Annotated in this window: 56 protein-coding genes (2 of these 56 only partly in view); 28 read left to right on the forward strand and 28 right to left on the reverse strand. The window is 72.0% G+C overall.

Annotated features, from left to right (window positions below; translation table 11 throughout):
- On the reverse strand, window positions 1-842 hold the 5' portion of the coding sequence (locus tag NIE79_RS03715) for a proteasome assembly chaperone family protein (RefSeq protein WP_091401570.1). It extends 79 nt beyond the left edge of the window; the window shows 842 of its 921 coding nt (coding positions 1-842); it begins with the start codon at window positions 840-842; its stop codon lies beyond the left edge, outside the window.
- A 420-nt stretch (window positions 843-1,262) separates the two neighbouring features.
- Here NIE79_RS03715 and NIE79_RS03720 point away from each other — a divergent pair, with 420 nt between their 5' ends.
- From NIE79_RS03720 to NIE79_RS03730, 3 genes are all read left to right on the forward strand, one after another.
- Complete coding sequence (locus tag NIE79_RS03720; RefSeq protein ID WP_238677196.1) at window positions 1,263-2,123, forward strand: peptidase M23; 861 nt, start codon at window positions 1,263-1,265, stop codon at window positions 2,121-2,123.
- Window positions 2,124-2,229: 106 nt separating this feature from the next.
- Entirely contained in the window at window positions 2,230-2,376 is a 147-nt protein-coding gene (locus NIE79_RS03725) for a hypothetical protein (protein WP_167457721.1), read from the forward strand.
- 49 nt (window positions 2,377-2,425) lie between these two features.
- A complete protein-coding gene (locus NIE79_RS03730) occupies window positions 2,426-3,181 on the forward strand; it encodes an EcsC family protein (RefSeq protein ID WP_372471404.1) in 756 nt (251 codons plus the stop codon).
- Between the two features lie 18 nt (window positions 3,182-3,199).
- On the opposite strand, the gene NIE79_RS03735 is transcribed toward NIE79_RS03730, so the two are convergent.
- Both NIE79_RS03735 and NIE79_RS03740 read right to left on the reverse strand, forming a co-directional pair.
- A complete protein-coding gene (locus NIE79_RS03735; RefSeq protein ID WP_238677197.1) occupies window positions 3,200-4,051 on the reverse strand; it encodes a GDSL-type esterase/lipase family protein in 852 nt (283 codons plus the stop codon).
- Window positions 4,052-4,171: 120 nt separating this feature from the next.
- Window positions 4,172-4,765: an antibiotic biosynthesis monooxygenase gene (locus NIE79_RS03740; RefSeq protein ID WP_091401579.1), complete on the reverse strand. Its 594-nt coding sequence runs from the start codon at window positions 4,763-4,765 to the stop codon at window positions 4,172-4,174.
- A 123-nt stretch (window positions 4,766-4,888) separates the two neighbouring features.
- On the opposite strand from NIE79_RS03740, the gene NIE79_RS03745 reads away from it, so the two are divergent.
- The 5 genes from NIE79_RS03745 to NIE79_RS03765 are packed head-to-tail and all read left to right on the forward strand — an operon-like array spanning window position 4,889 to window position 9,461.
- Window positions 4,889-5,152 (forward strand): DUF6343 family protein, encoded by a 264-nt coding sequence (locus NIE79_RS03745; protein ID WP_238677198.1) that lies wholly within the window; start codon window positions 4,889-4,891, stop codon window positions 5,150-5,152.
- A gap of 12 nt (window positions 5,153-5,164) precedes the next feature.
- Window positions 5,165-6,580, forward strand: coding sequence for an NADP-dependent succinic semialdehyde dehydrogenase (locus NIE79_RS03750; RefSeq protein ID WP_238677199.1), 1,416 nt, complete (start codon window positions 5,165-5,167; stop codon window positions 6,578-6,580).
- A 52-nt stretch (window positions 6,581-6,632) separates the two neighbouring features.
- A complete protein-coding gene (locus tag NIE79_RS03755) occupies window positions 6,633-7,598 on the forward strand; it encodes a TIGR03885 family FMN-dependent LLM class oxidoreductase (RefSeq protein WP_238677200.1) in 966 nt (321 codons plus the stop codon).
- A gap of 37 nt (window positions 7,599-7,635) precedes the next feature.
- Window positions 7,636-9,207: a Na+/H+ antiporter gene (locus NIE79_RS03760; RefSeq protein WP_238677201.1), complete on the forward strand. Its 1,572-nt coding sequence runs from the start codon at window positions 7,636-7,638 to the stop codon at window positions 9,205-9,207.
- A complete protein-coding gene (locus NIE79_RS03765) occupies window positions 9,204-9,461 on the forward strand; it encodes a UBP-type zinc finger domain-containing protein (protein ID WP_238677202.1) in 258 nt (85 codons plus the stop codon). The genes NIE79_RS03760 and NIE79_RS03765 overlap by 4 nt, the downstream gene beginning before the upstream one ends.
- 3 nt (window positions 9,462-9,464) lie before the next feature.
- Here the strand turns inward: NIE79_RS03765 and NIE79_RS03770 are convergent, their stop codons facing one another.
- From NIE79_RS03770 to NIE79_RS03780, 3 genes are all read right to left on the reverse strand, one after another.
- Complete coding sequence (locus tag NIE79_RS03770; protein ID WP_238677203.1) at window positions 9,465-10,718, reverse strand: MFS transporter; 1,254 nt, start codon at window positions 10,716-10,718, stop codon at window positions 9,465-9,467.
- Between the two features lie 188 nt (window positions 10,719-10,906).
- Entirely contained in the window at window positions 10,907-12,157 is a 1,251-nt protein-coding gene (locus tag NIE79_RS03775; protein WP_238677204.1) for an HNH endonuclease signature motif containing protein, read from the reverse strand.
- A 196-nt stretch (window positions 12,158-12,353) separates the two neighbouring features.
- Complete coding sequence (locus NIE79_RS03780) at window positions 12,354-13,268, reverse strand: hypothetical protein (protein ID WP_238677205.1); 915 nt, start codon at window positions 13,266-13,268, stop codon at window positions 12,354-12,356.
- 228 nt (window positions 13,269-13,496) lie between these two features.
- On the opposite strand from NIE79_RS03780, the gene NIE79_RS03785 reads away from it, so the two are divergent.
- Entirely contained in the window at window positions 13,497-14,153 is a 657-nt protein-coding gene (locus tag NIE79_RS03785; protein WP_238677206.1) for an HAD family hydrolase, read from the forward strand.
- 65 nt (window positions 14,154-14,218) lie between these two features.
- Here the strand turns inward: NIE79_RS03785 and NIE79_RS03790 are convergent, their stop codons facing one another.
- Window positions 14,219-16,828, reverse strand: a complete 2,610-nt coding sequence (locus tag NIE79_RS03790) for a glycoside hydrolase family 9 protein (protein ID WP_238677207.1) — start codon at window positions 16,826-16,828, stop codon at window positions 14,219-14,221.
- Window positions 16,829-17,103: 275 nt separating this feature from the next.
- Here NIE79_RS03790 and NIE79_RS03795 point away from each other — a divergent pair, with 275 nt between their 5' ends.
- Window positions 17,104-17,829 carry a PP2C family protein-serine/threonine phosphatase gene (locus tag NIE79_RS03795; protein WP_238677208.1) on the forward strand — a complete coding sequence of 242 codons (726 nt, stop codon included), beginning with the start codon at window positions 17,104-17,106 and terminating at the stop codon, window positions 17,827-17,829.
- 8 nt (window positions 17,830-17,837) lie between these two features.
- Here the strand turns inward: NIE79_RS03795 and hrpB are convergent, their stop codons facing one another.
- From hrpB to NIE79_RS03810, 3 genes are read right to left on the reverse strand one after another with little or no spacing between them, the layout of a single operon-like run.
- Window positions 17,838-20,378: an ATP-dependent helicase HrpB gene (gene hrpB / locus NIE79_RS03800; RefSeq protein ID WP_238677209.1), complete on the reverse strand. Its 2,541-nt coding sequence runs from the start codon at window positions 20,376-20,378 to the stop codon at window positions 17,838-17,840.
- Window positions 20,379-20,406: 28 nt separating this feature from the next.
- Window positions 20,407-20,607 carry a DUF397 domain-containing protein gene (locus NIE79_RS03805; protein WP_112678514.1) on the reverse strand — a complete coding sequence of 67 codons (201 nt, stop codon included), beginning with the start codon at window positions 20,605-20,607 and terminating at the stop codon, window positions 20,407-20,409.
- Between the two features lie 41 nt (window positions 20,608-20,648).
- Window positions 20,649-21,473: a helix-turn-helix domain-containing protein gene (locus NIE79_RS03810; protein WP_308193130.1), complete on the reverse strand. Its 825-nt coding sequence runs from the start codon at window positions 21,471-21,473 to the stop codon at window positions 20,649-20,651.
- Between the two features lie 183 nt (window positions 21,474-21,656).
- Here NIE79_RS03810 and NIE79_RS03815 point away from each other — a divergent pair, with 183 nt between their 5' ends.
- The 3 genes from NIE79_RS03815 to NIE79_RS03825 are packed head-to-tail and all read left to right on the forward strand — an operon-like array spanning window position 21,657 to window position 24,428.
- Window positions 21,657-22,283 carry a GOLPH3/VPS74 family protein gene (locus NIE79_RS03815; RefSeq protein ID WP_238677210.1) on the forward strand — a complete coding sequence of 209 codons (627 nt, stop codon included), beginning with the start codon at window positions 21,657-21,659 and terminating at the stop codon, window positions 22,281-22,283.
- Between the two features lie 49 nt (window positions 22,284-22,332).
- Window positions 22,333-23,841 (forward strand): APC family permease, encoded by a 1,509-nt coding sequence (locus NIE79_RS03820; RefSeq protein ID WP_238677211.1) that lies wholly within the window; start codon window positions 22,333-22,335, stop codon window positions 23,839-23,841.
- A complete protein-coding gene (locus tag NIE79_RS03825; protein ID WP_238677212.1) occupies window positions 23,838-24,428 on the forward strand; it encodes a GNAT family N-acetyltransferase in 591 nt (196 codons plus the stop codon). Before NIE79_RS03820 ends, NIE79_RS03825 begins: the two co-directional genes overlap by 4 nt.
- Before the next feature lie 120 nt (window positions 24,429-24,548).
- On the opposite strand, the gene NIE79_RS03830 is transcribed toward NIE79_RS03825, so the two are convergent.
- Window positions 24,549-25,373 carry a SigB/SigF/SigG family RNA polymerase sigma factor gene (locus NIE79_RS03830; protein WP_091401616.1) on the reverse strand — a complete coding sequence of 275 codons (825 nt, stop codon included), beginning with the start codon at window positions 25,371-25,373 and terminating at the stop codon, window positions 24,549-24,551.
- A gap of 377 nt (window positions 25,374-25,750) precedes the next feature.
- Here NIE79_RS03830 and NIE79_RS03835 point away from each other — a divergent pair, with 377 nt between their 5' ends.
- A complete protein-coding gene (locus NIE79_RS03835) occupies window positions 25,751-26,500 on the forward strand; it encodes a hypothetical protein (protein ID WP_238677213.1) in 750 nt (249 codons plus the stop codon).
- Here the strand turns inward: NIE79_RS03835 and NIE79_RS03840 are convergent.
- Window positions 26,449-28,038: a phospholipase D family protein gene (locus NIE79_RS03840; RefSeq protein WP_238677214.1), complete on the reverse strand. Its 1,590-nt coding sequence runs from the start codon at window positions 28,036-28,038 to the stop codon at window positions 26,449-26,451. The two genes, NIE79_RS03835 and NIE79_RS03840, sit on opposite strands and share 52 nt — an antisense overlap.
- 134 nt (window positions 28,039-28,172) lie before the next feature.
- On the opposite strand from NIE79_RS03840, the gene NIE79_RS33560 reads away from it, so the two are divergent.
- Complete coding sequence (locus tag NIE79_RS33560) at window positions 28,173-28,301, forward strand: hypothetical protein (protein WP_256441970.1); 129 nt, start codon at window positions 28,173-28,175, stop codon at window positions 28,299-28,301.
- 63 nt (window positions 28,302-28,364) lie between these two features.
- On the opposite strand, the gene NIE79_RS03845 is transcribed toward NIE79_RS33560, so the two are convergent.
- Both NIE79_RS03845 and NIE79_RS03850 read right to left on the reverse strand, forming a co-directional pair.
- Entirely contained in the window at window positions 28,365-29,351 is a 987-nt protein-coding gene (locus NIE79_RS03845) for a pirin family protein (RefSeq protein WP_238677215.1), read from the reverse strand.
- Window positions 29,352-29,361: 10 nt separating this feature from the next.
- A complete protein-coding gene (locus NIE79_RS03850; protein WP_238677216.1) occupies window positions 29,362-29,844 on the reverse strand; it encodes a MarR family winged helix-turn-helix transcriptional regulator in 483 nt (160 codons plus the stop codon).
- Between the two features lie 157 nt (window positions 29,845-30,001).
- Here NIE79_RS03850 and NIE79_RS03855 point away from each other — a divergent pair, with 157 nt between their 5' ends.
- On the forward strand, window positions 30,002-30,535 hold the full coding sequence (locus NIE79_RS03855) for a GNAT family N-acetyltransferase (protein WP_238677217.1): 534 nt from the start codon (window positions 30,002-30,004) through the stop codon (window positions 30,533-30,535).
- 10 nt (window positions 30,536-30,545) lie between these two features.
- On the opposite strand, the gene NIE79_RS03860 is transcribed toward NIE79_RS03855, so the two are convergent.
- Window positions 30,546-31,034: an FBP domain-containing protein gene (locus NIE79_RS03860; RefSeq protein WP_238677218.1), complete on the reverse strand. Its 489-nt coding sequence runs from the start codon at window positions 31,032-31,034 to the stop codon at window positions 30,546-30,548.
- 75 nt (window positions 31,035-31,109) lie between these two features.
- On the opposite strand from NIE79_RS03860, the gene NIE79_RS03865 reads away from it, so the two are divergent.
- From NIE79_RS03865 to NIE79_RS03875, 3 genes are all read left to right on the forward strand, one after another.
- Complete coding sequence (locus tag NIE79_RS03865) at window positions 31,110-31,664, forward strand: TetR/AcrR family transcriptional regulator (RefSeq protein WP_308193127.1); 555 nt, start codon at window positions 31,110-31,112, stop codon at window positions 31,662-31,664.
- 33 nt (window positions 31,665-31,697) lie between these two features.
- Window positions 31,698-32,288, forward strand: a complete 591-nt coding sequence (locus NIE79_RS03870; protein WP_238677220.1) for a DUF1684 domain-containing protein — start codon at window positions 31,698-31,700, stop codon at window positions 32,286-32,288.
- A gap of 94 nt (window positions 32,289-32,382) precedes the next feature.
- Window positions 32,383-32,700 carry a DUF6506 family protein gene (locus NIE79_RS03875; RefSeq protein ID WP_238677221.1) on the forward strand — a complete coding sequence of 106 codons (318 nt, stop codon included), beginning with the start codon at window positions 32,383-32,385 and terminating at the stop codon, window positions 32,698-32,700.
- 55 nt (window positions 32,701-32,755) lie between these two features.
- Here the strand turns inward: NIE79_RS03875 and NIE79_RS03880 are convergent, their stop codons facing one another.
- A complete protein-coding gene (locus tag NIE79_RS03880; RefSeq protein ID WP_238677222.1) occupies window positions 32,756-33,343 on the reverse strand; it encodes a YflT domain-containing protein in 588 nt (195 codons plus the stop codon).
- Window positions 33,344-33,454: 111 nt separating this feature from the next.
- On the opposite strand from NIE79_RS03880, the gene NIE79_RS03885 reads away from it, so the two are divergent.
- The 3 genes from NIE79_RS03885 (at window position 33,455) to NIE79_RS03895 (ending at window position 38,948) form a co-directional block, all read left to right on the forward strand.
- Entirely contained in the window at window positions 33,455-35,287 is a 1,833-nt protein-coding gene (locus tag NIE79_RS03885; protein ID WP_238677223.1) for a glycoside hydrolase family 15 protein, read from the forward strand.
- Window positions 35,288-35,440: 153 nt separating this feature from the next.
- Window positions 35,441-38,317, forward strand: coding sequence for a ricin-type beta-trefoil lectin domain protein (locus NIE79_RS03890; protein WP_238677224.1), 2,877 nt, complete (start codon window positions 35,441-35,443; stop codon window positions 38,315-38,317).
- 130 nt (window positions 38,318-38,447) lie between these two features.
- Window positions 38,448-38,948, forward strand: a complete 501-nt coding sequence (locus NIE79_RS03895) for a metallophosphoesterase family protein (RefSeq protein WP_238677225.1) — start codon at window positions 38,448-38,450, stop codon at window positions 38,946-38,948.
- Window positions 38,949-39,050: 102 nt separating this feature from the next.
- Here NIE79_RS03895 and NIE79_RS03900 read toward each other — a convergent pair whose 3' ends face one another.
- Entirely contained in the window at window positions 39,051-39,272 is a 222-nt protein-coding gene (locus NIE79_RS03900; RefSeq protein ID WP_238677226.1) for a DUF3072 domain-containing protein, read from the reverse strand.
- Between the two features lie 100 nt (window positions 39,273-39,372).
- Between NIE79_RS03900 and NIE79_RS03905 the strand changes: the two genes are divergently transcribed.
- On the forward strand, window positions 39,373-40,311 hold the full coding sequence (locus tag NIE79_RS03905) for an NAD(P)/FAD-dependent oxidoreductase (protein WP_238677278.1): 939 nt from the start codon (window positions 39,373-39,375) through the stop codon (window positions 40,309-40,311).
- A gap of 41 nt (window positions 40,312-40,352) precedes the next feature.
- Here the strand turns inward: NIE79_RS03905 and NIE79_RS03910 are convergent, their stop codons facing one another.
- The 3 genes from NIE79_RS03910 to NIE79_RS03920 form a co-directional block, all read right to left on the reverse strand.
- Window positions 40,353-41,648: a cation:proton antiporter gene (locus NIE79_RS03910; protein ID WP_238677227.1), complete on the reverse strand. Its 1,296-nt coding sequence runs from the start codon at window positions 41,646-41,648 to the stop codon at window positions 40,353-40,355.
- 106 nt (window positions 41,649-41,754) lie between these two features.
- Entirely contained in the window at window positions 41,755-42,432 is a 678-nt protein-coding gene (locus NIE79_RS03915; RefSeq protein ID WP_238677228.1) for an HAD family hydrolase, read from the reverse strand.
- 25 nt (window positions 42,433-42,457) lie between these two features.
- On the reverse strand, window positions 42,458-44,596 hold the full coding sequence (locus tag NIE79_RS03920; RefSeq protein ID WP_238677229.1) for an ATP-binding SpoIIE family protein phosphatase: 2,139 nt from the start codon (window positions 44,594-44,596) through the stop codon (window positions 42,458-42,460).
- 198 nt (window positions 44,597-44,794) lie between these two features.
- Here NIE79_RS03920 and NIE79_RS03925 point away from each other — a divergent pair, with 198 nt between their 5' ends.
- Complete coding sequence (locus NIE79_RS03925; protein WP_112678021.1) at window positions 44,795-45,604, forward strand: mechanosensitive ion channel family protein; 810 nt, start codon at window positions 44,795-44,797, stop codon at window positions 45,602-45,604.
- Window positions 45,605-45,673: 69 nt separating this feature from the next.
- Here the strand turns inward: NIE79_RS03925 and NIE79_RS03930 are convergent, their stop codons facing one another.
- Window positions 45,674-46,027, reverse strand: a complete 354-nt coding sequence (locus tag NIE79_RS03930; protein WP_238677230.1) for a DUF6401 family natural product biosynthesis protein — start codon at window positions 46,025-46,027, stop codon at window positions 45,674-45,676.
- Window positions 46,028-46,188: 161 nt separating this feature from the next.
- Here NIE79_RS03930 and NIE79_RS03935 point away from each other — a divergent pair, with 161 nt between their 5' ends.
- Window positions 46,189-46,638, forward strand: coding sequence for a hypothetical protein (locus tag NIE79_RS03935; RefSeq protein WP_238677231.1), 450 nt, complete (start codon window positions 46,189-46,191; stop codon window positions 46,636-46,638).
- Here NIE79_RS03935 and NIE79_RS03940 read toward each other — a convergent pair.
- Window positions 46,635-46,844, reverse strand: a complete 210-nt coding sequence (locus NIE79_RS03940) for a hypothetical protein (RefSeq protein ID WP_238677232.1) — start codon at window positions 46,842-46,844, stop codon at window positions 46,635-46,637. The two genes, NIE79_RS03935 and NIE79_RS03940, sit on opposite strands and share 4 nt — an antisense overlap.
- A gap of 158 nt (window positions 46,845-47,002) precedes the next feature.
- Between NIE79_RS03940 and NIE79_RS03945 the strand changes: the two genes are divergently transcribed.
- Window positions 47,003-48,313 (forward strand): MFS transporter, encoded by a 1,311-nt coding sequence (locus NIE79_RS03945; RefSeq protein WP_238677233.1) that lies wholly within the window; start codon window positions 47,003-47,005, stop codon window positions 48,311-48,313.
- Here NIE79_RS03945 and NIE79_RS03950 read toward each other — a convergent pair.
- The 4 genes from NIE79_RS03950 to NIE79_RS03965 form a co-directional block, all read right to left on the reverse strand.
- Window positions 48,268-48,531 carry a hypothetical protein gene (locus NIE79_RS03950; RefSeq protein WP_238677234.1) on the reverse strand — a complete coding sequence of 88 codons (264 nt, stop codon included), beginning with the start codon at window positions 48,529-48,531 and terminating at the stop codon, window positions 48,268-48,270. The two genes, NIE79_RS03945 and NIE79_RS03950, sit on opposite strands and share 46 nt — an antisense overlap.
- A gap of 108 nt (window positions 48,532-48,639) precedes the next feature.
- Window positions 48,640-49,101 (reverse strand): SRPBCC family protein, encoded by a 462-nt coding sequence (locus NIE79_RS03955; protein WP_238677235.1) that lies wholly within the window; start codon window positions 49,099-49,101, stop codon window positions 48,640-48,642.
- 52 nt (window positions 49,102-49,153) lie between these two features.
- Window positions 49,154-49,570, reverse strand: coding sequence for a DUF2795 domain-containing protein (locus tag NIE79_RS03960; RefSeq protein WP_088947320.1), 417 nt, complete (start codon window positions 49,568-49,570; stop codon window positions 49,154-49,156).
- Window positions 49,571-49,673: 103 nt separating this feature from the next.
- Window positions 49,674-50,669 (reverse strand): YihY/virulence factor BrkB family protein, encoded by a 996-nt coding sequence (locus tag NIE79_RS03965; protein WP_238677236.1) that lies wholly within the window; start codon window positions 50,667-50,669, stop codon window positions 49,674-49,676.
- A 177-nt stretch (window positions 50,670-50,846) separates the two neighbouring features.
- Between NIE79_RS03965 and NIE79_RS03970 the strand changes: the two genes are divergently transcribed.
- Window positions 50,847-51,248 carry a ChaB family protein gene (locus NIE79_RS03970; protein WP_210785235.1) on the forward strand — a complete coding sequence of 134 codons (402 nt, stop codon included), beginning with the start codon at window positions 50,847-50,849 and terminating at the stop codon, window positions 51,246-51,248.
- Between the two features lie 70 nt (window positions 51,249-51,318).
- Here the strand turns inward: NIE79_RS03970 and NIE79_RS03975 are convergent, their stop codons facing one another.
- A complete protein-coding gene (locus NIE79_RS03975) occupies window positions 51,319-52,752 on the reverse strand; it encodes an aldehyde dehydrogenase family protein (protein ID WP_238677237.1) in 1,434 nt (477 codons plus the stop codon).
- A gap of 72 nt (window positions 52,753-52,824) precedes the next feature.
- On the opposite strand from NIE79_RS03975, the gene NIE79_RS03980 reads away from it, so the two are divergent.
- The gene (locus tag NIE79_RS03980) at window positions 52,825-54,432 is read left to right on the forward strand and encodes a phytoene desaturase family protein (protein WP_238677238.1); all 1,608 of its coding nucleotides are present in this window, start codon (window positions 52,825-52,827) and stop codon (window positions 54,430-54,432) included.
- Window positions 54,433-54,578: 146 nt separating this feature from the next.
- On the opposite strand, the gene NIE79_RS03985 is transcribed toward NIE79_RS03980, so the two are convergent.
- A protein-coding gene (locus NIE79_RS03985; protein ID WP_238677239.1) for a polyprenol monophosphomannose synthase crosses the window boundary here: on the reverse strand, window positions 54,579-55,020 show its 3' portion. 326 nt of this gene lie beyond the right edge of the window; only the last 442 of its 768 coding nucleotides appear in the window; its start codon lies off the right edge, out of view — the gene reads right to left on this strand; it ends in the stop codon at window positions 54,579-54,581.

Raw genomic sequence — 55,020 nt, forward strand, 5'->3', positions numbered from 1 at the left:
GGCAGCGGGCCGGCGTCCGGGGCGAGCAGGCTCTTCTCGCCCCGACCTCGGGCGAACGCGTCGTACTGCTCCTCCAGGGCCTGGACCAGGGCGGCGGCGTCCTCGGTCTGCGCGACCTGCCGGTCGATCTCCACCCGGACCACCTCGGCGGCCGAGCGGAGCCCGTCGCCGGGCAGCAGCAGCCCGGTGCTGCGCGACACCGAGGTGAGCAGCACCTCGGCGGCCGCCGGGTACTCGGTCTGCGCCACGTAGTGCGGCACGTGGGCGGCGAAGCCCAGCGCGTCGCGGCCCTGCTCGCCGAGGCGGAACTCCAGCAGGTGACCGACGCTGCCGGGCACCTGGACGCGTTGCAGCCAGGGCTCGTAGCCGGCGATCAGCTCGGGGCGGGTGGCGTGTGCTGTCACCCCGGTCGGCCGGGTGTGCGGGACCGCCATCGGGATCGAGTTGAGCCCCACTGTGAGCCGGACGTCCAGCCGGGCGGCGAGCCCGGCCACGGCGGCCACGAAACGCTCCCACTGCAGGTCCGGTTCGGGGCCGGTGAGCAGCAGGAACGGGGTCTCGTCGTCGTCCTGCAACAGGTGCAGCTCCAACTTGGGCGCGTCGACGCTCTCCCAGTGGTCCTCGACGAAGGTCATCACCGGTCGTCGCGACCGGTAGTCGAAGAGCTGGTCGACGTCGAAGGTGGCGATCGGCCGACCCTCCAGCGAGGTGAGTAGCTGCTCACGCGCCAGTCGGCTGGCGTTTCCGGCGTCCACGAACCCGGTGAGGGCCTGGATGAGGACCGGCTGCCCGAGGTCGGGCAGATCGTCGGTGAGCTGGTAGAGCTCGTGTGGGTCGAGCACCGGTGCGGACCTCCCTGAAATGTGCCTGCGGGGCGCCGTCGCGACGGAGGGCACCCGTTCGGGCAACGTACCCGCCATCCTGGTGCATTCCTGCGCCGGGCGATCCGTTGGCCGGGTGGTGGGCGTGACCGGACTTATCGGCTGTTTACGCCACCAGGCCGAGCCTCGTGGCCGATCGGCCGAGGGTCGGTTCGGCCCAAAGGCCGAGTTTGTCGATCATGTCAGGCTCGGCGGTCGGATGTCCGGCGCTGTCCCGGCCCGTGCCGGTCCGCGTGCGGCGCCAGCTTCATCCGGTACGCGAGGTCCGTTCCCCGGGCGGGTCGACCCGCCCGGGTCGTCCACCAGTACGGGTCAGTTCTGTGTCGAGCGCCACGTGATCACCGTGCGTGATCAGGGTTTGCACCTGCCTAGCCTCGGTTGATGCGTGACGACGGCACCCTCGACGACCCGTACGCCCCGAGCAGGCCCACTGCCGATACGGAGGATGGCACCTCAACCGAACGGACAACCACCGCGAGCCGGCTCCGGGCGTACGCCCGGGACCTGACCGGTCGACGCCGGGCACAGATGGCGCTGGCCACCGGTGTGGTGTGCTGCCTCGGTCTGACCGCCGTCGTCCAGGTTCGCAACGAGGACGCCGACGCGGCGACCCGGAGTGGATCGCTCTCCAGTGCCGAGCTGGCGCAGCGCGCCGAGCAGCAGGGCGCCTCCCGTTCCCTGGACCGTACGGCTGCCCCGAGCACCTCCGCCGCCGCCCAGTCCGCGCCGGCGAGCCCTGCCGACCCGGACACCAGCGCGCCGGCCCGCAAGGCCGCCCCGGCTCGCCCGACCGACCCGGCGCCCGTCGCCGGGCTGGACGAGGACCAGATGGAGAATGCCGAGGCGATCGTCCGCGCCGGCCGCAAGATGGGGGTGCCCCGCCGGGGTCTGGTGATCGCGGTGGCCACCGCGATGCAGGAGAGCAACCTCTACAACGTGGCCAGCGGCGTGCTGCCGGAGTCACAGGACTATCCGCACCAGGGCGTCGGCTGGGACCACGACTCGGTCGGGTTGTTCCAACAGCGTTCCAGCAGCGGCTGGGGCCCGGTTGGGCGGCTGATGGACCCCGAGTTCGCCACCCGGCAGTTCCTCAGCGCGCTGGAGCAGGTGCCCGGCTGGCAGCGGATGCGGCTCACCGACGCGGCTCAGGCGGTGCAGGTCTCCGCGTACCCCGAGCACTACCAGCAGCACGAGTGGCGGGCCACCCGGGTCGTTGACGCCATCGTGCCGGCGGGGCGGTAACCTACCGCCCACTATGGACGGTCGGGGTTGAGGCTGTCGCATCCCGGGTACATGTGTTGCAGGTTCGGGGTACACATGAGTACGGGATCATCGACAGGAGGACGTCATGTCACTGATGCAGCGGATCACCACGTTCCTGAGATCGCCGAAGGGGCAGCAGTTGGTCGAGCGAGGTCGTCGAGAGATGGCCAAGCCGGGCAACCAGCAGAAGCTGAAGGGGTTGGCGGCTCGGCTGTCCAACCGCCGCCGCTGACCGCTCCATCGGCCGCCCTGTCCACCGTTTCCACCCCTGGGGAGACCTGGTGACCGACACCCCGTCCGCTGGCGGCCAGCCTGCCGCCCCTGCTCCGCAGCCGTCCGCCGACCTGCCGGCCGGGCCGGTGGACGCCCCCGAGGGTCCGCCGGCCCGGCTCTGGGACCGGATGCGGGACGACCCGCAGTACGCGCCGGAGCACCTTGCCCTGGAGGCGGTGCGCCGCCTCGGGCCGGAAGCCGTGCAGTGGGCCGCCCGAGCCCGGGCCGAGCAGCCCGGGGTTTCCGCCGACGCCCTGGCCGACCAGGCGGCCCGCAAGTTCGTCAACCTGGCCCGACTGTCCGGTGCGGTCTCCGGCGTGGCCGGGCTGCCCGGCGCCGTGATCGACGTGGGTGTGCTGGCCTGGACCCAGGCGCGGATGGTGCTGCACATCGCCGCCGCGTACGACGTCGACCCGCTGCACAGTGATCGAGCCACCGACCTGCTGGTGCTCCAGCGGGTGCACAAGGTCGCCGAGAGCGCCCGGCTGGCGCTCGGCGTGGCCGCCGGCCGGGAACGCGCCGACGCCCTCTTTGGCCTGGGCGGCCAGCGCCCGCTCGGTCGGGTCATGTTGCAACTCGGCATCCGGCTGGCCCAGATGGCCGGCGTCCGGGCCGCGAAGCGGATGGTCGCCAAGGTCGTCCCCGGTGCGGCCATCGTGCTCGGCACCTGGGCCAACTCATCAGCTACAAAGGATCTCGCCCAGCGATCCCGGGCCCTCTACGGCGCCCGCGGCAACGCCGTCCCGGAGCCGCGCCAACCCTGACTGCCCGTTCGGCGGTCGTCAGCCGGCCAGGCCGGAGGAGCGCCAGGTCACCTCGGCGATGCGGCCCTGGCCGGTGGCGTTCGGGTGGAACCAGTCCAGCGGGTTGAGCAGGTCCAGGGTGAACCGGACCTTGTGCAACGCGCCGCCGTCGTGCCGGCACCGTGACCCGTACGCCCGGCAGGCCGCCTTCAACTCGGCGTTGTACGCGTCGATCCGGTCCCGGACGGCGGCCCGGCGCGCCCGGTCGGCGGGTGCGGTGGAGGTCGCCTCGGCCAGCAGGGCCGGGCAGATGCCCCGCCGCCACGCACGGGTCGCCCGGGCGTCGTCGTGCCCGACCTCCCAGAGTCGGTACAGGTCGGGGATGCTCGCCACCAGCACCCGGGCCTTCGGCCGGCCGGTCCGCAGGACCCGCAGCCCTCGGTCGACGTCGGTCCGGAACTGCGCCACCGGCGTCATCGCGTCCACCCCGCCCCGACAGGCGTCGTTGGCGCCGATCAGCACCGTGACGTAGTCGGCGCGGTCGCGTACCGCCGCCTGGGCCTGACCGACGAGAGCGTCCGCGCGGGCGCCGGGACGGGCATGGTTGTACGTCCGGTCGCGGATCGCCGGGTTCTGTTCGAGCAGCCGTCGGTAGTGGCTCTGCACCCGCAGCCCGTCCCCTGTCGACCAGGAGTTGCGCTCGCACGAGGTGAGCACCAGGCAGGAGGCGAAGCCGGTGCTGATCGAGTCGCCGAGGGCGGCGATGCCGCCGGGCCCGCTCGACGGCGGGGCACTCGTGGTGGGGCGGGGTGTCGCGGAGTTGCCGCCCTCGCAGGCCAGCGCGACCAGCGCCGCGAGACAGGCCAGGGCGGCGACCCAGCGTCGAGGCATGACGTCTCCCGTTCCCGCAGCACAGAGCGACAGCGCGGTAACTCTATGCGCAGGATGTGGTTTGCCGGGAAGTTGCTGTCGGCTATGCGGCAGAGTGCCGCCACGGAAGCCGTCGGCGTGCTATGCGTCCCGCCACGGAGCCCGCTGACCGTGCAGCCACCAGTGCAACGCCCGGGTGATCCGGGGCAGCACCAGATAGGTCATCAGCGGGGTCAGGCAGAGCGTCATCAGCAGCACCCGGGCCGCCAGCGGCACCGCGTCGAGGAAGCGGCTCGTCAGCAGGGTGGCGGTCAGGCTCAGTGGGAAGAACGCCAGCCAGATGGTCACCGCCTGCTTCCAGCGCGGCGGCGACGCGGGCGGGGCCGGCTCCACCAGGTCCACCGAGTGCTCCAGCGGCCTGTCGAACCAACCCTCGATCCCGGTACGCCGCTCGACCCGGGTGTGCTCGACGATCCCCTGCGCCGAGCTGAGCCACCAGTGCCGCTGCGGCGACTCCTCCCACCGGCGCAGCGTCTCGGCGTCGGCGAAGCGGTAGAGCATGTGCCACTCCGGCGAACCGGGGCCGCTCTGCACCCAGCCGGCGCCGAGGAAGCCGGGGAACGCCTCGGCCAGTGCGGTGCCGGCCCGCATCCAGGCCACCATCTCGCTGGCCCGGCCGGGGTCGACGCGGCGGGCGATGGAGACGGTCACCGGCACGGCGAGGGTCATTGACATGCGCCCATCCTGCGGTCGACGGGGCCGCGGCGCGAACGGATGTGCCGGAGCACACCGGCGAGGGTGGGTGTGCAGGCGCGCGGTAGCCGGTTAACCCGGCCGATCGGGGGTAGATCGGTGGGTATGACGAGATCGCAGCCCCGGCGCGCCCGTGGCACGGTCGGCCACGCGAACAGCGCGTTGAACCTTCGGCTCACCCTCGCCAGCTTCGGGCTGGTGATCATGGTGCTCTTCGCGGTGCTGGCGTTCTGGGCCGGCATCGCCTGGCTCGGCGTACTCTGCGCGATCCTCGCCGTGGTCGCCGTGGTCGACCTGGTCGTGATCCAGCGCCGCCGCGCCGCCCGCCGTCGCGAGGAGCCGGGCGTACGACACTCGTTGTTCGAGTAACAGGAGGACGAGATGCCCCACATCGCCACCACCAACCCCGCCACCGGACAGGTGCTCAAGACCTATGAGGCGATGTCCACCGAGCAACTCGACGACGCCATCGAGCGCACCGACCTCGCGTTCCATCAGCTGCTGTCGACGACCGTCGACCAGCGCGCCCAGTGGATGAACGCCGCGGCCGACCTGCTGGACGCCGAGCGCGACGAGATCGCCCGGATCATGACCACGGAGATGGGCAAGACGTACGTCGCGGCGCAGGCCGAGGTGACTAAGTGCGCCACCGCCGCCCGCTTCTATGCCGACAAGGCCCCCGCGTTCCTCGCCGACGAGCCCGCCGACGCCGACGCCGTGAAGGCCACCCGGGCGTTCATCCGCTACCAGCCGATCGGCGTGGTGCTCGCGGTGATGCCGTGGAACTTCCCGCTCTGGCAGGTGATGCGCTTCGCCGCCCCGGCGCTGATGGCCGGCAACACCGGCCTGCTCAAGCACGCCTCGAACGTGCCGCAGACCGCCCTGCTGCTGGAGGACGTGTTCCGGCGAGCCGGCTTCCCCGAGGGCGCCTTCACCACAGTGCTGGTCGACTCGGAAGCCGTCGACCACATCCTCAGCGACCCCCGCGTACGCGCCGCGACGCTCACCGGCAGCGAGCCCGCCGGCCGGTCCATCGCGCAGATCGCCGGGCGGGAGCTGAAGAAGACCGTCCTCGAACTCGGCGGCAGCGACCCGTTCGTGGTGATGCCCTCGGCCGACGTGGACCGGGCCGCCGAGGTGGCCACCACCGCCCGCTGCCAGAACAACGGCCAGTCCTGCATCGCCGCGAAGCGGTTCATCGTGCACACCGACGTGTTCGACGCCTTCGCCGAGAAGTTCGCCGCCAACATGGCCGCGCTGCGCGTCGGCGACCCGATGGACCCGAACACCGACGTCGGGCCACTGGCCAGCGAGCGTGGCCGCGACGAGGTCCACGCCCAGGTCCGCGACGCGGTGGACAACGGCGCGACGGTGCTCTGCGGCGGCGAGCCGCCGGCCGGCGACGGCTGGTTCTACCCGCCGACAGTGGTCACCGACCTCACCCCGAAGATGCGGATGTGGTCCGAGGAGGTCTTCGGCCCGGTCGCCGGCCTGTTCCGGGTCTCGTCGTACGAGGAGGCCATCGAGGTCGCCAACGGCACCAGCTTCGGGCTCGGCTCGAACGCCTGGACCCGGGACCCGGCCGAGCAGGAGCGCTTCGCCACCGACCTGGACGCCGGCAACGTCTTCATCAACGGGATGACCACCTCCTACCCCGAGTTGCCGTTCGGTGGCGTGAAGAACTCCGGGTACGGGCGGGAGTTGTCAGCGCTGGGCATGCGGGAGTTCTGCAACACCAAGACGGTCTGGGTGGGCGAGGGCGCCGCCTCGGCCGGCGCCGGCGCGCACGCCGAGTAGTTCGGGGCGCGGCACGCGTCAGCCGGTGCCGTCGTGGGTAGGAAGTGTGCCCATGACGTCGTTCGGGTTCCACGCCTCGCATGAGCAGATCGGTCCACGCGCCCTGTTGGAGGCGGTGATCCACGCCGAGCGGGCCGGCTTCGACGCCGCCATGTGCTCCGACCACTTCTCCCCGTGGAGCGCCCGGCAGGGCGAGTCCGGCTTCGCCTGGTCCTGGCTGGGCTCGGCGTTGCAGGCCACCGGCATGCCGTTCGGCGTGGTCAACGCGCCCGGTCAGCGGTACCACCCGGCGATCATCGCGCAGGCGATCGGCACCCTCGGCGCGATGTACCCGGGCCGGTTCTGGGCGGCCCTGGGCACCGGCGAGGCCAGCAACGAGCACATCACCGGCGACCCGTGGCCGCGCAAGGACCTGCGCAGTGCCCGGCTGCGCGAGTGCGTGGACGTGATCCGGGCCCTGCTGGCCGGCGAGGAGGTCAGCCACGACGGTCTGGTCCGGGTGGATCGGGCCCGCCTGTGGACCCGCCCCGAGCAGCCGCCCGCGCTGGTCGGTGCCGCGGTCAGCGTGGCCACCGCCCGCTGGTGCGCCGAATGGGCGGACGGGCTGATCACAGTGAACGCCCCGGTGGCGCACCTGCGCGAGATGATCGACGCGTACCGGGACGCGGGCGGACGAGGGCCGCTGCACCTCCAGGTGCACGTCTCCTGGGCGCCGGAGCAGGCCCAGGCCGAGGCGCTCGCGTACGACCAGTGGCGCAGCAACGTCTTCGCCCCGCCGGTCTGCTGGGACCTGGAGACCGTCGAACACTTCGACGTGGTCTCGGCCGACGTGCCGGCGCAGCGGGTCGCCGAGGTGGTGAACGTGTCGGCGGACCTGGGCCGGCACGTCGGCTGGCTGGAGGAGTACGCGCAGCTCGGCTTCGACCAGATCGCCCTGCACCACGTCGGGCAGGAGCAGCGCGGCTTCATCGACGCCTTCGGCGCGGAGGTGCTGCCGAAGCTGCGCCCGGGCGGCTGATCGAGGCCGAACAGGCGTACCCCTAGGCTCGTACCCCATGGAAAGCCTGTTTCCGGTCGTCGTCTTCCTGGCGATCGCCACCCTGGGCGCCGCGTTGGCCCGCCGGCTCGGCCTGCTCGCGCCGATCGTGCTGGTCGTCCTCGGCCTGGCCCTCTCGTTCGTGCCGGGCTTCCCGCAGATCGAACTCGACCCGGAGCTGGTGCTGGTCGGCATCCTGCCGCCGCTGCTCTACGTGGCGGCGCTGGAGACCTCGGTGCCGGCGTTCAAGAACAACATCCGGCCGATCCTGCTGCTCGCGGTCGGTCTGGTGTTGTTCACCGCGTTCGTGGTCGGGTTGGTGCTGCACCTGCTGTTGCCGCAGTTGCCGTTCGCGATCTGCCTGGCGCTCGGCGCGGTGGTCGCCCCGCCGGACGCCGTGGCCGCCACGGCCGTCGCCCGCCGGGTCGGGCTGCCTCGCCGGGTCGTCACCATCCTGGAGGGCGAGAGCCTGGTCAACGACGCTACGGCGCTGGTGCTGCTGCGGGTCGCGACGATGGCCACCGTCGGGTCGGCCGTCGGCGCCGACAAGATCGCCATCGAGGTGCTGCGATCCACCGGCGGCGGCATCCTGATCGGGGCGCTCGGGGCTCTGGTGTTCGGCTTCCTGCATCGGCGGATCACCGACCCGCTGCTGGACAACGCGCTGTCGTTGATCATCCCGTTCGCTGTGGTGTTCACCGCCGAACACCTGCACGCCTCCGGTGTGGTCGCGGTGGTCGTCACCGGTCTGGTGCTCGGGCACAAGCTGCCCCAGCTGCTGTCGGCGGCGTCCCGGTTGCAGATCGGCGCGTTCTGGCGGCTGGTCCGTTTCCTGCTGGAGGGCCTGGTCTTCCTGCTGGTCGGGCTGCAACTGCGGGAGGTGCTGCGCGACCTCGACGAGCCGATCGGCTCGCTCATCCTGATCACCTTCGCGGTGCTCGCCACCGTCTTCCTGACCCGCTTCATCTGGCTCTTCCCGGCCACCTACCTGGCCCGGTTGGTTCCCCGGGTGCGCCGCCGTGACGCCCGGCCGTCGCCGAAGTTCCCGATCATCATCGGCTGGGCCGGCATGCGGGGCGTGGTGACCCTGGCCGCCGCGCTGGCCCTGCCGCTGACCCTGGCCGACGACGAGCCGTACCCCAGGGCGTTGTTGATCTGGTTGGCCTTCGCCGTGATCGTTTTCACCCTGGTCGGTCAGGGCGCCACCCTGCCGCTGGTCGCCCGTCGGCTGAAGTTGCCGCAGGACGACCCGGTGCAGGACGCGCTCTCCGCGGCCGCCGTGCAGCAGCAGGCCAGCAAGGCCGCCCAGGACCGCCTCGACGAGTTGGCCGACAGCGCACCGGACGCGGTGGTGGACCGGCTGCGCCGAGCGGTGGAGGACCGCACCAACATGGCCTGGGAACGACTCGGCGGCGACGAGCGGGAGACCCCGTCGCAGGCGTACGGTCGGCTGCGGCAGGAGATGATCGACGCCGAGCGGGATGTGTTCCGGGCGGCCCGGGACTCCGGTCGGATTCCTGAGGAAGTGTTGGTGCAGGCCTACCGTGACCTGGACCTGGAAGAGTCGTTGCTGCGAGAGGTTGAGAAGTGAGCTGTCAGCACCTGACCGAGGCCGGCACCGCCGAGCCGCGCACCCCCGACGAGTGCGCGGACTGCGTCGCCATCGGCGACACCTACTGGGTGCACCTGCGCACCTGCCTGAGCTGCGGGCAGGTCGGCTGCTGTGACTCGTCGCCGAACCAGCACGCGAGCAAGCACTTCGCGTCGACCAACCACCCGGTGATCCGCTCGGCGCAGCCGGGCGAGGCCTGGCGCTGGTGCTTCGTCGACGAGGAGATCGGCTGACGGTCAGTCCGGGTGCGGTGACCGGTCGGCGCGGTCGGCCAGGGCGCGTCGGGTGAGTGGCGGCACGGCGAGACCGGTGAGCGCGAGCAACCCCGCCAGCGCCAGCCAGCCGACTGGGCCGCCGTCGATGATCAACCAGGTCAGCAGGGCCGGGCCCGCCGCGCGGACCAGCCCGGCGAGCAGTCCGTCGACCCCCTGGTAGGCGCCGAGGGCGTCCGGTGCGGCGAGGTCGTAGGCCAGCGTCGCCCCGGCCCCGGCGTGCCACAGGTCGCCCAGGGTGTAGATCACCGTCGCGCCCAGCAGCAGGCCGACCGCCACCGAGGTGGGCACGACCGCGCTCGCGGCCCAGAGCAGCATCCCGGCCGCGAGCACCAACCCCGCCCGGCGCATCGTCGTCGCCGCCGGCACCGCGTGCCTGGCGCTCCCGCTGAGCCGTACGGCGAGCAGCACGGTGAGCAGTGTGTTGACCAGTAGGAGGGCGGAGACCGTCACCAGCGGCGCCTCGGTGTGCGCCACCACCCACAGCGGCAGCACCAGCGTCAACGCCACGTGGTGCACGGAGAGCACCGCCGAGGCCCCGGCGACTGCGAGGAACGGCCCGTCGCGCAGCGCCCGGCCGGCTCTCTGACGCACGGGTCGCCGGGCCGGCGGGTACGCCGGGAGTCGCATGATCAGCGCCGCCGAGACCAGATAGGTGGCGACGTTGCCGAGCACCAACAGTCGGTACGCCCACCCGGTGTCCACCACCAGCGCGAACGCGGCCAGCCCCGCACCGAGCGCCACGCCCAGGTTGGCCACCGCGCGCAGGGTGGCGAAGGCGTGCACCCTGCCCTGCGGGCCGCCCACCGCGGCAACCAGCGCGGCGCGGACGGCAAGGTTGCCGGAGATCAGCAGAGCGTCCAGTGTGGCCACCAGCAGAAAGAGCGGGAAGGAGCCGACCAGCAGGTACGCGGCGGCGACGGCGGCCTGCGCCAGTTGCAGGACGGCGCGGAGGCTCCGGGGGTCACGCCGGTCGGCGAGCCCGCCGAGCGGCACGCTGGCAGTGAGCCCGACCAGGCCGGCGAGAGTGAGCCCAAGCCCCACCTCCGTCGGGGTCAGCCCCACGGCGCGGGTGAGGAAGAGCGCCGCACCCGTTACCCACAGCCCCGTGCCAATCGTGTTGGCGAGGGTGGCCAGCGACAGGGTGCGTAGCCGGCCGGGCGGGGGCAGCGGCGACAGCGACCTCCAGCGGTCGCGAACCTCCGCCGTGGTGCCCACTCACCGACCCTAGATCGGCCGCCTGCTCATCGATGCCCCGCGTAGTGCGGTGCCCGTCACATCCCGTGTCCAGGCCGATGTCGGGTGGGCTCAGCACAAAGATCTTCTCCACCAGAGACCATCACCGGCCGCCCTAGCCACGGCGGCCCGTCACCTCTTGATCGGCAGGACACACGATCTTGGGTAGGTCACGTCCGCCGGTGGTACTGGTTGCGGCGGGGGAGCCGGTCGGGGTCGAGCCAGGCCGGCGGAACGAATTCGGGGTGACCGTCGCCGCCGAGCCGGACGGTCCACTTGCCACTGTGGACATGTCGGTGATGGTGGCTGCAGAGCAACACGGCGTTGGTCAGACTGGTGCTGCCGCCGTCGGCCCAGTGGTGGATGTGGTGGGCATCGCACCAGCGGGGCGGGCGGTCGCAGCCCGGGAAGGCGCAGCCGCGGTCGCGCAGGACCAGAGCGCGTCGCAGGGGACCGGTGATGAGCCGACGTTGCCTGCCCACGTCGAGCGTCTGACCGCTGCCGCCGAGGACGGCGGGCAGGATCGCGGCGTCGCAGGCGAGGCGGCGGACCGTCTCCGGGGTGAGTTGCGGGCCCGTGTCGAGAGTGCCGGCGCCGAGCCGCCGGGCCAACGTCTCGAAGCTGGTGGTGACGACGACCTGGGCGGGTTCGCCGCCGTGCTCGGGCAGCTCACCGGTGCGCAGGGCAAGCCGGCAGAGGTCGGAGAAAGCGTCGTGCCGGCGTTGCCCGGGAGAACGCGGATCGTCTGGGCCGGACGGTGCGGTCATCGGGTCGATCGCGGCGCGCAGCAGACCGGCCGCCTCGCCGTCGAGGATGCCGGAAAGTCGCAGTCGGCCGTCCCGCAGCTCGGACAGCGTCACATGGCGGTCTCGGCAGGCTCGGCGGGCCTCAGCCTCCATCGCCGCCTTGGCAGCGGCATCGGCGACCTCTGGGGCGACGTGGTCGAGGATCCGGGTGCCCAGCTTGCGCAGCAGGGTCGGCTCGAACTGCCCGGCCCACTCGACCAGGACGCCCACAGCCTTCTCGGCAGCCTCCGCGCCAGCGGCCGTGTGCACTGTGCTGACCGTGTCGGCGATGACCCGGACCTGCTCCACGTCGACCGCCCCGCCGGCCAGCGCGTCCTGCACACCGGCCGGGGCGGCATCGAGCGTCGCGGCCAGCTCGACCAGACGGCGGGCGGCACCAACCCCGAGGCGCAGCCGGTCCCGTAGCCACACGGCCGTCGAGGACGCACCCTGCGCGGTCGAGGTGCCTCGACCGTCCAGCTCCCGCACGAGGGCCAGCTTGACCATGGCCAGGCGTTGTTCGAGCCGGTGCGCGGCGTCGAGTGCCGCGACGAGGTCGTGCTCCGGAAGAGCCCACGCCGACGCGTCAACGCAGCCGGCGACTGCCGCGTCCGCCTGCGCCAACTCCTCCAACATGGACCAACAATAGAACAGGTGTACGACAGTTTGCCCGGCCCGCGGTGGGCGAGGTTTGGCGGCTCCGGGCGACGACGGTGGGCGGCGACGGTGGCGGCGAGGGTGGGCGGCGACGATGAGCGGCGAGGGTGGGCGGTGACGATGAGCGGCCCGGCCGGGAGCGACAGCTGATCTTCGGGGGCGCCGGCGTGCCGGGTCACCGGCTGAGGGCGTCGACGAGGCGTTCGGTGGCGAGGCAGGAGACGAGGCAGCGTTCCTTCGCGTCGCCGGTCAGCCGGGCGGTCCAGTCGGTGAGGCCGCCGTCGCCGATCTCCAGGTTGCCGCCCAGAACGGTGATCCGCAGGGCGCAGCCCGTGTAGTAGCCGCGACCGCGAGACCGCTCCGGTTCGTCGACGAGCGGCACCACACCTCCGTCCAGTGCCGGTCGGACGGTGTCGGCCAGCCGCTCCCGGACGGTCCGGTCGTCGAAGGTGGTGACGTGCAGCTGAGGCGCGACGGCTGGCGCCAGCTCGGCGAGGACTGTCCGCCAGTAGGTGAGGTGCCGGACGAGCAGTCGGGCCTGCGTGCCGCCGGACCCAGTGTCGCGGGCGCTGGACACCAGGGCGAAGAGCCGGAAGTGCGCCGACGCGTCGCCGCCGAAATCCTGCGCCCGCAGCACCCGATGGGCAGCGGCCAGGTGCACCTCGCTCTGTCGGCGGCGACGGACGGCCGCCTCGACGGCGAGGGCGTTTGTGGGATCGCTCAGCACCTCGCTGGCGCGCATCGTGGTGACGATCCTGTTCTGGCTGACCGGTGCGACAGCCGAGCAGGTGCCGACCGGTACGACCGGCGACAGCTCCACCCCGGCGACGTCGGTGGGCAGCAGTTGCCACATCCGGGCCTCCACCCGTGCGAGCACGCGCGGGTCGGTGCGGGCCGGGCGGACGAAGCGGTCCTCGCGCCACCGTCGTACCACAGCGGGTGGACGCGTGGCCGCCGCCCGGTCGCGGGCCAGGCCTAACAGCAGAGTACGCAGGTCCGCGCCGGACAGCCCGGACAACGCGCTGCGGGACCCCGCCGGCATCGCCGCCCACACTCGACGCTCCGCGCCAGACAATTCGTCGCCATCCATGGCGTCACCCTGGCTCACTCGACGTGACCGATCCATCGGTTTTGCGGCGTCCCCGGTGATTCGTTCACGTCATCAGCTCGACAGCGTCAGCCGCAGGCCCCCGCCCGCTCGCCCCGGACGGCCTCCTGGCGGGCCGGCGGTACCCATCAAAGTGATCATGGAAGCCTGGTGGCGGTCGTGCCCCCGTCTATGCTTCACCGACGGTGCGAGCGTCGACGGGGGACGGGCATGATTGGCACTGTCATCTTCGATGTTGGTGGGACCATTCTCGACGAGTCCCGCGAGTTCGCTGCCTGGGCCGACTGGCTCGGCGTGCCCCGGCACACGTTCTCGGCGGTCTTCGGTGCGGTGATCGCCCGGGGACTGGACTATCAGGAGACGTTCCGGGTCTTCCGGCCCGACTTCGATCTCGCCATCGAGTTGAAGCGTCGGGCGGCTGCCGGCCAGCCGGAGTCGTTCGCCGAGGAGGATCTCTACCCGGATGCGCGGGGGTGCCTGGAGTCCTTGAAGGACCAGGGCCTGTTCGTCGGCCTGGCCGGTAACCAGCCAGCTCACGCGGAGGCGACCCTGCGCGACCTCGACCTTCCGGTGGACGTGATCGGCACGTCGCACGGGTGGGGCGTGGCGAAGCCGTCAGCGGCGTTCTTCGAGCGGGTGGTCGCCGTGGGCGGTGGTGTCGCGTCGTCGATCCTGTACGTCGGCGACCGGCCCGACAACGACGTGCGCCCGGCCCTGGAGGCGGGCATGCAGACGTGCCTGATCCGACGCGGACCGTGGGGGCACATCCTCGATCCCTCCACGGTGGCCGAGCGGTGCCTCTTCCGAATCGACTCGTTGGACGAACTCCCGAGCCTGATCGCGACGCACAACGCGGCCGGCGGTTGACCCGCCGGCCGCGCGATCGTGCGGTCCCGGTGGCCGCCTTCCCCGGGCGGCCACCAGGACGTCGGTCAGGTCAGTGAGCAGGCCGCCCCGTTGACAGTGACCAGGCCGGGGCTCGGGTTCGCGCCGCCGCCTGTCGTCGCGTTGAAGCCGAACGTCACGCTGCCGCCGGGTGCGATCTTGGCGTTGTACGACTCGTTGCGCGCGGTCACCGTCGCGCCGGACTGGGCGACCTTCGCCAGCCACGCCTCGCGTACCCGCTGGTCACCGGTGAACGCGAAGCGCACGCTCCAGCCGTTGATGGCCGCGGTGCCCGTGTTCTGGATGGTCAGCTGCCCGGTGAACCCGGTGCCGCCCTGCCAGGCGCCGTAGTTGGTGTAGCGCGCCGTGCAGGTGGTGGCCGGCACGGCGCCGGCGTCACCCTGGTCGGCCAGGAACGAGGAGATCCAGGCCAGCGCCGAGTTCCAGTTGATCGCCACCTCGTTCGTCGAGTACGAGTTGATGTCGTCGACGTAGCAGAACATCGGCTTGCAGCCGGCGAGCAGCTGCGCCACGAACGGGTCCTGGAGGGCGGCGTTCGGGCCACCGGCGAGGGAGCCGGCGGGCGGTCGGGGCAGGTTCGGGTCGAGCTGGTGGCCGAAGATCCGGCTGTGCTGGTTCTGCGCGGCGTGCTCTCCCCAGCCGGTGACGTAGGAGATGTTCAGGGCGTTGCGACCGAGGACGTAGTCCATGGCCTGTACGGCGCCGTCGCGGTAGACGGGGTTGCGGGTCAGGTCGAACGCGGTGGCCAGCACCACGGCGTTGTTGATGACGTTGCTGTTGCCGCCCCAGAAGTAGCTGTTGGCGTCACCGGGCATCGGCAGCCCGTACGCCTGCTGGCGCAGCTCGGCGAGGTACGTGTCGGCCGCGGTGGTGACCGAGGCGCGGACCCGGGCCAGATCGGCGGCGGGTAGCCCGTTCGGCACGGTGGCCAGGTCGAGACGGCCCAGCGCGGCCACGCTCTGCCAGCCGAAGCCCCGGGCGTCGAACACGTTTCCGGTGTGGTGCGGTGAGGCGGTCACGTCGGCCAGGTAGTTCTGCGCCCCGGTGGTCAGGTACAGCTCGGCCGCAGCCCAGTAGAACTCGTCGGTGACGAAGCTGTCGTCGTACGCGCCACCGCCGGTGCCGTCGGTCGGGCTGGCGTACACCGCCGGGTGGGCCTTGGCCGCGGCGTAGGCGGTCTTCGCGGCAGTGCCGCAGCGGGTCGCGAACGCCGCGTCGTAGGGGGCGAAGAGCCGGGCGCACTGGGCGGCGGTGGCGGCGAGGTTGAGGGTGGCCGCGGTCGACGGCGGGTGCAGCTCGCGCGGCTGCGGGTCGTCGTGCGGGGAGAGGGGCAGCCCGGTCCAGTTCTGATCGTGGATCTTGTGGTGGACCATGCCGGCGAGCGGCTTGCCGGCGGGCACCTGCATGCGCAGCAGGAACTCCAGCTCCCAGCGGGCCTCGTCGAGGATGTCCGGCACCCCGTTGTCGCGCTCGGGCACCCGCAGCGTGCCGTCGGCGAGTTCGGCGCCGCCGTTTGCGGTGGCGGCCGTCCTGGTCCGCTCGAAGGTGTTCAGCAGCTGGTAGGTGGCGATGCCGCCGTTGACCACGTACTTGCCGTGGTCGCCCGCGTCGTACCAGCCGCCGCGCACGTCCAGGGAGTAGTCGCAGACACCCGGCTGGCAGGGCACGTTGGTGTCGCCCTGGTTGGGTGCGACGCCGAGGTGGCCGGCGGGTCGGGCGTACTCGTCGCCGATCAGGTCACCGTCGATGGCGATGCCGCTGCGCTGGGCGTAGAAGAACTGCAACGAGTCGGAGCGCAGCTGGTCGTAGAGGGCGCCGGAGATGTCGAACGGGTGGCTGGTCTCGCCGTCCACTGTGAGTGTGAGCCCGGTGCCGGGGGTGCGGTAGCTGGAGAAGTCGACAGTCTGCACGTTCTGCCCGGAGGCGGCGTCGACACCGCGAGCGGTGGTGGTGCCACTGGCCACGACGGCGCCGGCGGCGCTGCGTAGCTGCCAGGGCAGCGCTGCGGTGGCCTCGGTGACGACAGTGGCGTTCTTCGGGCCGCCGGGAAGGTAGCCGACCTGGTTGACGCGCACCCGTGGCCCGGTGTCCGGCTCGTACGGCTCGGGCGGCTCGCCGCCGCGCAGCGAGACGTCGTCCAGGCAGATGGTCTGCGCCTGGGCGGAACCGCCGACCTGGAAGATCAGTTGGGCGCTGGGGTTGTCGTCCGGGACGGTGAAGGTCTGCTCGACCCGCTGGAGGGTGCCGGTCGCTGTGGCGTCCACCGCCGCGTACGTGGTGTACGGGGCGCTGCCGAGCTGCAACACGGCCTTGACCGCGGCGCCGGGGGTGGCGGAGACGGCGAAGCCGAGGGTGTATTCGGCGCCGGCGATCAGTGGCACGCCGTCCTGGCCGATGCCGGCGTCCCACGGGTTGGCCAGCCCACCTGCGACGGTGGTGCAGAGCTGGCCGTCGGTGACCGCCAAAGCGCCGGTGCCGAAGGAGAACCAGGGGCTCACCCCGGCGCTGAAGTCGCCGTTGTCGATCTGCTCGGGGGCGTCCGGTGGTGGGTCGGCGTGGGCCGCGCCGGCGCCGGCGCCGATGAGGGCCAGAGAGGTCGCCGCAGCCAACAGCAGGCGGCGTCGGGATGGCGTCACGGGGAGTCCTTCCGGGACGGAAAGTGGGACGGTGGTGGTGGCACTGTGGTACGGAGAAAACCTGGGAGCGCTCCCAGGTGACGGCTCGATGTTTCCAGTGCCGGTACGTCATGTCAATTGATCTGGTCGAATGGGTTTCGGTATCCGACGAGGGCGGTCAGCCCGACCGGCTTCCCCCGACGCGTCGCCACCCGGACGTGAGATTGGCCGCGCCACGCCCCGTCGTCCTGATCTCCTAGAGACAACTGCGCCCTTCGCCTGGCAGGCTGCCTCCCATGACCCTGAAGCTGCGTTCCGTGGGAACGAGCGACCGTGGGCTGATCCGCAGCGGAAACCAGGACGCCCTGCACGCCGGCACCTGGCTCGTCGCCGTCGCCGACGGTATGGGCGGAATGGCCGCCGGCGACCTGGCCAGCGCCCTCACCATCGACGCGGTCGCCCCGCTGGACGTGGAGACACCCGAGGACGCCCTGGTGGCCGCGCTCGAAGGTGGCATCGCACTGGCCACCTCCCGGATCCAACAGGCGGTCGTCGAGGACTCCGAGCGCCAGGGCATGGGCACCACGCTGACCGCCCTGCTCTTCGCCCGTACCGGCAGCTGCCTGGCGCTCGCACACGTCGGCGACTCCCGGGCCTACCTGTACCGCGAGGGCGTGCTCAAGCAGGTCACCCGGGACGATACGTTCGTCCAGATGCTGGTGGATCAGGGCGTCATCACCGCGGACCAGGCCAGCAGCCACCCGCGCCGGGCCGTGGTCACCCAGGCGTTGCAGGGCGAAGAGGTCTCCCCGTCGTACGCGACGATGGTGCCCCGGGCCGGCGACCGGTGGCTGCTGTGCAGCGACGGCCTCTCCAACGTGGTCCGCCCGGACACCCTCACCGAGGTGCTCAGCGGCTATCCGGACCGGGACGCCTGCGCCGCCAAGCTGATCGACCTGGCCCTGCACGCCGGCGCGCCGGACAACGTCACAGTCGTGGTGGCCGACGTCGTCGAGGAGTAGACCGACGCTCAGCGCCGGCGCGGCGTGGCGTGCCGGGTGGGTGTCGCCGTTCCCGGATCCTCCGGCCACGGGTGCCGGGGATAGCGTCCGCGCAGCTCGGAGCGGACCTGCGGATAGCCGGTACGCCAGAACGACGCCAGGTCCGCGGTGACCGCCACCGGGCGGCCGGCGGGGGAGAGCAGGTGCAGCAGCACCGGCACCCGACCGTCGGCGATGCGGGGGGCCGCCGGCCAACCGAATGTCTCCTGGAGCTTCACGGCGAGCACCGGCGCGCCCGGGTCGCCGTAGTCGAGCCGGATCCGAGAACCACTCGGCACCTCGATCCGCTCCGGGGCCAGCTCGTCGAGGCGGGCGGCCTGCGCCCACGGCAGCAACCGACGCAGCGCCGACGACACGTCCACTCGCGCCAGGTCGGCCCGGCGTCGCGCGGCGGCCAGCTCCGGGCCCAGCCAACTCGGCGCGGCGTCGAGCAACGAGTCGTCGCCGACCTCCGGCCACGGCTCGCCCAGGTGGTGCCGGAGGAACGCGAGCCGCTCGCGCAGCGCCCGCGCCGCCGGCGTCCACTGCAACAGGCCCAACCCGTCCTGGCGCAGGCCGGTCAGCAACGCGGCGGCCACCTCCGCCCGGTCCGGCCGGTCCAGCCGTCGCTGGACCAGCTCGATCGCGCCCAGCCGGGTCACCTCCCGGGCCACCACGTCCCCGTCGGACCAGCCGACCTCGCGGCCCGTGCGCAGCAACGGACCGGCCGCCTCCCGGGCCGTCGCCTCGTCCACCGGGGAGGCCCGGCGGATCCGGGCCGACGGCGCGCCGGGGGTGCGGTCCGCGACCGCCACCGCCAGCCAGTCGGACCCGGTCAGCCCCGAGCCGGCCGCCAGCTCCGCGGCGGTCCCGCCGGTCATCAGGTACGCCGAGCCGCCCGGCCGCCGCACCCGGGCCAACCGTTCCGGGTACGCCAGGCCGACGAGCAGCCCGGCGGCCAGATCGTCGCTCAGCCCACCCGAGCCGGTGCGGCCGGTGGCGTCGGCGCGGCCCTTCGGTGGGGCGCCGGCCGGCAGCGCGGCCCGCAGCCGGCGTACCTCGGTGCGCCAGCGGGCTGTCGCGCCCGCGTCCACGCCGGTGCGCAGTCGACGCCAACCGGCGACCAGATCGTCACCGGGGCCGGCGGCGCTCTCCTCGGCGAGCAGGGCGACCACCTCGGCGGCCCGGTCGGCGCCGACCCGGCCGGCGCCGTCGAGCAGCGCCCGGGCCAGCCGTGGGTGCGCCCCGGCCGCGGCGATCGACCGCCCCCGCGCCGTGATCCGACCGTCGGCGTCGACGGCGCCCAGGGTCTCCAGGGTGTCCCGAGCCACAGTCATCGCGGCCACCGGCGGCGCGTCGGGCAACGCGAGCCCGACGCCGTCCGGTCGGCCCCAGGCGGCCAGCTCCAACGCGAAACCGGTCAGGTCGGCGGTGGCGATCTCCGGCTCGGCGCGGGCGGGCAGCCGCTCATGGGTCGCCGCCGACCAGCAGCGATAGACGTACCCGGGGGCCTCCCGGCCGGCCCGGCCAGCCCGCTGGGTGGCGGCGGCGCGGGAGACCGGCACGGTGACCAGCGCGCCCAGCCCACGGGCCAGGTCGATCCGGGGCACCCGGGACAGCCCGGCGTCCACGACGATCCGCACACCAGGGACGGTCAGGCTGGTCTCGGCCAGCGCGGTGGCCAGCACCACCCGCCGCCGGTCCGCGCGACGCAGCGCGGCGTCCTGTTCGGTGCCGCGTTGACGGCCGTGCAGCGGCAGCAGCGCGACAGCGTCCCGCAGGTCGGCCAGCCGGCCGGTGACCGCCGCGATCTCGCCGGCCCCGGGCAGGAAGACGAGCACGTCGCCGTCATGCTCGCGCAGCGCCCGCCGGACGGTGGCGGCCACGTGGTCGAGCAGGGCCCGGTCCACCGGCCCGGCCCCGGGCGGGGCGATCGGGCGCGCCGGGGGCACCCAGATCCGCTGCACCGGATGCAACGCCGAGTCGGCCCGTACCACCGGGGCCGGGGTGGGCCCGCCCAGCAGCGCGGCGAACCGGTCGGTGTCCGGGGTCGCCGACATGGCCAGCAGCCACAGGTCCGGCCGGAGGGTGGCGCGCGCCTCCACTGTGAAGGCCAGCGCGAGGTCGGCGTCGAGTTGGCGTTCGTGGCACTCGTCGAGCAGCACGGCACCGGTGCCGGGCAGCTCCGGGTCGTGGTGCAGCCGGCGGACCAGCAGACCGGTGGTGACCACCTCGATCCGGGTGGCCGGGCCGACCCGCCGCTCGCCGCGCACCGCGTAGCCGACCCGCTCACCGACCCGCTCGCCGAGCAACTCGGCCATACGCCGGGCAGCGGCACGGGCCGCCACCCGGCGGGGTTGGGCGATCACGACCCGACCGGTCACCCGGTCGGCCACGGCCAGCGGCGCGAGAGTGGTCTTGCCGGTGCCCGGCGGGGCCACCAGCACACCGGCGCCGGCAGCGTCGAGCGCCGCGACCAGCGCCGGCAGCACCGGACGGACCGGCAGGTCAAGTGTTACGTCGGAGAGCACGGCCCAGTCTCGCACCGGGACGGGTGCGTCAGGAGCGACGGACCTCGCCGACGCCGAGCACGAAGGCCCGCCAGGCCGTCGCACCGAAGGCGAGCACCGGGCCGGAGCGGTCCTTGCTGTCCCGGACGGCGACCTGACCGTCGACTGTCGCGACCTCCACGCAGTTGCCGTTGCCGCTGCTGCGCGTGCTGGTGCGCCAGTCCGCTCGGGTCAGGTCGTACGCCGTCATCCGCGGTACCTCTCGTCTGCGTCGGCGTGCCGCAGACGCGGTCACGCAAAGTTACGAGAAGCATGCTCAAGACGGGTCAACGACGCCGTCGGATCGAGCGCCATCCGGCACAGCTCCTCGTGCAGAAGGCTATACCCGAGCACATGATCGGCTTCCTCCAGAGCCAGCCCCATCGTGAGGTTATCCAGGTAAACCACTGACGCGTCGGCGGCATCGGCGAAGTTGAGGATCACGTACGGGGTGCTCATCGCGGGATGCCCGCCGGCCGTGAAGGGAAGTACCTGGATTGTCACGTTGGGTAGCTGCGCGATCCGGCTCATGTGGACCAGTTGTTCAGCCATCACCGCGGCGCCGCCGACCGGGCGCAGGAGCACCGCCTCGTTGAGGATCACCGACAGATCGACCGGGTCCTCGCGGCGCAGCACCTCCTGCCGGCGCAGCCTGGCGGCGATCTTGCGCTCCAGACCGTCCTCGCCGGCGGTGCGCCGGAAGATCTCCCGGGCGTACGCCTCGGTCTGCAACAGCCCGGGTACCGACTCGGCCTCGTACGTGCGCAGCGCGGCCGCCTCGGCCTCCAGCCCGACGTAGAACTCGAACCACTCGGGGAGCACGTCGCTGTAGTTCTGCCACCAGCCGCGCTGCTGCGCCCCTCGGGCGATCTCGATCAGCGCTTCGGCATCCGAACCGGTCACCTCGTACAGGGCGAGGGCGGCTCGGACGTCGCGCGGTTTGATGCCGATCTGCGCGGTCTCGATCCGGGAGAGGTTGCTCTTCGACATGTCGAGCTGACGGGCGGCCACATCGAGGGTCATGCCCGCGCGTTCCCGAAGTTGGCGGAGTTCCCGGGCGATGCGGCGGCGACGCACGGTCGGGCTGGCGGCGGGTCGGATGGTGGGAATGGCGGTCACCGTCCGAGTCTGCCACGACAAGATCCGCAGGTCGCAGATGCACGGAGTGCAACTTTCAAATCTGGGAGTTGCGTTGCAGTAGCTGTCGGTGCATCCTTTCCCGGTCGCGATCACTGTGGACACACCTGTGCGGGAGGACCGTTGCTCATCGCCGACGAGTTCTTCCTGATCGCACACAACGACAGTCGCGGCAAGGCCAAACTGCACCCGGCGGCGACCGGGCTCGGGCTGGCCGGCGGGCTCCTCGGCGAGCTGATCCTTTATGGACATATCACCGTCACGGCCGGGCAGATCAGCGTCATCGACAGGCGTCCGCCGGCCGACGCCCTGGCGCACACGGTGCTGGACCAGTTGGTCGGCGAGGCCCAGCACCGGGAGCTGCGCACCTGGCTGAGCTTCCTGGCGCAGAGCGCCACGACCTCGGTGGGGGAGCGGTTGGCCCGCGCCGGAGTGCTGCGCCGCCAGGAGAGTCGCCGGCTGCTGCGTACCTCGGTCAGCTACCTGCCGATCGACCTCAACGCGGTGGCCTGGCCGGCCACCCGGCTACGGGCCCTGCTGGACCGGCCGGACCCGCCGGGCGTGCCGGACGCCCTGCTGCTCGGCCTGGTCGTGGCCGCCGGGCTGACCCGCGAGGTGCTGTGGAGCGCCGGCCCCCGCGCGCACCACCGGCTGAACGTCCTCATCCCCGCGCTGCCGGCGCCCCTCAAGGAACTCGTCGGGCACACCGAGGCCGCCGTCGGCGCCGCCGTGCTGCGCGGCATCCCCTGATCCCCCTCCGGTAACCCCCAACCCTCCCCTCGACAATCGGAGTAGTCGTATGCCCCCGACATCGACAGTCGACCGACCCAGCAACGTCTCCGAAGCTCTGGCCCGGGGCCGCCTCGGCATCCCCTCGGTGATCTTCTTCGTCCTCTCCGCCGCCGCGCCGCTGACAGTGGTGGCCGGCGTCGTCACCACCGGCTACGGCGTCATCGGGGTGACCGGCATCCCGCTGGCCTTCCTGCTGATCGCCGCGGTGCTCGCGCTCTTCTCGGTGGGTTACGTGGCGATGTCCCGCCGGGTGGAGAACGCCGGCGCCTTCTACGCCTACATCTCCCGGGGGCTCGGCCGACCGGCCGGCGTGGGCGCCGCCTGGGTCGCGCTGATCGCGTACAACGCGCTCCAGGTCGGGCTGTACGGCACCATCGGCGTGGCGGCCGAGCCGGTGCTCGACCGGCTCTTCGGTGGGCACCCGCACTGGGCCGTCGTGGCCCTGGTGGCGTGGGCGTTGGTCGGCCTGCTCGGCCTGCTCCGAGTCGACCTCAACGGCATGGTCCTGGCCGCGCTGCTGGTCGCCGAGATCGTGGTGGTCCTCGTCTTCGACCTGGGACAGCTCGGCAACCCGGCCGACGGTGGGGTCAGCTTCGCCCCGTTCTCACCGGACAACCTCTTCGTGCCGGGCGTCGGCGCGGTGCTGGTGCTCGCCGTCCTCGGCTTCGTCGGCTTCGAGTCGGCGGTGGTCTTCAGCGAGGAGAGCAAGGACCCGAAGCGGACGGTGCCGCTGGCCACCTACCTCTCGGTGGCGATCATCGCAGGGCTGTACGCGTTGTCGTCCTGGACCATGACCGTCGCGGTCGGGCAGGACCAGATCGTCGCCGAGGCCGGCGAGCAGAGCGTCGGGCTCATCTTCAACCTGGCCGCCGCGCACCTCGGCGACACCGCGGTCACCATCGGGCAGGTGCTCTTCCTGACCTCGGTGCTCGCCGCGATGATCTCGTTCCACAACACCACTGCCCGCTACACCTTCGCGCTCGGTCGGGAGCGGGTGCTGCCGGCGGTGTTCGGGCAGACCTCGGCCCGTACCGGGGCGCCGCGGGCCGCCTCGGTGGCGCAGAGCGTCCTCGGACTGCTGGTCATCCTGCTGTACGCGATCAACGGCTGGGATCCTGTGGTGCAGCTCTTCTTCTGGGTCGGCACCACCGGCGGCTTCGGTGTCCTGCTGCTGATCGCCACCACCTCGGTGGCGGTGATCGCCTACTTCGCCCGCTCCGCCAGCGGCGAAAACCTCTGGCGACGGGCCATCGCGCCCGGCCTGGCCACCATCGCGCTCGTCGTGATCATCTGGTTGGCCGTGTCGAACTTCGCCAACCTGCTCGGCGTCGCGCCGGACTCCACGCTGCGCTGGGCGCTGCCCGCCGCGTACCCGGTGGCCGCCCTGCTGGGCATCGGCTGGGCCCTGCTGCTGCGCAGCAACCGCCCGGACACGTACGCCCGGATCGGCCTGGGCGCGGCGAGCGCCGCCGCCGTCAAGCCGGAGACGCCGGCCGCCGTGGAGGTGACCCGATGAGCGTGGTCATCGAGCAGCTCGGACCGGAGGAGACCGCCCTCGTGGCGGGTCGGATCGCCGAGGCGTTCACCGTCCTGGAGGTGACGTACTGGCTGGTCCCCGACCCGAGCAAGCGGGAGGCCGTGCTGGCCGGCGACTTCGAGATCCTGGTCGCGCACGCGATGCGGCACGGCATCGTCCACGCCACCGCGGACCGCGCCTCGGTCGCGGTCTGGTTTCCGTCGGTCGGTGAACCGGCGCCGCCGCCGGCGGACTACGACGCCCGACTGGCCGCCGCCTGCGGCGAGTGGACCGACCGGTTCCAGCACCTCGACGAGCTGTTCGCGGCGAACCACCCGCACCCGGACCACCACCACCTCGCGTTCCTGGCGACCCAGCCGGACCGGCAGGGGCAGGGCCTGGGGAGCGCGTTGATGCGGCACCACCACGACTGGCTGGACGCCAACGGCATGCCGGCATACCTGGAAGCGAGCAGCCCGCGCAGCCGGGACCTGTACGCGAAGCACGGCTACCTGGCCGGCGAGCCGTTCCGGGTGCCCGACGGCACGCCGTTCTGGCCGATGTGGCGGGAGCCGGTCGGGCGCTGAGCTGGTCTGGTGAGGTCGACGCGACCAGCACGGTCTGTGATAGCACTGTAACGCTCACGTGACACCACGGACAGCACGGAGGGCCGGGTCCATGGACCCGGCCCTCCGTTCGTGAACCGATCAGTACGTGCCGTCGAGCTGGCCGCGCAGCTTGGTCAGCGCCCGGGTCAGCAGCCGCGAGACGTGCATCTGCGAGACACCGATCTGGTCGGCGATCTGCGACTGGGTCAGGTTGCCGTAGAAGCGCAGCGTGAGGATCTTCTGCTCGCGCTCGTCGAGGGTGGCCAGCGCCGGGCCGAGGGCGACCCGCAGCTCAGCCAGCTCGAACTCGCTGTCCTCGCCGCCGAGCATGTCGCCCAGCTCGGTGGCGCGCTCGCCGTCGCCGGTCGGGGTGGACAGCGACACCGCGTTGTACGCGCGGGCGCCTTCCAGCCCCTCCAGCACCTCTTCCTCAGTGAGCTTGAGGTGCGCGGCGATGTCGGCGACCGTCGGCGAGCGGCCGAGGGTCTGCAGGAGCGAGCTGTTGGCGTCGGAGATGGCCAGCCGCAGCTCCTGGAGCCGGCGGGGCACCCGGATGTCCCAGGTGCGGTCCCGGAAGTGCCGCTTGAGCTCGCCGATGATGGTGGGGATCGCGTAACCGGCGAAGTCGACACCGCGCTCGGGGTCGAACTTGTCGATGGCCTTGATCAGGCCGATCGCGGCGGTCTGCGCGAGGTCGTCGTTCGGCTCGCCGCGCCCGCTGTAGCGGTGGGCCAGGTGGTTGGCGAGCGGCAGCCAGGCCTCGATCGCCCGGTCCCGCAGCGCGGCGCGCGACGGGTGGTTGGCGGGCAGCGCCGCCATCGCGTTGAGCAGGTCGGCGGCGCTGTCGGTGAGAGCGCGCGGGTCGAGCTTGGTGGTGGCCTTGACGGCGGCGCTCGGCTGCTCGGTGATCGTTGGCGCGGTCATGGGTGGTCCTCCCTGCACCTCGTCCGCTGACGAAAAAGACGTGACGCTTTGGTTTAGCTTTCAATGGGCCGTTCGGGAGTCACCTTAACCTGATCGTCTCCCAGAAATCTAGCCGAAAGGTTGATGTACTTAAGGTGTGTTGAGTAAGAAAAGGGGCATATGGCGCAGAAGTTGGGGTGGCTGTGAGGATCCTTACCCGTTGTTCCCGCTGCGGTGCGCTGGCCGGTCGGCCGACCGGTTCGGCCGATCGGCCCACGGGTCGCGTCGACTGGTCAACAGGAAATCCGACAAGTCGCCAGGAGTGTCGACTATCCGTCCTTGTCCCGCTGGTGGGACCGGCCGTAGCGTCGCGTGTACACACCCGGTTCGGAGGCACCGTGCTCGATCCAGCCGCTCCCCAGCTTGTCGTGAACAGTCGCACCCTGTACTTCAGCTGGCTGCCGGCGGATCCCGAGGCGGTCGCCGCGCTGGTCCCGCCGGGGCTCTGCCCCCGTCCCGACCGGCAGGTCTTCCTCAACCAGTACATCGTCGACGACGAGACGCAGACCTCCGGCTTCGGCGCGTACTCGCTGACCTACCTCGGCGTCTCGCTCCTGGGCGTCGACGCGCCCGGCGGCCTCAACGCCGGTGGCTGGTGGACCCACTACGTCGCCTCCAGCCGGCGGGTCCGTGAGTACGCCGTCGCTCGCGGCGCCCCGGTGCTCGCCGGGCGCACCCGGATCGACGTGGACGGCGAGGACCTGCTCTCCGAGACGGAGATCGACGGCACGCCGCTGATCCGGGCCCGGTGTCGGGTGGGGGAGACCGGGCACGTGATCAGCAGTGGGCACCACCGCTACTTCACCCGGCGCGACGGCCAGTTGCTCAGCTCGGCCTACCCGTTCGTCGCCGAGCCGGTCGCCCCGTTCGAGATCGAGTCGGTGGAGTTCCTCCGGCCCGACCACCCGATGTACGCGCTGCGCCCGGCCAACCCGCTGACCATCGGCTTCGGCTACTACTCACCGCGCTCGTCGTTCGCCTACCCCGGCGGGCTGAACGTGCACGCGGTCCCCGCGCCGGAGCCGGCCCGACCACTTCACCAGGTGCCGGCCAGCCTCGCGCGCAGCGGCCTGCCGTCCGGGTCGTAGACCAGCCGGTACACCGGCAGCGCCCAGGCCCGGGTGTACCACGGCAACCGCTCGGGGCGGTGCGGGCGCAGCCGCCCGGGCGGCCGCTCTCCCACCTGGCCGTCGTCGTACCACTGCTGGAGCGCGTCGGCGGCGGCCGTGACGGCCGCGACGGCGTCCGCCGGGTCCAGCAGGTCGGCGTCGTCCGCGCCGTCCGGGTCGCGGTCCAGGTGCTCGCGCCACAGCCGCAGTCGCAGGTCCCGGGCGAAGCTCCGCGCGCCGTCGCCCCGCCCAGCCGGGTCGGTGGGCTCCCGCTGGTCCGGGGTGTCGTCGAGCACCGCGCAGGACAACTCGCTGTCGTGCGTCCAGGACCGTCGGTTGAAGTTGTCGCTGCCCACGCTGGCCCAGACATCGTCGACCACGCAGACCTTCGCGTGCACGTAGACCGGGTTGCCGGCGTGGTTCTCCACGTCGAACACGTGCACCCGGTCCGGTGCGGCCCGCTCGCACAGCGACAGCGCCTGCTCGCGCCCGACCATGTTCGGCGGCAACGCCAGCTTGCCGTCCACGTCCGGGTGGCGGGGGACGACGGCGATCAGGTGCAGGTCCGGGTTGTCCCGTAGCGCGTGCGCGAACAGGTCCGCGACCTCGGCCGACCAGAGGTACTGGTCCTCCAGGTAGATCAGCCGGCGGGCCCGACGTACCGCCTTGGTGTAACCCCGGGCCACGGTCCGCTCTCCGTTCGGTGCGAACGAGTAGCGCGGGCGGACGGCGGGGTAGGTGCGCAGCACCTGGATCTGGTGCGGACCGCAGGGCGGCGGATCCGCCGGCTGCTCGGGCAGCGGGTCGGGGCGCAGGTCCGAGCCGCGCAGCCGGTCCCGCAGGTAGGCCATCGGGTTCTCCGAGTCCAGTGGCATCGGGTCGGTCCAGCGTTCCCGGAACAGGGTGTCCAACGCGCCGACCACCGGACCGCGCACCGCGAGCTGCACGTCGTGCCAGGGCGGATTGGGTCCGTACCGGGGGGACATCTGCACCGGTTGCGGGTCGCCGTGGTGCGCGGCGTCGTCGCGGCGGCTGTGACACAGGTCGATCCCGCCGGCGAAGGCGACGTCCCGCTCCGGCGCGCCCTGGTGCCGCAGCACCACGAGCTTCTGATGGTGCGATCCGCCGCGCCGGACCCGTTGGTCCAGCAGCACCTCGCCACCGGCGGCCGAGATCGTCTCGCTGAGGTCGCGGTTCTCGGCCTCGCTGTACGCCAGGACGTCGAGGTGCGAGCGCCAGATCAACCCCTTGACCACCACACCGCGCTGCGCGGCCCGCGCGAAGAGTTGGGCCACTGTCGGACCGTCCGGGCGCAGTCGCTGGTCCGGGTCACCCCGCCAGTCGGTGAAGAACAGGTGGTCGCCGGGGGCCAGGGCCTCGACCTCGTCGACCAGTCGGTCGAAGTACGCGACACCGTGAATCAACGGCTCGGCGAGGTTTCCCGTGGTCCATACGGGTATGCCAGAGACCGGGTTGGCGCGTTCCTCAGCGGTGAGGAACCAGTCCTGCAACGGCACCGTCCAGCCCCCCTGGAGGTCGGCAACGTCCTCACGGTAGGACCCCCGACGCGGGTCCGCACGCCAGGCCCCCAGACCGGTGACCTGGCCGACGCCATCGGAAACGACGCGACAACAGCCGAGGAGGCCACACTATGCCCCGCGACACGACGAATCCCGTGACCGAGAACCGCGAGCCGGCGGTGGAGAGCGAACGGGGTGCGCTGGTAGCGGTGTTGGTGATGGTGATTCTGGGCGTTGCCGGGATTTTTGCGGTCTCCTGAGGCGGCGCCGACGCCCCCGGGTGAATCGGAGGCATCGGCGCCGAACTCAGCGGTCGTCAGTGGTCAGGGCCGGGTGCCCTGGCCGCCGGTGTGCGGGAGCCGCTCGGTGGGGATCACGCCGAGGCGGCCGGCCTGGAAGTCCTCGAACGCCTTGAGCAGCTCGTCCCGGGTGTTCATCACGAACGGGCCGTACTGTGCCACCGGCTCCCGGATCGGCTGACCACCCATGATGTAGAGGTCCAGTGCGGGGGTGTTGCTGTCCTGCGAGGTGTCGGCGCTGAACCGCAGCGCGTCACCCGCGCCGTGCACAGCGAGCTGGCCGGTGCGCACCGGCCGCCGGTCGGTGCCGACGGTGCCGCGACCGCCCAGCACGTACACCAGGGCGTTGAAGTCGGGCCGCCAGGGCAGGTCGACCTGCGCGCCCGGCTGCACTGTGACGTGCGTGATGGTGATCGGGGTGAAGGTCGAACCCGGGCCGCGGTGCCCGGCGACCTCGCCGGCGATGACCCGGATCAGCGCGCCGCCGTCGGGCGTGGTGAGCAGCGCCGACTCCCGACCCCGGATGTCCTGGTAGCGGGGCGGGTTCATCTTGGCCGAGCGGGGCAGGTTGACCCACAGTTGGGTGCCGTGGAAGAGCCCGCCGCTCATCACCAGGTGCTCGGGCGGCGCCTCGATGTGCAGAAGGCCGCTGCCCGCCGTCATCCACTGGGTGTCGCCGTCGGTGATGGTGCCGCCACCGCCGTTGGAGTCCTGGTGGTCGAAGACGCCGTCGATGATGTACGTGACGGTCTCGAAGCCGCGGTGCGGGTGCCACGGGGTGCCCTTGGGCTCGCCCGGGGCGTAGTCGACCTCGCCCATCTGGTCGAGGTGGATGAACGGGTCCAGGTCGGTGGTCGACACCCCGGCGAAGGCACGACGGACCGGGAAACCCTCACCCTCGAAGCCGCTGGGCGCCGTGGTCACAGTGCGGACCGGGCGGATCGTGGTGGCCTCGTCGAGTCGGGGCAGGCGGGGCAGGACGAGGACGTTGTCGACGGTGATCGCGGGCATGTCGAGGCTCCTAGCGTGAGGCGGGGGTGGTCGAGCTGACCCGCGATGCCCGCAGGCGCTCGCCGAGCCGGTCGAAGACCCGGGTGAGGCAGGCGACCTCGGCATCGTCGAGGTCGTCCATGAGATGGGTACGCACCGACGCCAGATGGTGGGGTGCGGCTTCCCGCAGGGCGAGCAGCCCGGCGGCGGTGAGCACCGCCTCGCTGCCGCGCCGGTCGTCCGGGCAGGGCTCCTTGCTGACCAGGCCACGACGCTGCATGGAGGAGACCTGGTAGGTGAGGCGGCTGGGCGAGAAGATCAACCGGCCGGCCAGCTCGCCCATCCGTAACCGCTGCCCGGGTGCCTCGGAGAGCAGGACCAGCACGTGGTAGTCGGCGAAGCTGAGCTCGCTGTCGACCCGCAGATCCTCTTCCAACTGGGTGTAGAGACGCTGGCTGGCCTCGATGTAGGCGCGCCAGGCGGCCTCTCGGGTGCTGTCCAGGCTCTCGGTCATGCCGATGACGATAGCACTCTTTCAAAATTTAAATAACGTCGTTGAGCGTCTCCTGGGTCACTTCTTGGCGCCCTGGCCGCCGGATCGTGCAGCTTTGAAGGAAGTCTGCGTTAATCCGGCGGCGCGGAGGCCTCGGGTTGTGCCAGACTCCGGCCTCGTGGAACACGTGGAACTCTCCGCCGCCGACCTGTTGCTGCGCCCCTGGCGAGACGAGGACGCTCCGGCGGTCCGCGACGCCCTCCAGGATCCGGCGATCGCCCAGTGGAACCCGCAGGGTGGCGACCCGATCGACGACGAGGTCGCGCTGCTCTGGGTGCGTCGCCGGGCCGACTGGTCCAGCGGTGGTCACGCCTCGATGGCGGTCACCGCCGCGGCCGACGGAAAACTGCTCGGCTCGGTGTCGCTGCACCGCATCCACGACGGCGACGCGTCCATCGGCTACTGGACGGTGCCCGCGGCGCGGGGGCGTCAGGTGGCGGTCCGGGCCGTCGTCCGGCTCACCGACTGGGCGTTCGCCGATCTCGGGCTGCACCGGGTGGAGCTGTGTCACGCGGTGGCCAACCCGGCGTCCTGCCGGGTCGCCGATCGCGCCGGCTACCCGGCCGAGGGCACCCTGCGCGAGTCGTACCGGTACGGCGACGGCCGCCGCTACGACGAGCACCTGCACGCCCGCCTGGCCACCGACCGCTAGCCGGCGGGCGTCACTCGGCGACCTTGCGCAGGAACGCCGCGAGGGCGGCCCTGACGCGGTCGATCCGCTCCGGCAGGGGCAGCGGCTCGGGTGCGGGAGGCCCGGCGTGCTTCTTCCCCCGCAGATACAGCGAGCAGGCCAGGTCGGAGCACAGGTAGGTGCCCACGGAATCGCCCTGCCGTCCGCTCGGACCGGCCTTGGGGGCGGTCATCAACGAGACGCCTCCGCCGAGGTGCGTGGTCAGGCAGAACGAGCACATGCTGTGCCGTACGCGCCCGGTCTGGTGCGTCGCGGCCCGCAGCACCACCCCGGCCAGCTTGCCGTCGGTCTCGGCGACCAGGTAGGCCCGCTGCGGCGCGGACGGATCCCGCCAGCCGAGAAAGTCGAGGTCGTCCCACTGGCGCATTTCAAGATCATTCGGTACGGCCAGCCGCTTCGCCTCGCCCTTGCTGCAATTGACGAAGGACGCGCGGATGACGGATTCGGTCAGGACCAACATAGGTAGTAGCCTAGCTCTCCTAGGCAAACGATTATTACGGCTAGGTTGGGGTGTGCTGGGGTGGTACGTGCCAAGGTGACCGTTGAGCGCCTGACACTCGCCGCGGCCGAGCTGGCCGACGAGGTGGGCGTGGAGAACGTCACGGTCGCCGCGCTCGCGCGCCAGTTCGGGGTGAAGGACGCCAGTCTCTACTTCCACCTCAAGAACGCGCACGACCTGCGGGTCAGGATCGCCCTGCTGGCGCTGGCGGAGCTGGCCGACCGGGTCGCCGCCGCGCTCGCCGGTCGGGCCGGCAAGGACGCGCTGGTGGCCTTCGCCGACGCATACCGCGACTACGCGCGGGAGCACCCGGGCCGCTACGCCGCCATGCAGATCGACCTCGACCCGGAGACCGCCGCCGCGAGCGCGGGCGTCCGGCACGCCGAGATGACCCGGGCGATCCTGCGCGGCTACCGGCTCTCCGAGCCCGACCAGACCGACGCGGTGCGGATGATGCACAGCACGTTCCACGGGTTCGTGAGCCTGGAGAAGACCGGCGGCTTCCGGCACACCCCGCGCCCCACCGACGACTCGTGGTCGCGCACCCTGGATGCCCTCGACGCCGTCCTCACGAACTGGCCGTCGCGCTGAGCTGCCGCAGCGCCGCGGCATAGGCTCGGTGGCGTGGATGATCTGGAGCTGGCCGACTGGCGCGAGCGGGTGGCCCGGCTGTACCTGTCCGACGTCGACCTGGCCGGCTTCCGTGCCGGCCGCGACGAACTCTTCACCACCCACCCGCAGAGCCCGATCCCGCCGGCGGAGCGCGCCGGCTTCACCGGGGTGCGCTACTTCCCGCCCAATGCCGAGGCCGTGGTCGAGGCGCCCCTGCGACCGGCCAGCGGTGAGCTGCGCATCGACACCGGGGGCCCGGACGGGGTGATCGCGTACCGGCGGGTGGCGGTTGCCGAGACGTCCTGGGGGCCGCTGACCCTGTGGTGGATCGAGGCGTACGGAGGCGGGCTGTTCGTTCCGCTGCGCGACGGCACCTGCGGGCGGGACAGCTACGGGGGAGGCCGGTACCTCACCGACACGGTGAAGGGCACCTTCGGCCGGGGTGTCGAGCTGCTGCCCCGCGACCGGGTCCGGCTGGACGCCAACTATCTATACAACCCGAGCTGCGCCTACGACGACCGCTGGGCCTGCCCGCTGGCACCACCGGAGAACCGGGTCGAGGTCGACATCCGTGCCGGCGAGCTGACGTACGCGACCTATTGATCGGCTCGATCCCGGTGGCGTCGCGCGGCTTGACCTCACGTCGCGTTCAACGCCTACGGTCGGCGTCACCGATCCGTGAGGGGGAGTGGGCCCGATGACTGTCAGCTGGGCGTACATCTATGAGCACCCGGGCAGCGACCCCGTTGCCGACCGGGTCGTGCTGGACCGCGCCGGCCAACGCACCTACCTGGTGCCCGTGCCGGACCCGGTGATGGCCCCCGCGGTGGCGGTGGACCTGTTGGCCGAGGGGGTCGCGCTGATCGAGCTGTGCGGCGGTTTCGCGCTGGCGGCAGCGGCACGGGTGGCCGAGGCCGTCGGCGGTCGCGTGCCGGTCGGGCACGTCACCTTCGCTGCGGACTCGGTGCGCGGCGCCACGCGGTACGGCGAACTGTTCGAGGCTCAGCCCGACTGAACGACGACGCGGCCGCCCGTCCCGAGTCTTGCTGGGACGGGCGGCCGATCGTCGCTCAGCGGGTGTTCGCCGCCGAGCCGGACATCTGCATCCGACCGAGCAGCTGTCGTGCCTGGTCGGCGAGCTGCGCGTCGACGGTCACCGCGTACTGGCCGGCGCGCAGTGAGCTGGCCGAGGTGAAGTCGCGCTGCCCGCCCGTCATGGCGTGCGCGACCGCGCCGAAGACGGCACCCCAGATCGCACCGATGACCAGGCCGACCAGGATCACCGCCAGCCAGTTGCCGACTGTGAAGATGCCGAACAACAGGCCGATGAAGAGCCCGAACCAGGCGCCGGTACCGGCGCCGAGCAGGCCGGCTCGACCGGTGGTCATTCGCCCGAGCACCGTCTCCACCAGTGTGAGGTTGGTGCCGACGATGGCACTGTGCTCCACCGGGAAGCGGTTGTCGGCCAGGTAGTCGACGACCCGCTGAGCGGTCGGATAGTCCGGGTACGAGCCGATCGTCACGGTCGCCGGGCCCGCCTCCGGCCCGTGGCCGTCCCCGGCCGGTGTCGACAGGCGGCCGGCCGGCCCGGATGGAAGCAGGTCGCCACCCTGTGTGCCAGACCGCCAGGCGGCGGTCGGCCCCGAAGCTGACGTCATGAGCATCCTCCCTCGTCAGCTCTCCGCGTTCCCCTCCAGGCCGACCGGTAACGCGGAGACCACCGTCGGGCAGGAGGGGAATGGGCGCTGACTGCCCGGGTAGGCAGTCAGGTGGAGAGCGGACAGATCAGCGACTACGGGTTCCTCGCCGACGGCCGCAGCGCGGCGCTGGTGGACGCCTCCGGCTCGGTGAACTGGTGGTGCCCGGGTCGGTTCGACGCGCCGTCGGTGTTCGGGAGGCTGCTCGACGACGGTGCGGGGCACTGGTCGATCCGGCCGGAGGCCGATTTCACAGTCGAACGGAGCTACCTGAAGGACACCCTGGTGTTGCGGACCGTCTTCCGCACCGCGCAGGGGGAGGTCGCGCTCACCGACGCGCTCGCCTTCGAACCCGGCTCGCGAGGTCACGACATCGGGATGCACCCACCGCAGGTGCTGGTCCGTAGCGTGCAGGGACTCTCCGGTGCGGTGCCCATGCGGGTGCACTACCGTCCGCGCTTCGAGTACGGGCGCACCATCGCGTACCTGGTCGAGCGTGAGGACATGCTCGAGGCCATCGCCGGGGCCGCGCGGCTCACCTTCCGCAGCAGCGTGCGGTTGGCGTGCGGCGACGATGGCGATGCCGCAGCGACGTTCACCGTCCGCGCCGGCACCACCCACAACTTCAGTCTCGGGTACGCCCCGACCTACGACGCCCCACTGCCGGAGGTGCCGGACGCCGACCAGACGATCGCCGACACCGTCGCCGGCTGGCGGTCCTGGGCCGACGAGCACGCGTACCAGGGTCTCTACGCCGAGGAGGTGCGGCGCAGCGGGCTGGTGGTGCAGGGCATGACGTACCGGCCCAGCGGTGCGGTGGTGGCCTCCGTGACCACCTCGCTGCCGGAGAAGCTCGGCGGGGACCGCAACTACGACTACCGCTACGTCTGGGTGCGCGACTTCAGCCACACTCTGCGGGCGCTGTGGCGGTCGGCGTGCTTCGACGAGGTGCGGCGGCAGTTCGCCTGGTTGGGCCGGGCGATGGGCCGGATCGGCGACCAGCCGGTGCCCATCATGTACGGGGTGCTGGGGGAGCGGGACCTCACCGAGCATCGGCTGGAGCAGCTCGGCGGTTACCGCGACAGCCCTCCGGTGGTGACCGGCAACGACGCGTGGCGGCAGCGGCAGAACGACATCTACGGCGCGGCCATGGACGCCGCCTGGCTGATGCGCGACCAGCTGGAACCGTTCGACCCGGACGTATACCACCTGCTCCGGGTGCTCGCCGATCAGGCCGAGCAGGACTGGAAACAGCCGGACGCGGGGATGTGGGAGGAGCGTGGAGTGCAGCACCACCATGTGTCCTCGAAGGTGGAGTGCTGGGTGGCACTGGACCGGGCGGTCCGCTTCGGCGACCAGCTCGGCGGACCGCAGGACCTGGCTCGCTGGACGGCGGCCCGGGACGAGGTGCGCGCGGCGATCCTCGAGCGGGGGTGGAGCGACAGGCTCCAGTCGTACACCGGGGTTTTTGATTCCGAGGATCTGGACGCGTCGGTGCTGGTGATGCCGCTGGTGGGTTTTCTGCGGGCCGATGACCCACGGATGCTCTCGACGATCCGCGCGGTCGAGCGGGGGCTGTCGCACGACGGCCTGCTGCGGCGCTGGAACGGCGACCCGGCGGGCTTCGTCATCTGTTCGTTCTGGTTGGTGAGTTGCCTGGCGTTGGCCGGCGAGCGGGACCGGGCGCACGAGTTGTTTCGCGATCTGGCTGGTCGGGTCAACGACCTGGGCCTGTTCGCCGAGCAGATCGACCAGCGGACCGGGGAGCAGTTGGGCAATTTCCCGCAGGCGTTCTCGCACATCGGCCTCATCAATGCCGCCGGTGTGCTCACCGACGTCGAGCAGGACTCGACGTTGCGCGAGTGCGGGATGCCCCCGGCGCACTTCACCCCGACGCGTCGCTGAGCCCGTACTTTCGTGTAAATCTTGATAACTTTCGATCCAGTGACGCGAAGTTCTACCGTCTTCCAGTGAAAGACGTTAATGTCCGGGAAACACCGCGGTGCTCCTCCAGTCGGCGGGAGCGGCACCGAGATCCCCCGGACAGCTGGAGGTCTCGTGTCCCGCACTCTGCGTCGACGGCTCGTCAGCGCCACCACAGTGCTCACCGTCCTGATCACCCTCTGCCTCGTCCCGCAGGCAAGCGTTCTGCCGGCCGCCGCGTCCCCGGCCCAGGCCGCCGCCCTCGCCCCGCCCGCCACCGTCGGTTTCGAGAAGGTCGCCCTCGACGGCGGCCTCTCCATGGGCGAACCGATCGAACTGGCCGTCGCCCCCGACGGCAAGGTCTTCTACATCAACCGGGGCACCAGTGCCGCCGGTGGCCAGGTCCGCCTCTACAACCCGGCGACCAGGTCCACCACAGTGGCCCTGACCCTGGCGCTGGACGCCCGCTTCGAGGACGGCCTGATCGGCATCACACTGCACCCGAGCTTCGCGAGCAACCGCTGGGTCTACCTCTTCTACTCGCCGAAGGTCACCCCACTGGTCAACCGGATCAGTCGGTTCACCTTCAACCCGTCCACCCTGCTGCTCGACCCGGGCAGCGAGGACGTGCTCATCGAGTGGCCCACCGAACGCGATCTCTGCTGCCACTCGGCCGGCTCGATGAGCTGGGACACCGCCGGCAACCTGTACTTCGCCGTCGGCGACAACACCAACTCCGGCGGCGACTCCGCCGGGATGGCCCCGATCGACGAGCGGACGAGCCGCAACGCGCAGTACGACGCCCAGCGCACCTCGGGCAACACCAACGACCTACGGGGCAAGATCAACCGGATCCACCCGGAGAACGACGGCAGTTACACCGTCCCCGCCGGCAACCTCTTCGCCGCCGGCACCGCGGGTACGCGCCCGGAGATCTACGTGATGGGCGTGCGCAACCCGTACCGGATCTGGGTGGACCGCAAGGCCAACAACACCCTCTACTGGGGTGAGGTCGGCCCGGATGCCGGCACCGACCTCGCCAACCGTGGCCCGGCTGCCTACGACGAGTTCAACAGGGCCAACGGGCCCGGCAACTACGGCTGGCCGTACTGCGGCGGCCCCAACGTCGCCTACAACGACTGGGACTTCGCCACCGCCGCCCCGCGCGGCTGGTTCCCCTGCGGGGGCTCCACCGGCCCGGTCAACAACTCACCCCGTAACACCGGCGTCCAGCAGCTACCGCCGACGAAACCGGCGCTGGTCTGGGAGCAGCACGGCGGCAGTGAGGACTGGCCGGCGCTGGACAACCCGGGTGGGTGCGGGTCGCCCAACCACGTCGAGGTCTACCACTACGACCCGAACCTCGTCTCGGACGTGAAGTGGCCGGCCTACTACGACAACAAGTGGCTGATCTCCGAGTACTGCCGCAACTGGATCAAGGAGGTCCAGTTCGACAACGGCAACCCGTCCACCGGGGCGCCGACAGTCATCGAGCCGGTGCTCGCCGGCATGAAACTCGTCCACCCGATCGACTGGCAGTTCGGCCCGGACGGCTCGCTCTACCTGCTGGAGTACGGCAGCGGCTACTTCTCCGGCGCGGTCGACGCCGGTCTCTACAAAATCAACTATGTCCAGGGTGGCCGGTCGCCGTTGGCCAAGGCCACCGTCAACCGGGACAGCGGCCTGGCCCCGCTCTCGGTGACCTTCTCCAGCGCCGGCAGCTCGGACCCGGACGGCGACCCGCTGACGTACGCCTGGGACTTCACCAACAACGGCAGCACCGACTCGACCGCCGCCAACCCGTCCTTCACGTACTCCGCCAACGGCAGCTACAGCGCCCGGCTCACCGTCAACGACGGCACCGGCCGCAGCGCCACGACTGTGGTGTCGGTGGTGGTCGGCAACAACCGGCCGACTGTCACGCTGACCGGCCTGCCCGCCGGCGGGCTCTTCGACTGGGGGCAGGACCTGGCGGTGGGCGCCTCAGCCAGTGACCCGCAGGACGGCACGCCGGCCTGCTCGGCGGTGGTCGTCCGGGCCGCGCTGGGCCACCAGGAGCACGCCCACGAGGAGGGGGAGGGGACCGGCTGCGGCGCCACCTTCAACACCGGCCCGGTGCACGCCGGCCCCGACTCGGTGCTGTTCTTCGTCCTGCGCGGCAGCTACACCGATCGCGGCGCGACCGGCTCGGCCGCACTCACCGGTGAGCAGGAGATCAGCCTCTATCCGAAACAGTGGCAGGCCGAGCACTTCGTCCAGCTCAACGGCCCCAAGGTGATCGACCAGGCTGCGGCCGAGGGCGGTAAGCGGCTGGGTGACGTCCAGAACGGCGAGAGCGTCCGGCACCACGCGGTGAGCCTCAAGGGGATCACCGGCGTCCGGGCCCGGGTCTCCTCCGGCGGCCCCGGCGGCACCCTCTCCTTCCGGTACGACTCACCGACCGGCACCGAGGTCGCCCGGATCGCGGTGCCGAACACCGGCGGCTGGGACAACTACACCGAGCTGAGCGCCACGGTGACCAAGCCCGACGACGGCACCCACGACCTGTACCTGGTCGTCACCGGTGGCAGCGGGGCGCTGCTGGACGTGGACAGCTACACCTTCACCGGCCCGGGCGTCGGCACCGGCGGGGCGCGCACCGGTGAGGTAAAGGCCCTCGGCAAGTGCGCGGACATCGCCTCCAGCCAGACCGCGAACGGCACCAAGGTGCAGACCTGGACCTGCAACGGCACCGCCGCGCAGCGCTGGACCCTACCCGGCGACGGCACGGTGCGGGGGCTCGCCAAGTGCCTGGACGTGAAGGCGAGCGGCACCACCGACGGCACCCTCGTGCAGCTCTACGACTGCAACGGCAGCGGGGCCCAGCAGTGGGCCGCCCAGTCGGACGGCAGCCTGCGCAACCCCCAGTCCGGGCGTTGCCTGGACATTCCCAACTCGGATCTCACCGACGGTCGGCAACTGCGGATCTGGACCTGCAACGGCACCGGGGCGCAACGCTGGACCCTGCCGTGACCGCCCCCTGACCGGCTCGGCACCCGTACCCGAGCGTCGACGACGCACGGGGCCGGGCGGCGGAGGCGGAGCCCGGCCGTCCACCCACGTCCCCCGGGTGGGCGGCCGGGACTCGGGGCACAATGCCGGTATGCGGCTGGTGCTCACGGCGGACACCCACGTACCGAAGCGGGCCCGGGACCTACCCGGGCCCCTCTGGGCGGCCATCGAGGCGGCCGACGTGGTGGTGCACGCCGGCGACTGGGTGGACGAGGCCCTGCTCGACGCCATGACCGCGCGATCACGCCGACTGATCGGTGTGTACGGCAACAACGACGGCCCGGCGCTGCGCGCTCGGCTGCCGGAGGTGGCCCGGGTCGATCTCGACGGCCTGCGGGTCGCTGTGGTGCACGAGACCGGGCCCCGGACCGGTCGGGAGAAGCGGTGCGCGGCCCGCTTTCCCGACGTCGACCTGCTGGTCTTCGGGCATTCGCACATCCCCTGGGACACCGAGGCACCCGGTGGGCTGCGCCTGCTCAACCCCGGCTCACCCACCGACCGCCGCTCCCAACCCCACGCCACCTACCTGACCGCCGAGGTGCACGCCGGCACCCTGACCGAGGTACGCCTCCATGACCTGCCCCGGCGTTGACGGCCGGGCCGGCGTTGATCGACTCGGCTTTCTTGATGTCGCGGTGTCCGAGCCTCGGGGACACCCCGGTTTCCAGGAAGCCGAGTCGATCATCCGGGATGGCTACTGGCCTCGGCCTGTTTCGGCTTGGAGTTCGTCGATCCGCTTGGACGCCTCGGCCTTGGTCAGGTCGTCCGGGAGATCGGCATGGGCCTCCCGGGCCAGCGTGTTCAGGTAGGACTCCTGGGCGGCGGTCGGCGGCTCGTCCCCGGTGACCCACTCGTCCGGGTCCTTGATCGCGGCGTTCTGGTCGGCCTGCTCGGTACGGCGGTCCGTCATCGTCATCACCCTCTCTTTCGAACAGGTGTGCCAGTACCCCGATCTCCGGTGGTTCATGCCGAACGCCGCCACCTACGATCATCTGATGACGGAGGACCGGTCGAGCGTGGTGGTGGTCGGGGCAGGCATCGCCGGAATGGCCTGTGCGGTCGAGCTGATCCGGGCCGGGGTGCCGGTGCAGGTCCGGGAGCGGGGGCACGTCTGCGGTGGCCGGATGGCCAGCAAACGCTTCCAGGGCCGGCCCGCGGACATCGGCGCCGCCTACTTCACCGCCACCGACCCGGACTTCGCCGCAGTCGTCGAGCAGTGGCGCGCCGCCGGGCTGGTCCGCGAGTGGACCGACACCTTCCAGGCGTACGACCGGAGCGGAAACCACGAGGTGCCCGGACCGATACGCTTCGCCGCCCCCCGTGGGCTGCGCTCGTTGGTCGAACACCTGGCCGGCGCGGTGCCGGTGACCGTCGACCGGCTGGTGCTCACCGTGGAGCCCGGCCCGATCGTGGACGGGCATCCGTGCGCGGCGGTCGCCCTGGCCATGCCGGGCCCGCAGGCCGCCCTGCTGCTCGACCCGGCCCTGACCGACGCCACCCGGGTCGTGCAGGAGCAACGCTGGTCACCGTCGCTGGCCGCGGTGCTGCGCTTCCCGACCCGGCGCTGGCCGGACTTCCGGGGCGCGTTCGTCAACGAGCACCCGGTCCTCAACCTCGTCTGCGACGACGGCGACCGGCGCGGAGACGGCGCACCGGTGCTGGTCGCGCACACAGTGCCGGAGTTCGCGGCCGGGCACCTGGCCCAACCCACCGGGGCCGGCCCGGCGATCGAACAGGCCGTCCGGGATCTGCTCGGGCTGCCCGAGCAGGCCGTCGACGTCCACGTGCACCGCTGGACGTACGCGAAGCCGACCAGCGACGCCGGCGGTGCCACCCACCACCTCGACGCCGACGGGATCGGCCTGGCCGGCGACGCGTTCGGCAAGCCCCGGGTGCAGAGCGCCTGGCGATCCGGCCGGGACCTGGGCCGCGCGCTGGCCGCCCGCCTGGGCTGAGTCATCCGCTCAGGCGTGCCCGCCTGGGCTGAGTCACCCGCTCAGGCGTGCCCGGCTGCCGCTACGGGCCGCGGGTCGTCGCTCCGCTCGGCCGGGTCTGAGGTCCGCTCTCCCTCCCGGTCCAGCAGCTGCATGACCGGGGTCGCCGTGATGCCGTGCACCACGACGGAGACGAGCACCACCAGCCCGACCGTCGCCCAGAGCAGCTCGGCCTGCGGGAAGTCGGCCTTGGTGGTGGCGTACGCGAGGTAGTAGAACGAGCCGACGCCACGAATGCCGAACAACGAGATGACCCAGTGCTCGGCCGGGCGTCCCGGAGCGCCGCGCAACGACAACCAGCCGATCAGCGGCCGCACCAGGAACACCAGCGCCAGCCCGACGGCGGCCGCCGGCCAGGTCAGCGGGCCCAGCAGGCCACCCACTATCGCGCCGCCGAGCAGCAGCAACAGCACCAGGGTGAGCAGCCGTTCGACCTGCTCGGCGAAGTCGTGCAGCACCGAGTGGAACTCGTGGGTCCGCTCAGCGGCCCGAATGGCCCGGGCGGCCACGAACACCGCCAGGAAGCCGTACCCGCCGACCACCTCCACCAGCCCGTACGCCAGGAACGTGGCCGCCAGCGCCAGGAAGCCCTCGGCGTGCCGGGCCAACCGCAGCTCGCTGGGCGCGCGGAAGAACAGCTTGCCGAGCAGCCAGCCGATGAGCAGGCCACCGCCGACGCCGACGCCGATCTTCCAGAGCACGTCAACTGTGAACCACTCGGCCAACCAGTCGCCCGGGGCGAGGCTGGTCGAGGCGATGGCGATGGCGGCGTAGACGAACGGGAACGCCAGCCCGTCGTTGAGGCCAGCCTCGGAGGTCAACGCGAAGCGGACCTCGTCCTCGGAATCCTCCACGTCGGTCGGCTCGCCGACCTGCACGTCGGCGGCGAGCACCGGATCGGTGGGCGCCAGCGCGGCACCCAACAACAGCGCGGCGGCCGGCACCAGCCCCGCCCACCACCAGCCGAGCAGCGCCACCGCCGCGATGCACAGGGGCATCGCGATCGCCAGCAGCCGCCAGGTGGACGACCACCGCCGCCAACTCAACGGCCGGTCGATCTTCAGCCCGGCACCCATCAGCGCGACGATCACCCCGATCTCGGTGAGGTGGGTGGTCAGCTCCGGGTGAGCCAGGGGGTCCGGCGACGGCAGGCCGACCGGCAGCAGGAACACCAGCATGCCGAGGGCGAGGAAGGCGATCGGCATGGACAGCGGGCGCCGCTCCAGCACCCGCGGCAGGATGCCCGCGAGCAGAGCACCCAGACCCACCAGCGCGAACGCGACATCTACCGGCTCCACGGCACCACCCTTCAGCCGCACCCGCGAGGCGCGGGCAGGTGGTGACAGTCCTTGCCCCGCAAGGGCTCCGGCTATGCGCGTCCGTGTCGGTGGACCCGAGTGATCCTCACCGGGGTCGGGTGAGCGGCGAGTCAGTCAACTCGTGCAACAGCGCGGCCGGGTCGTCGTACACCGCCACGGCACCCGCGCCGGCGAGCTCGCCGCGGCTGGTGCCACCGCAGGTCAGGCCCACACACGGAATGTTCAACTTTCCGGCCGCGACGACGTCCCACACCGAGTCGCCGACGAAGACCACCCGCTCGGCGGTCAACCCGGACTGCTCCAACGCGGCGACCAGGATGTCCGGTGCCGGTTTGCTCTGCTGGGCGTCCGCCGAGGAGGTAATCGTGTCGATCACGTCATCGGCGGCCAGCGCCCGACGAAGCGCGCCCACCTCGGGTTCCGAGGCGGAGGTGGCCAGCACGACCCGCAACCCCCGCTCGGCGCAGGAGCGCAACAGGTCTGCCGCTCGGGGTAGTGGCGTGAGTCGTTCCCAGTACTCGGCGTAGAGGGTGTCGTGCGCGTCGCGCAACTTCGAGTCGGCGTCGCGGTCCCGCTCCGGGCCGAGGAGATGGTCCAGGAGTTTGTCCGACCCCATCCCGATCGAGCGGTGCACCACCGCCATCGGCACCGGCTGATCGGTCTGGCGTAACGCCTCCCACCAGCTCACCGTGTGCAGGTAGGTGGTGTCGACCAGGGTGCCGTCGACATCGAAGAGGACCCCGGCGGGCCGGTCGGTAGCCATGGACGTCCTCCTACCCTCGGGCGGCTCAGGGATGCGCGGCCGGCGGCGTGAGGATCTCGAACCAGACCGTGGAGCCCCGGACCGAGGGGTCGGTGCCCCAGGCGTCGCTGAGTTCCTCGATCAGGCCGAGGCCGCGCCCGCGACTGCTCAACGTGTCGGTACGGGCCCGGGTCACGGTGCCCCGGGTGCCGGAATCCGCTACCGAGACGAGCAGCCGCTCGGCGCTGAGGTCGATCTCCACCCGGGCGGCAGTGCCGGCGTGCAGCAACGCGTTGGTGGTCAGCTCGCTGGTGCAGAGCACCGCCGCCCCGATCACCGACTCGGGCACCTGCCAATCGGTGAGCTGACCGGTCAGCCAGTGCCGCACCCGGCTGGGCGCGGTCGGCTCGGCGGGCACCTCCATGCTCGCCGAACGACTCGGCTTGAGCGCGTGCTCGACCGCCAGCACGGCCACGTCGTCCTCAGTGCCGCCCGGGACCGCCGCGGTGGCCACCGCGCAGAGCGCGCGGGGGTCGCCGCTGCCGGCCTTGGCGATGGCGTCGCTCAGGGTGGCCAGCCCGGCGCTCAGGCTCTGCCGGCGACGCTCCACCACCCCGTCGCTGAACAGCAGCAGCGTGTCACCGGGACGGAACGGGACAGTCGTGGTGCCCGGCCGACCGCCCAGCCCCAACGGCGGCCCGGCCGGGACGTCGACGTACTCGGCGTGAAACCGACCATCCGGGTCGCCGCGGCGGATCAGTGGCGCGGGGTGCCCGGCGCTGGACAGGGTCAGCTCCCGCCGCTCCGCGTCGATGACCCCGAACGCCACTGTGACGAACAGCTCGTGGGTGCCGGCCTCCGCGCCGAGGCTGGTCACCAGCCGGTCCAGGCCGCCCAGGACCGCGTCGGGCGTCGGGTCGGCCAGGGCCAGGGCGCGCAGCGCGGCCCGGACCTGCCCCATCCGCGCGGCGGCCTGCACGTCGTGCCCGGCCACGTCGCCCAGCACGACGCCGAGAGAGCCGTTGGGCAGCAGGAACGCGTCGTAGAAGTCACCGCCGGCCGCGTTGCCGTCCACGCCCGGGTCGTAGCGGGCCGCGATCCGCAACCGGGGAAGATCCGGCAGGTGCTCCGGCAACATGCTGCGTTGCAACAGTTGGGCGGTGCCGTGCTGGGTCTCGAACCGGCGGGCCCGCTCCGCGGCCTGGCCGATCAGCTCGGCCGAGGCGGCCAGCAGCGCCCGCTCGGCGGGGGACCAGGTGTGCGGGACCTGGAAGCCGACCGCCAGCCCGCCGCGGACCACCGAGGTGCCCAGCGGCAGGGCCGCCATCGCCTGGATCTTCTGGTCGTGGCGGTCCACGGCGGTGTCCCGCAGCGGCTGCCCGTCGCGGGTGAACGACGGGGCGCCGGAGCGGGCCGCCTGCACCACAGGGGCCGACCAGTCCGCAGGCGCACGCCGCCAGAGCGGAGGCAGCCGCTCGTCGGCCTCGTCCAACAACTCGCCACGGACCCGACGCACCATTCGCCAGCCGCCGCCGCCCTCGTCGACAGCGAACGAGGCCTGGTCCGGGTCGAACGTGGTGATCGCGTACCGCAGCGCCACCCGGGCCACGTCGTCGAGGGTGAGGGTGCCGGCGAGCGCCGCGGCCACCTCGCTGAGGCTCTGCAACTTCTCGGTGACGTGGGTGGTCTCGGCAGCGACCGTCAACACGCCGACGATCTGCCCGGCGCTGTCGCGCACCGGTGAGTAGCCCCGGGTGAAGACGGCCTGCTCCACCGTCGCGGAGTGCCCGCGGACCAGCGGCAGGGTGGACTCCTTCTCCAGGAAGGGCTCGCCCTGCCGGTAGCAGCGCTCGATCACCGCACCGACGCCGGGAAGCGCCCAGATCTCCGCGAACACCTCGGCGGCCGGACGGCCGAGGGCGCTCGGGTGCTTGGTGCCCAGCAGTTCGGCGTAGCCGGCGTTGTAGAGCAGGACGAGGTCGTCGCCGTACGCCAGGGCCATCGGCATCGGCGAGGCGAGGAGCAACTGCACCACGGCCTGGAGGGCGACGTCCCAGTCGTCGGCCGGGCCCAGCGGGGTGTTGGCCCAGTCGTGGGCGAGCACGCCGACGCCCGGGCCGGACCCGGTGGGTGCGCCCGGGCCCGGAGATGCTGGCGTGGGGACCCGCCCGACCGTTCCTGGCATGTTCGCAGCCTAGTCGGCCGACCGGAAAAGGCATCCGACCACGGCGGCGGGCCGTCGCCGAGTCCGTCGCGGTGGCCGTTTGGGCAGTTCAGGGGCCCTGTTCGGAGGTCTGTCGGGAAAAACGCCGCGCGCTGCGCGGAGTGCCGGACCGGTTGCCGGGTATGCGCCCGGCGCAGTCCATGCGACAGGAGGGACATCATGCTGAAAACCCTCGCGGTCCGGCAGGCCGACATCGGCGATGCCATCGCCGACACCTGGAGGTCGGTGCTGCTCTTCATCCCGAAGGCAGTGGCCTTCATCGTCATCCTCGTGGTCGGCTGGCTCATCGCCAGAGCCGTCCTCAAGATCGTGGATACGGTGCTGGAACGGGTGCGTTTCGACCAGGCGGTCGAACGCGGTGGCATCAAACGGGCCCTGGAGAGAACGAAGTACGACGCCAGCGACATCCTGGCCAGACTGGCGTACTACGCCGTACTGCTGTTCACGCTGCAGTTCGCCTTCGGAGTCTGGGGGCCCAACGCGATCAGTGACCTGATCAGCGGCGTGGTGTCCTGGCTGCCGCGTGCGTTCATCGCGATCGTCATCGTGGTGGTGGCGGCCGCGATCGCCAACGCTGTCCGGGATCTGGTCACCGGGGCGCTGGGAGGGCTCTCGTACGGCAAGGTCCTGGCGGACCTGACGGCGATCTTCATCATCGCGCTCGGTGTGATCGCCGCCCTGAACCAGGTGGGGATCGCCACCACGGTGACGACTCCGGTGCTGATCGCGGTGCTCGCCACTGTGGCCGGCATCCTGATCGTCGGCGTCGGCGGTGGTCTCGTGAAGCCGATGCAGAAGCGCTGGGACGGCTGGCTGGACCGGGCTGCCCAGGAGGCTCGGGCGGTGCAGCAGCAACGTCAGGCCGCGTCGGCCGGGCGTAGCGACGTGGAGCGGCAGATGGCCGACCGCGGGGGTGACCGCACCCAGGCCATGCCTCGGGTGGACGAAGCCCAGCAGTACCGCTCGTAGCGGGGCCGAACGGCACTGAGGGCGGGAGGGTGCTCCGCGTACGTCGCGGGGCGCCCTCCCCCTCACGTGTCAGTGCCGGTCGAGTGCGCGAGCCAGCGCGCAGACCGCGACCAGGCGGGTGAGCAGCCACTGCGGCTGGCTCCAGTCCACCTGCCCGCTGGGCGGCGCCCACCCGTGCTCCAGGGCGGCGGCGCGCACCCCCTCGGCGTAGCCGGCGAGCGCCGCTGAGGTCAGCGGCGTGCGGTCCCCGTCGAGGCTGTCCCGGACGGCCGCCGCGTGCTGGTCGACGAGGGCCAGCAGCCCCGGCCGCGCGGCGGCGGCGGCGAGCCCGGCAGTGCCCACGGAGACGGTGAGGGCGGCCAGGGTGGACCGCGCCGAGTCGACGGCGGTACGGGGGGCGACCCGGTTGAACGGCACACGCATGGTGACCGAGGCTAACCGACCAGTGACCGGGTCGACCTCGTCCGCTCGGTGGATGTCGGCTGCGCCACTGGGCGCTCGCCGCTGACCTGGGGGATTGATCCGGCACAGACGGGGCAGCAGGAGAACACCCACTGATGACGGGACACGGCGCGGAGGCACGGATGGGACAGCAGGCGGACGGACCCGACGAGCGGCACCGGCGCCCGGACGGCGTCAGCGACGCGACGGTCGCCGCGCTCGGCAAGCTCAGCGAGGCGCTGGAGTGTGTGGAGCGGGCCCGGGGGCACCTCTACTCGCTGCACCAGTTGATCGGCCATGCCGACCTGATGCTCGACGACGCGGTGGAGCAGTTTCACGCCGCTGGGCATCCGCACCTCGCCGAGCGGATCGCCACGGAGCTGCGCGGCCGCAACGTCATCGCCGGACGGTGGACGTTTCAGATCGTCGAGGACTTCGACGACGGCTACCACGCGCTGTTCCGGGAGTTGGACCAGCAGGCCCGCGACGAGTTGGTGGGTGGGCGGCGCCACCTCTACGAGGCGGAGATGAAGGAACGCCGCCGTAGCCGGGGCCGGCCGGGCCACGAGGCCCGGCCGGGCGGCGAGGGCTAGTCGCTTGTCGCGTCGGCCGGGCGACGCCGTGCCGCGTCGTCAGCGATGATCACGGTCGCCACCATCAGCGCGACGCACAGGCTGAACAGCCACGACTCGTCGGCGACGAGCCAGGCGGACACGGGCGCCTGGAGCGCGGCGAGCAGAAAGCCGAGCCAGGCGAGTTTGCGCTGACGCGCGGAGAGGATTCCGGAGCCTTGATGCATCCCGAAATTCTTACGCGAACCAGCCCGCTTGCCGTCCTCCGATCGGCCGATTCTGGATGAGCTGTCCGTTTTCCCGACCGTACGGACACGACTTCTTTGCGCCGGGGGCGGTTGGGTGCCGACGGCGCTAGGGTGCCCCTGCGGCAGGATGGTGCCTCGTGTCCACCGCGCCCGCGCGTCCCCGCGCCGCACTGCTCCTGCTGTCCTACCTCGCGTTCGTCAGCCTCGGTCTGCCCGACGGCCTGCTCGGCGTCAGCTGGCCCTCGATCAGCGGCGACTTCGACGTACCGACCGAGGCCGTCGGGTGGGTGCTCACCGCCGGCACCGTCGGCTATCTCACCTCCAGCGTGCTGGCCGGCTTCACGTTGGCCCGGGTCGGCGTGGGCGCCCTGCTCGCCGGCAGCACCCTGCTGGCCGGCCTGGCGCTGACCGGTTACTCGGTGAGCCCCGTACTGGCGGTGCTGGTGGCCTGTGCGCTGGTGCTCGGGCTCGGCTCCGGCGCTGTCGACTCCGGGCTCAACGCGTACGCCGCCGGGGCCTTCGGGCCCCGCCACATGAACTGGTTGCACGCCTTCTTCGGCCTCGGCGTGGCCATCGGTCCACTGATCATGACCGCGGTGCTGAGCGCTGGGCTCGCCTGGCGCTGGGGGTACGGCATCGTGGCCGCCGCCCAACTCGTCCTCGCCGCCGCGTTCGCGCTCACGGTGCGGGCCTGGCGACGTGACGCCCCGGCCGGCACCGAGGCGGGCACGACTGTCCAGGGCGAGCCCGCCGCCACGGGTACCGGGCCGGCGTCCACCGTCCAGGTCCCGGTTCGGGACACCCTGCGGTCGCCAGCGGTCTGGTCGGGGTTGCTCGCCTTCGCGCTGTACGTGGCGATCGAGGTGTCCGCCGGACTGTGGGCGTTCCTGCTGCTGACCGAGGGGCGCGGGCTCAGCGCGGCGGTGGCCGGCGGCTGCGTCTCCGCGTACTGGGGCAGTCTCTTCGTCGGCCGGGTCGTGCAGGGCCTGGTGGCCGAGCGCCTGGGGGCGGGGCTGGTATTGCGCGCCAGCCTGGCCGGGATGGCCGTCGGCGCGGCTCTGATCGCCGTTCCCGGGCCGGCCGTCCTGGCGGTGCTCGGCCTGGTCGTTGTCGGTTTCGCCGCCGCGCCCGTGCTTCCGCTGCTCACCCTCACCACCGCCGGACGGGTCGGCGCGGCGCACGCGGACCGGGCCATCGGGATGCAGATCGGCGCTTCGGGCGTCGGCGCGGCGCTCGTCCCGGCCGGGCTGGGCGTGCTGATCGGCAACACCTCAGTGCAGGTGCTGGGCTCGGCCCTGCTGGTGCTCGCGCTGGCGCTGATCGCGCTCTACGAGTGGGGCGCGCGCCGATCGGCCGGCCGGCCCACCGGCCAGTCGCTGCCCACTCAGCCCGGCGGGGAGGGTCAGCCCGCGTCCGGGCCGGTCCGCCCGGTGGTGGACGGGCGGTAGCGGCGCTCCGGGTCGGTGTCCTCCCGGCTGTTGCCCTGGGCCTGCCCCTTACTGTCGTCCGCTGCCGGCCCGTGGCCGAACGTCGCCTCTTCCCCCGCGTCGTTGCCGGTCACGTCGTCGGCCTGCCCGTCGAGGCTGGAGCCGGCCACGGCCTGCTCCAACTCCTCCAACGGAAGCCGTTCCTCGTCCCGCCACACCCTGATGTTGTCGTCGGTCATGTCTTCAGCGGTACCCGGGCGCGATGATCGCAAACGGTGGCGTGCGACAAGGCTCGGACACGGCGATGGCCGCCAGGCATCTGGCGGCCATCGGTGTCACTGCTCAGGTCACGGCTGCGGACGGTCCACCTGTCCGCGCCAGGCGCCGGTCTCCTGACCGCGTCGCTCGATGTAGGTCTTGAACCGTTCCAGGTCGCCCTTGGCCCGCCGGTCGACGATGCCGAGCTTGTCGCCGGCCTGCTCGACCACGCCGTGCGGCTCGAACTCGAGCTGCAGGGTGACCCGGGTCTTGTCCTGGTCCAGTCGGTGGAAGGTCACCACGCCGGCCTGCTGCGTGCCGTCGGTCGAGCGCCAGGCGACCCGCTCGTCGGGGAGCTGTTCGGTGATCTCCGCGTCGAACTCGCGCTTCACCCCGGCGATGTCCACCGTCCAGTGGGTCATCGTGTCGGAGAGCTGGCGGACCTCCTGCACACCCTCCATGAACTCGGGGAACTCCTCGAACTGCGTCCACTGGTCGTACGCGGTGCGTACGGGTACGGAAACGTCCACATGTTCGGTAACGCCACTCATCGGGGAACCTCCTTCAGCCACTGGCGGGTTGCCGGATCGGGGGCGATCCTGCTCACCAGCGAGTTGTCTCGTTCTTGTTGCCCAGCGCGGCCCACACCTCGGAGACCGTCTGGTAGACGGTGCCCTCGGGCAGCCGTTCCAGCGCCGCCACGATGTCGTCCGGCGCCTCGTTCTCACGGGCGCTGGCGATGAGCACCAGGCGGTCGCCCGGCAGCGCGCTCATCGAGATGAACCGGCCGAGCCGGCTGCGCTGCTCGACGTCAGTGGAGCTCATGCCCTGTGGGGTGCCGGTGCGCAGGTCGCCGGCCGGGGCGGTGGTCGTCTCCGGCTGGTCCTCACCAGCCGGTTCCGGCACCCGCGACTCGTCGACCCGAGAGCCACCGGTCCCCGGCCCCTGTACGAGGCCGCTGACCTCCTGACTCATCTGTTCGTCGATCCTCGGTCCGTGCTTGCTGTTGCCACGCTCCATGCCTTCTGCGCTACCCGGCACCCCACCCGATAAACCGGCACCGGGCCACGGACCGGCCCTCGGCCCGACCGCGGACCGGACATCCGAGCCGGAAAGCGGAGGCTCAGTCGTCGGCGGGCCTGCGCGGCGGCAGCACCGGCTCCTCCGGGTCCGGGTCGCCGGCCTGCAGCTGCCGCCCGCGTTGCACCTCGGAGTTGATCTGCACGCCCAGCATCAGCGCCGAGTTGGACAGGTAGAGCCAGACCAGGAACGCGATGGCCGCCCCGAGGCTGCCGTAGGTGGTGCTGTACGAGCCGAAGTTGGCCACGTAGAGACCGAAGCCGAAGGAGACCGCAGCCCAGGAAATCAGGGCCACACCGCCGCCCGGGGTCAGCCAGCGGAACCGGGGCTGGCGCACGTTCGGCGCGATCCAGAACAGCAGCGACAGCAGCACCATCATGACCATGGCGAGCACCGGCCACTTCGCCACACTCCACACCGTTCGGGCCAGGCCACCGGCGTTGATCAGATCACCCACCGCGTCGGTGACCGGGCCGCTGACGATCAACGCGAGGGCGACCACCGCGAGCAGCACGAGCGTCACCGCGGCCAGGCCGATCTGTATCGGCCGCAACTTCCACACCGGCCGGCCCTCGGTCACCCCGTAGATGGAGTTGGACGCCCGGGTGAACGCGCCGATGAACCCCGACGCGGACCACAGCGCGCCGAGAAGGCCGAAGCTCAGCAGCAGCTTGGGGTTGCTCTGGTCGAGCACCACGGTCCGGATCACCCCGAGCACGCCGCCCTCGTCGCCCTTGTCGTCGGTCAGCACCGACCCGGCGCCCACCTGGTTGGCCAGGTCGACCACCGTGTCCAGGGTCCGCTCCCCGTCGGAGACCAGACCGACCAGGGCCACCACCACGATGGCGGACGGAAAGAGCGCCAGGACGCCGTAGTAGGTCAGCGCGGCGGCCCAGTCGGAGCAGTTGTCGTTGACGAAGTTCTGCACGCTTCGGACCAGCACCCCACGCCAGGTCCGCCAGCTCAGCTGCCGCATCCGTCGGGGCACCGGGGTGCCCGCTGTGCCGCCGAGGGTCGTACCGGGGTCCGTGGTCGTCATGCCCGCTCCCTGCGCCCCGGCCGCCGGATGACCGGTCGTCCGGTCTGGCCTGGCCCGGCGGTACCCGGATGGGGAAATCGACAAACCCACCCCGCCCCCGGCCGGCGCCGCTCAGGGTTTGCCGCCCCGTCACCGGGGAACGGTCACAGTGACCCTGTCGACACGGAGGAGGACGAGATGCCCGGGCGCGAGGACCTGCCCAGCACGCTGCGACGCTCCCCGGAGAAGGCGCAGCGCACCTGGGAGAAGACGCACGACTCGGCGGTCGAGACCTACGGCGAGGGGGAGCGGTCGCACCGCACCGCCTTCGCCGCCGTCAAGCACCAGTTCGAGAAGGTGGGCGACCACTGGGAGCCGAAGGGCCGCAAGGGCCCCAGCGACCAGCAGGCCGCCGGCGGCGGGCCGGAACGACGGGCCCCCACCGCCGGTGGCGTGGACGCCAACGCCACCAAGGACCACCTGATGTCGGTGGCGCGCAAACTCGACGTGCCCGGGCGGTCCAGCATGACCAAACCGGAGCTGGTCACGGCCATCGAGAAGGCCAACGACCGCGCGACCCGCAAGGCCCGCGGCGACTGACAGCGGCCGCACCGGAGCGCAACCGACGCGGTACGGGCGGGCGCGCCACCCCTGCGTCCGCCCGCACCGTTCACCAGTGCCCGCCCCCCGGCGCCTCGATGTGCACCGCCTTCGTGGCGGTGAGCTCGTCCAGCAGCTCCGGGCCGTACCCGAAGCCCTGCCCGCTGGCCCGGCGCGGATGCGCGGCACCCCCCGGCGCACCCCCGAACACCGCGTTGACCTTGACCGTGCCCACCGGCAGCTCCCGCCAGGACCGCTGGGCGTGACTCATCGACGCTGTCAACACCGTGGCGGCCAGCCCGTACGGGGAGTCCGCCGCGCAGCGCAGCGCCTCGTCGAACGAGTCGACGACCACCACCGGGGCTACCGGCCCGAAGGTCTCCTCCCGGACCAGCTGCATGTCGTGGCGGCAGTCGGTGACGACGGTGGCCGGGTAGAACGCCCCCGGCCCGTCCGGCACCTCACCGCCCACCCGCACCCGTGCGCCGTCCGCCACCGCCGCCGCCACCTGTCCGTGGACGTGGTCCCGGTGCCGCCGGTCGACCAGCGGACCCAGCTCGGTGCCCGGGTCCCGGCCCGGCCCGACCCGCAGCGCTGCGGCGCGTCGTACCAGCGCGGCCACGAAATCGTCGGCCACCTCCCGGTGCACGTAGAGCCGCTCCACCGCCACGCAGATCTGCCCGGCGTTGGCGAACGCGCCGAGCGCGGCCTGCTCCGCCGCCCACTCCGGGTCGACGCCCGCGTCCACGATCAACGGGTCACTGCCGCCGTTCTCCAGGAGCACCTTCGCGCCGGTACGTGCCGCAGCGGCGGCGATCGCCCGCCCGGTGGCTGTGGAACCCACGTGGGCCACCACGTCGACTTCCTGCGCCGCCAGCGCCGCACCCACCTCCGGGCCGCCGGTGAGCAGCGACAACACCCCGGCCGGCAGCGCCTGATCCAGTGCCCGGGCCAGCAGCCACCCCGTCGCCGGTGCCCGTTCGCTCGGCTTGTAGAGCACCACGTTCCCGGTCACCAGGGCCGCGCCGAGCAGTCCACAGGAGACCGCCACCGGGTCGTTCCAGGGGGTGATCGCCGCGACCACCCCGCGCGGCTGCGGGGTCAGGAAGTCCAGCGCGCCGGTTTCGCCGTTGAGCGTGCGCCCACCGCGCAGCGGCGCCAGTTCCGCATACTGTCGCAGGGTGCCGATCCCCGCCTCGACGCCGCCGCGGGCGTCCGCCAACGGCTTGCCCATCTCCGCGGTGACCGCCGCCGCCAACTCCTCGATGACCGCCTCCACCGCGTCGGCGGCCCGGTGCAGCGCCGCCGCCCGTTCCGCCGGCGCGGTCGCCGCCCACTGGGCCGCCGCGTTGCGGGCCGCCTGGGTCGCCTTGCCCACCTCGTCGGCCGTCGCCACCGGCACCGTGCTCACCGGCGCGTCGTCCGCCGGATCACGCACGACCAGTTCGCCGCCGTCGCCGCCCGCACCCCACACCCCGCCCACCAGCTGCGCAACCGTGTACATGCGGCGCTGGATGCCCCGGCCTCGACGAGGCAAACGCGTTTCGCCCGGTTGCGCGCCGGGTAGGCGGATCCGATGACAACCACCACCGCGCAGAGCGCGGACGCCGTCATCGTCGGCGCCGGGCACAACGGCCTGGTGGCGGCCAACCTGCTGGCCGACGCCGGCTGGGACGTGGTGGTGCTGGAGGCGACAGCGGTGCCCGGCGGCGCGGTCCGCTCCGCCGAGGTCACCGCGCCCGGCTACCTCAGCGACCTCTACAGCTCGTTCTACCCCCTCGGGTACGCGTCGCCGGTGCTCGGTGGCCTCGACCTGGGTCGACACGGGCTGTCCTGGCGGCACTCGCCGGACGTGCTGGCGCACCTGCTGCCGGACGGCCGGGCCGCCGTGATCAACCGGGACCCGGACGTCACCGCCGCGTCGCTGGAGCAGTTCGCCCCGGGTGACGGCAAACGCTGGCTCAACGCGTACACCGACTGGCTCGACGTGGCCGAGCCGATGCTGGAGGCGATCACCTCACCGTTCCCGCCGGTACGCGGCGGGCTGGGCCTGCTGCGCCGGCTGCGCGTCGCCGGGGCGCTGCGACTCGCGCGCCGGCTCGTCGTACCGGTCCGCAAACTGGGCGACGAACTCTTCGACGGCCCCGGCGGGCCGGCCCTGCTGGCCGGTTGTGCCCTGCACACCGACCTCTCCCCGGAGGAGGCCGGCTCCGGGGTGTACGGCTGGCTGCTGGCCATGCTCGGCCAGCAGGTCGGCTGGCCGGTGCCCAACGGCGGCGCGCAGCAGATCACCAACGCGCTCGTGGATCGGCTGCAGGGGCGCGGCGGGACGATCATCTACGGGGCCCGGGCCGACCGGGTCCTCACCGCTCGGGGCCGGGCGATGGGGGTCCGAACCGTCGGCGGGGCGCTGTGGAGGGCCCGACGGGCCGTGCTCGCCGACGTGCCGGCGCCGGCGCTCTACCTCGACCTGGTCGGCGCGGCGGCACTGCCGCCGCGGCTGGTGGAGGACCTGGCGCACTTCCGGTGGGACGGCTCCACGCTGAAGGTGGACTGGGCGCTCAGCGCGCCGGTGCCCTGGACGAACCGGCAGTTGGCCGGCGCCGGCACCGTGCACCTCGGCGCGGACCTGAACGGGCTCACCCACTACGCCAGCGAGTTGGCCCGTGGTGAGCTGCCCCGCGACCCGTTCCTGCTGGTCGGGCAGATGTCGGTGGCGGACCCCAGCCACTCCCCGCCGGGCACCGAGTCGCTCTGGTCGTACACCCATCTGCCGTTCCGGCGGAACTGGCGGGCCGAGGAGGTCGCCGGGCACGTGCAGCGGATGGAGGACGCGCTGGAGGCGGCGGCACCGGGTTTCCGGAGCCTGATCGTGGGTCGACACGTGGCCGGACCGGCCGACCTGGAGAAAAGCAACCCGAGCCTGGTCGGTGGCACGCTCGGTGGCGGGACCGCCGCCGCGTACCAGCAGCTCTTCCTGCGCCCGATCCCTGGCCTGGGCCGGGCGGACACCCCGGTCGACCGGCTCTTCCTGGCCAGCGCGTCGGCGCACCCCGGTGGCGGTGTGCACGGCGCGCCGGGGGCGAACGCCGCCCGCGCGGCGCTGGCCCGCGACCGCGCGCTCACCGGCCGCGCGTACGCCGCAGCCATCGCCACCGCCCACCGAGCCATCTACCCCGACTAACCCCAACCCACCGACCGCCCCGCCCCGCCCCGCCCGTCGATCAAGGAGTTGTGGTGGGTGACAAAGCGCCCGCCGGGGTTGCAAACGGGCACCACAAGTCCATGATCGACCGGGCGGTGGGGCTGGGGTGGGGTGGATCGGGTGGGTTAGCGGGTGATGTTGCGGTGTTTGCTGCGGAGGCGGAAGGGCATGAGGGCGCTCTCCACCTTGGTCGCGGTGGTCATCTTGGAGACGCCGTCGCGCCGCTCCTCGAAGCGGATCGGCACCTCCAGGATGGTGTGCCCCAGCTTGGTGGCGAGATAGTGCATCTCCACCTGGAAGCTGTAGCCGTTGGACTGCACCCGCTCCAGGTCGATGTCGCGCAGGGCCTCGGCCTGCCAGATCTTGAAGCCGGCGGTGAGGTCCCGGATGCGTACCCGCAGCAGCGTGTGCACGTAGAGGTTGGCCCAGCCACTGAGCGCCCGGCGGTAGAGCGGCCAGTTCTCGTCCAGCTCGCCGCCGGGCACGTAGCGGGAACCGATCACCACGCTGGCCTGGGTGGAGAGCAGCGCGCCGAGCATGCCCGGCAGCGCCTCGGGCGGGTGCGAG

Source organism: Micromonospora trifolii (genome assembly GCF_022229005.1).
In the GTDB taxonomy this organism is placed as follows: domain Bacteria; phylum Actinomycetota; class Actinomycetes; order Mycobacteriales; family Micromonosporaceae; genus Micromonospora; species Micromonospora trifolii.

What these genes read in the sequence shown, in the direction of transcription:
- NIE79_RS03850 (WP_238677216.1), bottom strand. Translation starts at nt 29,844, where the DNA reads ATGACCGAGAGCCTGGACAGCACCCGAGAGGCCGCCTGGCGCGCCTAC.
- NIE79_RS03845 (WP_238677215.1), bottom strand. Translation starts at nt 29,351, where the DNA reads ATGCCCGCGATCACCGTCGACAACGTCCTCGTCCTGCCCCGCCTGCCC.
- NIE79_RS03750 (WP_238677199.1), top strand. Translation starts at nt 5,165, where the DNA reads ATGCCCCACATCGCCACCACCAACCCCGCCACCGGACAGGTGCTCAAG.
- NIE79_RS03875 (WP_238677221.1), top strand. Translation starts at nt 32,383, where the DNA reads ATGACTGTCAGCTGGGCGTACATCTATGAGCACCCGGGCAGCGACCCC.
- NIE79_RS03960 (WP_088947320.1), bottom strand. Translation starts at nt 49,570, where the DNA reads ATGGAGCGTGGCAACAGCAAGCACGGACCGAGGATCGACGAACAGATG.
- NIE79_RS03930 (WP_238677230.1), bottom strand. Translation starts at nt 46,027, where the DNA reads ATGCGTGTGCCGTTCAACCGGGTCGCCCCCCGTACCGCCGTCGACTCG.
- NIE79_RS03830 (WP_091401616.1), bottom strand. Translation starts at nt 25,373, where the DNA reads ATGACCGCGCCAACGATCACCGAGCAGCCGAGCGCCGCCGTCAAGGCC.
- NIE79_RS03820 (WP_238677211.1), top strand. Translation starts at nt 22,333, where the DNA reads ATGCCCCCGACATCGACAGTCGACCGACCCAGCAACGTCTCCGAAGCT.
- NIE79_RS03950 (WP_238677234.1), bottom strand. Translation starts at nt 48,531, where the DNA reads ATGACCGACGACAACATCAGGGTGTGGCGGGACGAGGAACGGCTTCCG.
- NIE79_RS03975 (WP_238677237.1), bottom strand. Translation starts at nt 52,752, where the DNA reads ATGTACACGGTTGCGCAGCTGGTGGGCGGGGTGTGGGGTGCGGGCGGC.
- NIE79_RS03915 (WP_238677228.1), bottom strand. Translation starts at nt 42,432, where the DNA reads ATGGCTACCGACCGGCCCGCCGGGGTCCTCTTCGATGTCGACGGCACC.
- NIE79_RS03980 (WP_238677238.1), top strand. Translation starts at nt 52,825, where the DNA reads ATGACAACCACCACCGCGCAGAGCGCGGACGCCGTCATCGTCGGCGCC.
- NIE79_RS03925 (WP_112678021.1), top strand. Translation starts at nt 44,795, where the DNA reads ATGCTGAAAACCCTCGCGGTCCGGCAGGCCGACATCGGCGATGCCATC.
- NIE79_RS03725 (WP_167457721.1), top strand. Translation starts at nt 2,230, where the DNA reads ATGTCACTGATGCAGCGGATCACCACGTTCCTGAGATCGCCGAAGGGG.
- NIE79_RS03955 (WP_238677235.1), bottom strand. Translation starts at nt 49,101, where the DNA reads ATGAGTGGCGTTACCGAACATGTGGACGTTTCCGTACCCGTACGCACC.
- NIE79_RS03755 (WP_238677200.1), top strand. Translation starts at nt 6,633, where the DNA reads ATGACGTCGTTCGGGTTCCACGCCTCGCATGAGCAGATCGGTCCACGC.
- NIE79_RS03760 (WP_238677201.1), top strand. Translation starts at nt 7,636, where the DNA reads ATGGAAAGCCTGTTTCCGGTCGTCGTCTTCCTGGCGATCGCCACCCTG.
- NIE79_RS03880 (WP_238677222.1), bottom strand. Translation starts at nt 33,343, where the DNA reads ATGACGTCAGCTTCGGGGCCGACCGCCGCCTGGCGGTCTGGCACACAG.
- NIE79_RS03895 (WP_238677225.1), top strand. Translation starts at nt 38,448, where the DNA reads ATGCGGCTGGTGCTCACGGCGGACACCCACGTACCGAAGCGGGCCCGG.
- NIE79_RS03795 (WP_238677208.1), top strand. Translation starts at nt 17,104, where the DNA reads ATGACCCTGAAGCTGCGTTCCGTGGGAACGAGCGACCGTGGGCTGATC.
- NIE79_RS03965 (WP_238677236.1), bottom strand. Translation starts at nt 50,669, where the DNA reads ATGACGACCACGGACCCCGGTACGACCCTCGGCGGCACAGCGGGCACC.
- NIE79_RS03805 (WP_112678514.1), bottom strand. Translation starts at nt 20,607, where the DNA reads ATGACGGCGTACGACCTGACCCGAGCGGACTGGCGCACCAGCACGCGC.
- NIE79_RS03900 (WP_238677226.1), bottom strand. Translation starts at nt 39,272, where the DNA reads ATGACGATGACGGACCGCCGTACCGAGCAGGCCGACCAGAACGCCGCG.
- NIE79_RS03740 (WP_091401579.1), bottom strand. Translation starts at nt 4,765, where the DNA reads ATGTCAATGACCCTCGCCGTGCCGGTGACCGTCTCCATCGCCCGCCGC.
- NIE79_RS03785 (WP_238677206.1), top strand. Translation starts at nt 13,497, where the DNA reads ATGATTGGCACTGTCATCTTCGATGTTGGTGGGACCATTCTCGACGAG.
- NIE79_RS03970 (WP_210785235.1), top strand. Translation starts at nt 50,847, where the DNA reads ATGCCCGGGCGCGAGGACCTGCCCAGCACGCTGCGACGCTCCCCGGAG.
- NIE79_RS03720 (WP_238677196.1), top strand. Translation starts at nt 1,263, where the DNA reads ATGCGTGACGACGGCACCCTCGACGACCCGTACGCCCCGAGCAGGCCC.
- NIE79_RS03920 (WP_238677229.1), bottom strand. Translation starts at nt 44,596, where the DNA reads ATGCCAGGAACGGTCGGGCGGGTCCCCACGCCAGCATCTCCGGGCCCG.
- NIE79_RS03860 (WP_238677218.1), bottom strand. Translation starts at nt 31,034, where the DNA reads ATGTTGGTCCTGACCGAATCCGTCATCCGCGCGTCCTTCGTCAATTGC.
- NIE79_RS03735 (WP_238677197.1), bottom strand. Translation starts at nt 4,051, where the DNA reads ATGCCTCGACGCTGGGTCGCCGCCCTGGCCTGTCTCGCGGCGCTGGTC.
- NIE79_RS03935 (WP_238677231.1), top strand. Translation starts at nt 46,189, where the DNA reads ATGGGACAGCAGGCGGACGGACCCGACGAGCGGCACCGGCGCCCGGAC.
- NIE79_RS03780 (WP_238677205.1), bottom strand. Translation starts at nt 13,268, where the DNA reads ATGGATGGCGACGAATTGTCTGGCGCGGAGCGTCGAGTGTGGGCGGCG.
- NIE79_RS03745 (WP_238677198.1), top strand. Translation starts at nt 4,889, where the DNA reads ATGACGAGATCGCAGCCCCGGCGCGCCCGTGGCACGGTCGGCCACGCG.
- NIE79_RS33560 (WP_256441970.1), top strand. Translation starts at nt 28,173, where the DNA reads ATGCCCCGCGACACGACGAATCCCGTGACCGAGAACCGCGAGCCGGCG.
- NIE79_RS03825 (WP_238677212.1), top strand. Translation starts at nt 23,838, where the DNA reads ATGAGCGTGGTCATCGAGCAGCTCGGACCGGAGGAGACCGCCCTCGTG.
- NIE79_RS03940 (WP_238677232.1), bottom strand. Translation starts at nt 46,844, where the DNA reads ATGCATCAAGGCTCCGGAATCCTCTCCGCGCGTCAGCGCAAACTCGCC.
- NIE79_RS03775 (WP_238677204.1), bottom strand. Translation starts at nt 12,157, where the DNA reads ATGTTGGAGGAGTTGGCGCAGGCGGACGCGGCAGTCGCCGGCTGCGTT.